Source organism: Bathymodiolus japonicus methanotrophic gill symbiont (assembly GCF_019721995.1).
Classification (GTDB): Bacteria; Pseudomonadota; Gammaproteobacteria; order Methylococcales; family Methylomonadaceae; genus Methyloprofundus.
In genome coordinates this window covers 1-53,333 of record NZ_BLYC01000019.1, presented here as the reverse complement: position 1 = coordinate 53,333, position 53,333 = coordinate 1, and the positions used below count along the sequence as shown (strand labels likewise).

Sequence of the window (53,333 nt, the reverse complement as noted above, 5' to 3'; positions counted from 1 at the left end):
GTCCCAGTTGAGCGGCGAACAACTCAGCAATCCTATTTTCATAACCATCCTTATTTTTGCTCGAGTAGGGTGGGTTAAGCGGGTCGGCGCAAACTCTGAATTTTTCAGTGGCGTGGCTAGAAAGTGCTACGGAAAATAATAAGGTAGTGAGCAGTAATTTTGAAAAGTGTGATAATGACATGGGTTCCTTTAATAATATCTGTAGGGCTTGGCTTTAGCCCGCCTTTGTTAAGCTAAAAGGCGGGCTAAAGCCAAGCCCTACAACTACTTTTGTATTTGGATATTTTACAATGCAGCAGAAACCTAAAAAGCCCCGGCTAAAAAATTAGCCGGGGCTTTTTAGGTTTCTGCTAATCTAATAAAACAGATTAGTTTAGTTAGGTAATGCAAATACAGTGAATACGCCACCTAATTTAGTGAAAGAGCTTAAACTTCTGTATGCTCCAACCGCTCCTAGGCCTTCAGAGTTAGAATCAGATTCTCCTGAATCAAGTCCTGCAGCGATACCAATACCAGCCCATCCGCCGATACCAGAAAGGACACCTACATATTGCTTGCCTTTGTAAGACCAGGTATTGACGTTACCGATGATGCCAGAAGGTGTTTTGAATTTATACAATTCTTTACCTGTTTTAGCATCAACTGCTTTTAGGTAACCTTCAAGTGTACCGTAGAATACTACGCCACCTGCCGTTGCAACCGAACCAGACCAGACAGAGAAAGTTTCTTTGTTAGACCAGACGATTTTACCTGTAGTCGCATCCCATGCAGTGAATTGGCCTAAGTTGGTAGAACCATCTTTTTTACCAGTCAATACATCACCACCAGCAGGCATCATATTTAGTGTCGCACCAACGTATGGTTGACCAGCAGTGTAAGATACTTCAAAAGGTTCGTATTCCATACATAGGTGGTTACCTGAGATGTAGAATAAACCCGTTTGTGGAGAGAATGAAACCGGCTGCTGGTTTTTAGAACCTAATGCAGCAGGACAAGCACCGACTGTATTTTCATCTTCACCATTAGCTTCTGGGCTGTACTTAAGGTCTAAAACAGGACGACCTGATTTCATATCAATATGAGTTGCCCAATTAACTGTTTTATCAAATTTCTCAGCAACTAACAGCTCACCAGTAACACGGTCTAACGTGTAACCAAAACCATTACGATCAAAATGCACAATTAACTTACGCATTTTACCATTGACTTTTTGGTCAACTAAAACAGTTTCATTGATACCATCAAAATCCCACTCATCATGTGGAGTCATCTGGTATACCCATTTAACTTCACCTGTGTCAGCATCACGAGCCCATAAAGACATAGACCACTTGTTGTCACCAGGACGTTGTACAGGGTTCCATGTAGATGGGTTACCAGAACCATAATAAACCAGGTTCAAGTCTGAGTCATAGCTAAACCAGCCCCAGGTAGTACCACCACCTATTTTCCATTGGTCCCCTTCCCAGGTGCTTAAACCTGAATTTTTACCAACTTTTGTGACTTTAGCATTTTCCCAGGTAGTTGTTTTACCAGGGTTGATGATAGTATCACCATCAGGCCCCATGCTATAGCCTTTCCATGCTAGCTGACCTGTTTTAATGTCATAAGCAGCAAGGAAGCCACGCACACCAAACTCACCACCAGAAATACCAGTGATCACTTTGTCTTTAACAACTAAAGGTGCTTGAGTGTTAGTCATACCTAATTTAGGATCACCATTCTGTACACTCCAGACACGCTTACCAGTTTTAGCATCCAATGCTGTTAATACAGTATCAGATTGTTGCAGGAAAATTTTACCGTCACCGTAAGATAAACCACGGTTAACAGTGTCACAACACATGACCGGGATGGTAACGTCAGCATCCATAGTCGGAGTGTATTCCCAGATAACTGCACGAGATTCCTGATCCAGTGCATAAACTGTATTAGGGAAAGGTGTGTGGATGTAAATTACATCACCAATAACTAATGGACCACCTTCATGGCCACGTAGTACACCCGTAGAAAAAGACCATGCAGGTTGCAGAGTTTTTACATTTTTGGTATTAATTTGATCGAGTTTGCTATAACGAGTTCCGGCATAGTTACCAAGAGCTGTCGCCCAGTTAGCCGGGTTTTTCGTTAATGATTCTACGCCGCTATTTGCTGATGAAATAGCAGGTAATGCAAGCAGAGCAGCTACCGATGAAGCAAGTAGTACGCTCTTTAATGGATTCTTCATATAATTCCTCCAAAGATTCTATTTAAAAAATAGATCCGTTTTTGTTGTTGTTAAGACTAATATTAGTTTTAAGCTTTAAAGAAATGTAGGCAATTTTTCTCCCGAGCTACGGGTTATTGCAAACGTTTCAGCCTACTAAATTTAATGATTTTGGCGTAAAAGTCAAATTTAACTTAGATGATTGTCAGGGTGTAAACTTGGTCAATTGTTAGGAATTCAGTGTAAGCTATTGGTAAAGCATTATTTATTACGGCATAATTTTTTTATTCTTATAATTATCTAAACAGCTTTATTATGACAATGTGGAGGTTTATTAAATGCTGACCTTGCCTGAGACTTTATTGATTTTATCCGGGCTGTTAGTGGTATCAATGATAGCGGCTAGCCTCTGCCGCCACTTGACGATACCTTACACTCGATGTTCAAGTTTTTCCATCCCATTGCCATCAAACTCTTACCTTCACCCAGCAGAACAATACTTTAATGATGCTGTTGGCTCTAAGCGCCCTAAATCTCTGCCAATCATATGTTTTCCTGATGGCATCAGTTGAAACACATCCTTTATTAATTCACCTAACTCTTTCAGCTTATCACCAGGATCTGGAAACTCTAGCAATGACGTGATGAACTCAAGCAGTACATCCATTTGAGACTTGCGCTGTAAGCTTCCTACGGTATACTCAGGTAGTTTGCTTTCAATGCGGGCTATTTGCTCTGGGTGAAGGAGAAGGCAATGGTCAAACAAAAGACTCAGAATCAGGCCACGGCTTGATCCCTCTTCATCTAATTGTTTGGCCTCACGCCCCCATCCTTCATAAAGCTTCCAGTCCTCAAAGAAAACCTCAATCAGCCATCTCAACGTATAGGCTTGAATAATATCTTGTGTGCGCCAAGTCAGGTCTGTCGCCACTAAATAGCGATAGTCGTTTTCACCGTCATATTTTAAGGCAATGACAAAGCGTTTTTTACTGTGAGAACTCACCTTTAATCGTGCACTGCTGACAGTCACTTTAATCTCTTTGCCGCCACGTACACGTATTATCTGATCAATGCCTTTGTTAATCGAATTAAAGTAGCTCTCGACTGACCTTATTCTACCTCTATATTCAATATTTTGGTTTTTACGTAATTGGCTAATCACCTGCGAGCCTCCAGATTCTTTAGCGGCTTCGTCCATAAAGGCTTTTCACCATACAGCGCATCAGCCAGTACGCCTTTAACTTTAATCAGGCTATGCGCAACTTTAAACTCTTTTAATAAGCCTAATGCAATCTCTGTTTTGGTCGGGTAGGCACTGTCACGTTCAGGCTTAATAGGCCGATCTTTTTTTGCTATACCGCTCTTTTTCAACCGTTTATCTTCTTTATCCCGCTGCTTTAAGGCTGGATCCGGCATATAAAAGAAAAAACCGACAGGCACTGTCGGGGAGTCGCTATTTTTGCGAAAGCTTGTTTTGGGCATCCCAGCCCAAGCAAGCAGCAAAAACTTAACGCGACCACTTATGCCTCCGGCGGCCCCGATTCGTCCTCGTCACCTCGTCCCGACCCAACAAGGGGTCGGAACATAGGCTCCAAATGACTTGACGCCGTGTCGGATGGCCTTTTATTTTGTCTCCACCTTCGCTAACGCTCAGACTCCGACAAAATAACGGCCCTACGGCTATCGCGGACTAAAAATCATCACTTCGCTTAGGCTCCGTTTCCCTGATTTTCAGCGTATGGATGAGGTAACTAGCAGCAATAATACTATCGTTTGTCCATTAACATACCCGCCGGAGCCTTTGTGTTTCTGCTTGTAAACTTTATAAATACGTTTTGTAGACTTAGATCGTGCTCGCTCTGATTCATCAAAGGCCAACACACCTTCAGTAATGCCATAACGTTTTAAAATTAAGACCACACTCACCCGTAGCAACCAGTCCCAGGGTATACTTGCTTTACGAAACACCCAGGATAATGCGGCTACTTTGCAATCTCCAAGGCTTGATCGCTCAGACTTAGCCCAGCAAACAGAGTTCATTAGCAGTATGCCCGTTAAACAAGTGCCCAACCAAGCGGCTTGAATCCGTGTCAAAGCGGCTCCGGGTTTTAGCTGATTGAGCGCATCATTTAAATCGTCAATATAGCTTTGGATAAAGGTGGCTGGGGCATTCATTAACATGGGCTTACACCGATAAAATTACAACAACCTCAGAATACCTGATTTTACCTTCTCAATATCAAAAACTTGAACATCGAGTTATAGCAAACCCACCTAAAATAAACCTCGATACACCAGCATTGTGTATTTCAGCTACTCAATAATTGGGAAACTTCAGATTATTGTGAAACTTCAGTTTAAAGATTTGCCTGTCGATTTTCTGGAGAAAATGGGGCATGAAGCTAGCTATGTTAATTTCTTGCCTGGCGATACAGTTTTTTACCAAGGTGATAAAGGCGATTCGTTGTATATAATATTAAGTGGCCAGGTACAGATATTGATTGCAAATGCAGCAGGTGAGAATGAACTTATACTCGATGTTCAAGTTTTTGATATTGAGAAGGTAAAATCAGGTATTCTGAGGTTGTTGTAATTTTATCGGTGTAAGCCCATGTTAATGAATGCCCCAGCCACCTTTATCCAAAGCTATATTGACGATTTAAATGATGCGCTCAATCAGCTAAAACCCGGAACCGCTTTGACACGGATTCAAGCCGCTTGGTTGGGCACTTGTTTAACGGGCATACTGCTAATGAACTCTGTTTGCTGGGCTAAGTTTGAGCGAGCAAGCCTTGGAGATTGCAAAGTAGCCGCATTATCCTGGGTGTTTCGTAAAGCAAGTATACCCTGGGACTGGTTGCTACGGGTGAGTGTGGTCTTAATTTTAAAACGTTATGGCATTACTGAAGGTGTGTTGGCCTTTGATGAATCAGAGCGAGCACGATCTAAGTCTACAAAACGTATTTATAAAGTTTACAAACAGAAACACAAAGGCTCCGGCGGGTATGTTAATGGACAAACGATAGTATTATTGCTGCTAGTTACCTCATCCATTACAGTGCCTGTCGGTTTTTTCTTTTATATGCCGGATCCAGCCTTAAAGCAGCGGGATAAAGAAGATAAACGGTTGAAAAAGAGCGGTATAGCAAAAAAAGATCGGCCTATTAAGCCTGAACGTGACAGTGCCTACCCGACCAAAACAGAGATTGCATTAGGCTTATTAAAAGAGTTTAAAGTTGCGCATAGCCTGATTAAAATTAAAGGCGTACTGGCTGATGCGCTGTATGGTGAAAAGCCTTTATGGACGAAGCCGCTAAAGAATCTGGAGGCTCGCAGGTGATTAGCCAATTACGTAAAAACCAAAATATTGAATATAGAGGTAGAATAAGGTCAGTCGAGAGCTACTTTAATTCGATTAACAAAGGCATTGATCAGATAATACGTGTACGTGGCGGCAAAGAGATTAAAGTGAATGTCAGCAGTGCACGATTAAAGGTGAGTTCTCACAGTAAAAAACGCTTTGTCATTGCCTTAAAATATGACGGTGAAAACGACTATCGCTATTTAGTGGCGACAGACCTGACTTGGCGCACACAATATATTATTCAAGCCTATACGTTGAGATGGCTGATTGAGGTTTTCTTTGAGGACTGGAAGCTTTATGAAGGATGGGGGCGTGAGGCCAAACAATTAGATGAAGAGGGATCAAGCCGTGGCCTGATTCTGAGTCTTTTGTTTGACCATTGCCTTCTCCTTCACCCAGAGCAAATAGCCCGCATTGAAAGCAAACTACCTGCGTATACCGTAGGAAGCTTACAGCGCAAGTCTCAAATGGATGTACTGCTTGAGTTCATCACGTCATTGCTAGAGTTTCCAGATCCTGGTGATAAGCTGAAAGAGTTAGGTGAATTAATAAAGGATGTGTTTCAACTGATGCCATCAGGAAAACATATGATTGGCAGAGATTTAGGGCGCTTAGGGCCAACAGCATCATTAAAGTATTGTTCTGCTGGGTGAAGGTAAGAGTTTGATGGCAATGGGATGGAAAAACTTGAACATCGAGTTATAGCTAAACGGGGTGAAGGTGAACTTATTGATATTCGATCCTTAAAAATGAATACCCATAGATCGGCAACGGTGGTGGCGGAAACTTATGTGACCTGTCTGCACTTATCGGCTCAGGATATATTACGATTTTCTACAGAGTGTAAAGTCCTCGGAGAGCGTTTACAAAAAATGGGATTACTAAAAAATTAATGGATAATCAACAACAGATTGAGGTTTCTTTTTCCGCTGATGGTGCATTGGCAAAAGTAATTCCTGGCTATTTGCCGCGTGCGGCACAGGTTGAAATGGCCAAAGCAATTGCTCAGAGCATAGAAAATAAAGAGCATGTTATCGTTGAAGCTGGAACAGGCACTGGAAAAACCTTTGCCTATCTTGTTCCGGCAATTTTATCAGGCAAAAAAGTCATTGTTTCAACGGGTACCAAAAACCTGCAAGATCAGTTATTTAATAAAGATGTGCCGCTGATTCGCTCAGCGATGACCGTACCATTTTCTGCCGCGTTGCTAAAGGGACGCGCTAACTATCTGTGTACCTACAGGTTAGAGCTAGCTGTGCACTCAAACCTGGTTTTTAGCCGCGAAGAGGCAGCAGGCCTTGCCAATATTAAAAAATGGTCCAAGAGTACGCGCACGGGCGATATTGCGGATATGCCTGATGTGATGGAGTCCAACCCTATCTGGGGGCAGGCAACTTCGACACGCGAGAATTGTATAGGCCAGGATTGTCCGGAATATGCAGAATGCTTCTTAATGAAAGCGCGTAAAAAAGCCCAGGATGCGCATTTAATTGTGGTTAACCATCATTTGCTCTGTGCAGACTGGTCGATCAGGGAAACAGGCTTTGGTGAATTGCTACCTAATGCCGATGTGGTGATTATTGATGAAGCGCATCAATTAGCCACTACCGCATCCAATTTCTTGGGCAGATCTCTGGGATCAAAGCAGCTCAGTGACTTGGCAAAAGACGCGTTAATGGAATATTTTCAGGATGCCAGTGATATGCCTGATCTGCGTGTGGCGAGTGAAAACCTGGAGCATGAAGTGAAAGATATGCGCCTGGCTTTTGGCATGAACCAAGTTCGAGGAGACTGGAGGGATATTCAGGCAAATCCGAAAGTAATGAATGGCTTGCTGCGCCTGCAGGAGCATCTGGATAATTTAGCCGATCAATTAGAACTCGCCTCAGTGCGCAGCAAAGGCTTGGAAAGCTGCTTTAAACGCGCAGAGGAACTGGAGGAGCAGTTTAAAAATGTGATGCAGAACAATACGGGCAAATGGGTGCGCTGGTATGAAACGCATAAGAAATCATTTACCCTGAATTTAACACCCCTGGATATCGCCGCCGAATTCAGAACTTTTATGGCGCAGCACAGCGCTACCTGGATTTTCACCTCGGCAACGTTAAGTGTTGCGCATAAGTTTGACCATTTCGCCAAAAGCCTGGGTCTTAGTGATCCCAAGAGCTATAGCTGGGAAAGCCCGTTTGACTTCCCCAATCAGTCTTTGTTTTATCATCCGAAAGGCTTGCCGCAGCCCAATGCGCCAGAATTTGTCGAAGAAATTGTTAAAGTGGCTATTCCAGTAATCAATGCCAGCAAAGGTCGTACCTTTTTTCTGTTTACCAGTCACCGAGCCTTACAGGCAGCTGCTAAAATATTAACTAAACAAATCAAATATCCGATATTGGTACAGGGCGACAAGCCCAAAGCAATTTTACTAGATGATTTTAAACAAAAAGGCAATGCAGTATTACTCGGTACAGCGAGTTTCTGGGAAGGTATAGATGTGCGTGGCGATGCATTATCCACTGTGATTATCGATAAATTACCCTTTTCATCGCCAGGGGATCCAGTGCTAAAAGCCCGCCTGGAAGCGATGGAAAAGCAGGGGCGCAAGCCATTTATTGAATACCAGCTACCTACCGCAGTGATTTCGTTGAGGCAGGGCATAGGACGCTTAATTCGCGATGTTAATGACCGTGGTGTGCTATTGTTGTGTGATCCGCGACTGTTAAAAAAATCTTATGGGCATATGTTTTTAAACAGCGTGCCAGCCATGCGTAGGACTAGGGATATTAAAGAGGTTGAGGCGTTTTTTCTGAATCTGAAGTTTCCTAGTTTTTAAAGCATAAGAGTATCAGCTAATGCTTATTTATCTTAAATATTAGGTATTACTAATATTAATGGCATTCCGTTGACTAAAAGCCTTGACTTCTTTTTAAAAACAACAGGTTAATCGTGAATGAGGCCTAGTTTTACTGTATAATGAAAGTCTCTAACACATTGATTATACAAACAAACAGGCCTCATTCATGTTCATTTTACGCGATACTTTACTTCCGCTTCAAGATCATTTTTCCAAAACCACTTTAGGCCGCGAACGAGCCTCTCTGTTTGTTTACACGATCCTGTCTATTATCGTTCCCTTTACGTCGTCGATGACATCTAATCTTTGGCGTTGCCTTGATACGTTGTTTGGGTTTGAGATCAAGAATAAGCGCCTTTACACTTTCATGGCTTCTTCAACTTTGCCGTGGGCTGGGCTGTGGAAAACTATCTGGGAGCTGATTCCGTCTCCTGAAACAGATGAAAGAAACTGCCACGATAAGAGGGGAAGTCGCTCCTTTCCAGACCAAGATGACTCAGGCGGCTCAAATGCTGATTGCAATTGCAGAACATTTTTCCACCGCTCCGATATTGACAGTCACTGATAGCTGGTTTGGCAACAATGACCTATGGAAGCCTGTTTACAAAGCTATCGGAAGCCGGTTTAATATTCTCTCTAGGTTAAGGTGCAATAATGTACTGTACGATCGTCCAGAAAAAAGAAAACCCAAGCAGAGGGGCGGAATAAAAAGTACGGGCTCGGGGAGTCGCTATTTTTGCGAAAGCTTGTTTTGGGCATCCCAGCCCAAGCAAGCAGCAAAAACTTAACGCGACCACTTATGCCTCCGGCGGCCCCGATTCGTCCTCGTCACCTCGTCCCGACCCAACAACAGGCGCGCCATGCTACCTCACGAAATTCCGGGACTCCTGTCGCCGTAATTCGTTCACCTACGCAGCGAATAGGAGATGCTCCAGCCGCCCTGCGTCCGCCACAGACTGAGCACAAAGCAGCTCAGTCATGGCTACCACAAATGGCTCTACGGCTATTCGGGATAAAATTTTAGCCTCCCTCGCGCGCTATCGCGCACTTCGGATTGGCAAATTTCCCTGCGCCTTCTGGAGACTATCAGCCCGTCCGGGGCTGACAGCGGGGGTCGGAACATAGGCTCCAAATGACTTGACGCCGTGTCGGATGGCCTTTTATTTTGTCTCCACCTTCGCTAACGCTCAGACTCCGACAAAACAACGACCCTACGGCTATCGCGGACTAAAAATCTTCACTTCGCTTAGCCCATCTTCGTCACTATTGATGATGTAGTTGTTATAAATCAATTGGTTGAAATTTTAAAAAGTAGCCAGTTGGCACTACAGATTTTGTGTTTTTGTATAAAACGTTGGATTTTTTAGAGTATTTTTGTCGCATGTAAATTACACTCAAATAATGATGATTTTTTTGACAAAAGTCAATGAATTTATCGACAAAGATAATATAACAGGCGCGCCATGCTACCTCACGAAATTCCGGGACTCCTGTCGCCGTAATTCGTTCACCTACGCAGCGAATAGGAGATGCTCCAGCCGCCCTGCGTCCGCCACAGACTGAGCACAAAGCAGCTCAGTCATGGCTACCACAAATGGCTCTACGGCTATTCGGGATAAAATTTTAGCCTCCCTCGCGCGCTATCGCGCACTTCGGATTGGCAAATTTCCCTGCGCCTTCTGGAGACTATCAGCCCGTCCGGGGCTGACAGCGGATGAAAGTGACGAAGATGGGTTAGGCTACGTTTCCCTGATTTTCAGCGAATGCAATTCTTGCTCCTCTCGCGTGCTGCTAGCACACGTCGAATCAGCGAATTGCCCTGTCGACTATCAGGGACTAAAAATCACCACTTCGCTAAGCTCCGTTTCCATGATTTTCAGCGATCGAATCCGGGTTCAAAGAGCTCAAGCAAGACATAGGGAGTCAGAAAAGTCAGTGTCGAAATGCGCAGGCAGTGACCAACCATTTGAACTTCTGTATGATGGCAACAACGCTGACGTGGATTTACGCGGATCGTTTAAAAACCGATCCGGAACGTCGGCACAAAGTGGCGGGGAGTCGCTATTTTTGCGAAAGCTTGTTTTGGGCATCCCAGCCCAAGCAAGCGGCAAAAACTTAACGCGACCACTAATGCCTCCGGCGGCCCCGATTCGTCCTCGTCACCTCGTCCCGACCCAACAAGGGGTCGGAACATAGGCTCCAAATGACTTGACGCCGTGTCGGATGGCCTTTTATTTTGTCTCCACCTTCGCTAACGCTCAGACTCCGACAAAACAACGGCCCTACGGCTATCGCGGACTAAAAATCTTCACTTCGCTTAGGCTCCGTTTCCCTGATTTTCAGCGAAGGGGCGAGCTAGTTTCGCCTTTTCAGATATCCGCCGCATCATTGCCGAAGCGACTTTGGATACGGATTTTGAAAGGGTTTGCCCCAAATACAGCAGCTCCCCTGTAAATTCGGTGGTAGCCGTTTTATTGCGAATGGTTGCTTGATGAATTTCTAAGAAACTTCAGTTCTGAATAAGAGCAATAGAAAAACTGGCCCCGAAAAGTATTAAAAATTTCATGTTTATACTCTATTTTTTTATGTTCCATGCTTTCCGAGGATATTTACCGGGAACACAAGGTACCCAATACCAAAATGGCCCACTGTTCCATACCGGGGCGACCTCGGTCTGAGTCTACAGCAAGCGTATCTTCACTCTCTTTGTTGGCTTTATGCGGAATGACTTTTTGAAGGATGTTAAAAACAGCTTCTTTCAAAGGCTAGCAGGCGCGCCATGCTACCTCCCGAAATTCCGGGACTCCTGTCGCCATAATTCGTTCACCTACGCAGCGGATGGGAGATGCCCTGAACGCCCTGCGTCCGCAACGACTACGCACAAAAGCCGCTTCGTCATTACTACCTCACTGGCTGGACGGCTATTCGGAATGCAATTCTTGCTCCTCTCGCGTGCTGCTAGCACACGTCGAATCAGCGAATTGCCCTCAGGCGCGCCATGCTACCTCACGAAATTCCGGGACTCCTGTCGCCGTAATTCGTTCACCTACGCAGCGAATAGGAGATGCTCCAGCCGCCCTGCGTCCGCCACAGACTGAGCACAAAGCAGCTCAGTCATGGCTACCACAAATGGCTCTACGGCTATTCGGGATAAAATTTTAGCCTCCCTCGCGCGCTATCGCGCACTTCGGATTGGCAAATTTCCCTGCGCCTTCTGGAGACTATCAGCCCGTCCGGGGCTGACAGCGGTCGCCTTTCAGGGACTAAAAATCACCACTTCGCTAAGCTCCGTTTCCATGATTTTCAGCGGTTGTATAGATGTGTTGTAAACCCAGCAGGATGAGTGGGATATCATCGCGCGATGTGACATCAATGACGATATGATGTTTCTCATAGACCTGATGCGAAGTTTTGGTGAAATGGGGTTGTTATTGAGGACTCAGTATTTGCCAGTTCGATTTGTAAGAATAAATACTTGTTCAATAACAATGGTATAATTATTTTTTATGAAAAACACCTAAAAGGGATACTCAGAATATTCAGTAGTGGTTTTGTGTGTTATTATAAGATAATATATTGTTTTAAAAAGGTATTATCTATTTCGTGCAAGCACTATCTAGGTCACAAACCGCTACCCGACGCACATCTTCGCTACTTCGTCACCCTCGACGAGCACATAATTGCCCCACTCGGCTTTAGTGCCGCAGCCTGGCAAACGGCACCACGTAATCAGTTTATTGGCTGGAGTCACGAACAGCGGCAAAGAAACCTGCCGTTAGTCGTGAACAATGCCCGTTTTTTGATGATGCCCTGGGTGAAATCCAAAAATCTCGCTTCTACGATTATATCCAGGATAGCTCGTCGCTTTCCTGCCCAATAGGAAGAGCGTTATGACATACGTCCGGTGTTACTGGAAACTTTTGTTGATACCGAGCGATTTGCAAGGACTTGTTACAGAGCTGCCAACTGGATCTACGTAGGTAAAACTAAAGGACGTGGCAAGCTGGGGCCGGCTGGGAAAAAGGCATACCCATCAAGGACTTATGGCGTTCTTCGCTGATCCGTCAATTTAGAACTCGATGTTCAAGTTTTTTAACTGATTGATTTTATTGACAATTTTACTGACAAAGAAAGCATCAACATCATTGTAAATCAATCACTTATAAAACAAAGCCGTAAAAATTTACTTTTCTTAGCCCAGTTATAGCTGAAAACTTGAACATCGAGTAGAAGCCACCTATCTCGCTGATTCTAGGTAGTATGTGTTAGCCTAATTTTTACAGATTTAGTTGTGCAAAATAATGCTTTCATTACCCTGAAGGACCCGTTTTTTCATCTATCAGGTAGGTGTGATTGCAGTGAAGTTTAACAGACGACTTATATACCCCTTCAAGTCCTTCATGCGCTTCATGGTGAAACGAAAGCATCATCAACTCGCATAAGAAGGATTTATGAAGAAAGCAGCAATTCATTCTGATCGGTATGCTCGAAAGCTTTACCATAAATATCCACCATCGTTGTTTGCGCATAAGATAACTTGCCATTGCCTAGCGTCATACTTAGACTGAAATCTGTGGTTTTAGCATTTTCCTGCATAACCGGCGCTTGAATAATCGACCAGTCAGGATCATCTATATGCGCTGTTACGTTGATAATAACATCCCCTGCACTTGTCATGCTTTCCGTATACCTGCCACCGGCCAGTACACATACCGCGCGCGGTATAGTCAGTGCATGTATCACAAGTTGCCTTGCAGCATCCCACATCCAGTAACCCGTTTGATCGTGAAAAATACCGTCATTGGATTTACGCTTAACAATTTGACGGTAATAAATTGCTGCTAACACCTGACTCTCAGCGTTAGTAACATTACCACATGCAGAGTAACTGATGGTTTCATAATAGGGATTATTTTCTGAACCTTCTGGGTCAGGTGCTATATCAAGCCCTTTATCACCCCGCCAAACTCCGATTAAGCCTTGTAATGGGCCGTAATCTTCCTCAGTCAATTCACTCATGACTTATCCTTAATCTTAATCTGAAGTTTCCCAATTATTGAGTAGCTGAAATACACAATTCTGGTGTATCGAGGTTTATTTTAGGTGGTTTTGCCATGTTTATAGCAAACCCCTACTTAATTCCCCTTAGGCAATAGCATTTGAAACGAATGAAAAGACTGTTTTTTTCATATAGTTGTAGCATAGTTTCAATTTTACCATAAATAATTATTGGGAAACTTCAGATCTTAATTATACTAGCGTTAAAACAAACCTTTTCCTGTCACAAAATAATTCGTAGCATCCGCCACTAAAGCGCCACCAAGCAGAATAAGTAACACCGGCATTAGTACAGCACTCACTCGCTCAAGAAAGGTATTAATGGATTGTAATATAGATTGACTGCCTGCGCCTAATATTGCGACCAGAATAGGCACAATGGTAAATGGCAGAGCATACAGGATATTATAACTAAGCAATAGTAGTAATGTTTCAGTCACCGCGAAATTAGCTTTAAGAATCTGGTCTAGCGCGGCGAAATAAGGCAGCGCAAACGGAATACCGACGAAATTAACCACGGCTCCTAAACCCAGCGCCTTAATAAGGTGTTAGCGCTGCATTTTCTTTACGCTCTGTTTTCTCCGACTTGCGGCACAGAAGCAACCCAACCCATAAGAGCAGAACACCCACTACCAAGCCTATATAAAAATCAAGATGAAAAATTTACAAATCGTAGGCTAGGCTAATTCTGTAGCATCACCTGTTCTACACGTAATAAATCGGCTTCAGTATCAACCCCTGCTTCGGGTGCAGCCTCTACTTCGGCGACTAATATCTTTTCGCCTTCCCAGAGAATTCTTAATTGCTCCAGCATCTCAATTTTTTCCAGTGCCGAAGTATCCCATTGCACATAGCGCTGCAAAAAACCAACTCGATAAGCATACATGCCTATATGTCTTAAGTACGTTTTTTTGCTGATTGATGTCTGATTTGATTGCTGAAACTCGTCTCTATCCCAGGGGATAGCAGCACGGCTAAAGTACAGCGCATAACTATATTTATCGACGACAACTTTAACCGCATGCGGATTAAACACTTCCTCTGCCAACAAAATTTCGGCGGATAAAGTTGCTATTTCAGCACTACTTTGCTGTGCCAGAGAGTTAGCTGCTAAAGCAATATATTCAGCGGGCATCAGGGGTTCATCGCCTTGTAAATTGACAATAATGTCCTCTTTGCGCCACTGAAAAATCTCTGCTACTTCAGCTAACCTTTCGGTGCCGCTTTCATGAGCATCATGGGTCATCACCGCATCAAAGCCGTAGTTTTTTACTTCCTCCAGTATTTTGGCATCATCTGTTGCCACTACTATCTGTGTAGCCCCCGCAGATTTAGCCCGATCACAGACATGTAAAACCATGGCTTTGCCAGCAATATTTATTAAGGGTTTACCTGGTAATCTGGTGGACCCATATCTTGCAGGAATAACAACCTTAAACTCACAAGCCATTATAATTTGTCGATTTCTTCACTACTTAAGGTTCTTGCTTCATCCTCAAGCATCACCGGAATATCATCTCGAACTGGAAAAGCAAGCTTGTCTGCTTTACAGATTAGTTCCTGTGCGTTCTTAGCGTAAATTAAAGGGCTCTTACAAATGGGACAGGCTAAAATCTCTAATAATTTATTATCCATTACATTCTCTTTGGTTGATTGATGCATATATTTTACGCTATATTGCCCAGTTTTCATGAATCTCTTCACAAATATTTTATTTTTATTAGCACTCCGGCTCATTGAGTGCTAAAATCAGCCTATGTTTAATTATTGGAGTCTTCTATGCCTAATTCATTAGCCTTACCTATTAATTTAACTGCTAAGAACTTTGATTCTTATCTGAATGTAGTTGGCCAAACTAATAAATTAAATGCTGAAGAAGAGCGCAAGCTTGCAACCCTCTATAGAGACCACCAGGATCTTGAAGCAGCAAAGCAGCTGGTTATGGCAAATTTACGTTTTGTTGCCCATGTGGCTCGTGGTTACAGTGGTTATGGCTTACCTATGAATGATATTGTTCAGGAAGGGAATATCGGTCTGATGAAAGCAGTTAAGCGGTTTGACCCCGATGTGGGTGTGCGCCTGGTATCTTTTGCCGTGCACTGGATACGCGCTGAAATACATGAATATGTCATAAAAAACTGGCGCATAGTCAAAGTTGCCACCACAAAATCGCAACGCAAGATTTTCTTCAACTTAAGAAAGTCTAAGAAACAGCTAGGCTGGTTATCTAAAGATGAAGCAGAAGCTATTGCTGAAAACTTGGATGTAGACATTAAAACCGTTTATGAAATGGAAACCCGCCTAGATGGTAAAGATATGGCGTTTGACCTGCCTGAATCCAGTAGTAGCGATGAATCTTATAGTGCGCCAGTTTCTTATTTGCAACAGCACAATGCAGATCCAGCCTTATTACTGGAAAATGCGGACTGGTATGAGCACAAAGAGAATCTATTAACAAATGCATTACAAGGCCTTGATGAACGTAGCCAGGACATTGTCGCGAGCCGCTGGCTTACAGAGAAAAAAATGACCTTGCATGAATTAGCTGAGCGTTATAATGTGTCAGCCGAGCGCATTAGACAATTGGAAAAAAATGCTATGAAGAAATTAAAAGGGGCTGTCAGTATTGCTGCTTAGTTTTCATAGCGATCATAATACGGTAATAAGGGGCTTTATTATGCCTAGACGAGACCATCGCGCCCTAACTTAATTTATTTAAAATAGCTTGAGCCTCACTTTTTTGCATATCATTACCCTGACTCAATATCTCTTGTGCTATGCCCCTTGCTGCTGCTTCATCGCCCATATCAATATACGCTTTAGCTAGGTCTATTTTTGTTTCAATTTCATCTCTATCGGTTAAATCAGAAACCCCAGAAACATGATCAGCTGAGCCTGCTGTTTCAGAATCTGGCTCTGTGGAAACTTCATTAAAATCAAAGTCAAAGTCAAAGTCACTATTTTCTGCAGCTTTTTGTACCGGCTCTTCCTTGCTATTATTAAAATCAAAGGTTTCCAGGTTTGATTCTTGATCATCCGCAGAGTCGATAGCTTCAAACTGACTTAAATCAAAGTCAAAATACACACTTTCTATATCATCTTGTTGCTCTGCAGCCTCTGCTTTACCCACATGCTCACCACCCCTGCCTTCAGTATTATCTTCCAGGGACAAGTTACTCGGGACAAACTCTGCATCGCCTCCAGAGCCTGCGCCAGCGTCAGCAAGTTTTTTCTCTTCACCGTCCAGCTTAGTCATAGCCTCAGTAAATGCATCTACATCTTCATTAATAACATCGCTTGATGTCTTCAAATAATCGTCAACAGGCACATCAGTTACTGCAAATCTTGCTTCGCCTTGCTCACTGAAAAAGAACTCAGAAGCAGGAATAAGTTCGCTACCCATTGCCGTAACTTTTGACCAGAAATTAATATCTTTCTGCTTTCCTGCTGCAGCTAATTCCTTTGCATAATCTTCAAAGCCAGCTTCATTTTCACTGGCATAAAATATTTCCAGCAACTTCAACTTGTATTCATCTTTTTCAGGGTGCTCTTGAATTGCCTGACGCATCAATTCTTCAGCTTGCTGGTATCGGCCATAAGCTAGATACGCATCTGTTTCGGAGCTAGGGTCAACTTCTGCCTGGTCAGTTTCAAATACGTCAAAATCACCCGGTGTAAATTCACTTAAGAAAGAACTTTCGCCTATCGTACCAACATCGTAGGCCGTTTTCTTGTCTAAAACAGGTATCGCTGTTTTTTCCTCGCTATCAGCAGGGCTCATTTCACTTGCAGAAGAAAAAATACTGTTTTCATTAATTTCGTCTTCAGTTCTGCGCCTATGTCCAAGTAACCAGCCAAAGCCCAGCAGAACCAAAAGGCCAGTCCCCAAATAAAAGTAATTTGCCCCAGATTCTTCTTTAACCGATACCTCCGTCACTGGTGCTTGTTGCGACTCTTTTACAGCTGCTATTTTCTTCGTATCTGCATCCTGTATTCTAATTTCCTGTACAGGCACAGCTTCAGGAGTCTTCTCAACGACTTCAGTATTAGCCAATGCTAAACTCTTATCATTAGTATCACAGGCGCGCCATGCTACCTCACGAAATTCCGGGACTCCTGTCGCCGTAATTCGTTCACCTACGCAGCGAATAGGAGATGCTCCAGCCGCCCTGCGTCCGCCACAGACTGAGCACAAAGCAGCTCAGTCATGGCTACCTCAAATGGCTCTACGGCTATTCGGGATAAAATTTTAGCCTCCCTCGCGCGCTATCGCGCACTTCGGATTGGCAAATTTCCCTGCGCCTTCTGGAGACTATCAGCCCGTCCGGGGCTGACAGCGGACGAGTTATCCTGTTCTACACTCGTATCAACCGCTGAAAATCATGGAAACGGAGCTTAGCGAAGTGGTGATTTTTAGTCCCTGATAGGCGACAGGGCAATCGGGGAGTCGCTATTTTTGCGAAAGCTTGTTTTGGGCATCCCAGCCCAAGCAAGCAGCAAAAACTTAACGCGACCACTTATGCCTCCGGCGGCCCCGATTCGTCCTCGTCACCTCGTCCCGACCCAACAAGGGGTCGGAACATAGGCTCCAAATGACTTGACGCCGTGTCGGATGGCCTTTTATTTTGTCTCCACCTTCGCTAACGCTCAGACTCCGACAAAACAACGGCCCTACGGCTATCGCGGACTAAAAATCATCACTTCGCTTAGCCCATCTTCGTCACTTTCATCTTTCTAAGCCATTGATTCATCGGTTTAAGCGATTTTTTGTCGAAAAATTCTCTTTAAAATCAATGGTGTTTTTTTTGAAAGTTTTGTAGTGCCATTTATATTATTTTTGTCGATAAATTCATTGACTTTTGTCAAAAAAATCATCATTATTTGAGTGTAATTTACATGCGACAAAAATACTCTAAAAAATCCAACGTTTTATACAAAAACACAAAATCTGTAGTGCCAACTGGCTACTTTTTAAAATTTCAACCAATTGATTTATAACAACTACATCATCAATAGTGACGAAGATGGGTTAGGCTACGTTTCCCTGATTTTCAGCGTTCGCTGATTCGACCTGTGCTAGCAGCACGCGAGAGGAGCAAGAATTGCATTCCGAATAGCCGTCCAGCCAGTGAGGTAGTAATGACGAAGCGGCTTTTGTGCGTAGTCGTTGCGGACGCAGGGCGTTCAGGGCATCTCCCATCCGCCCTGCGTCCGCCACAGCAGACTGAGCACAAAGCAGCTCAGTCATGGCTACCACAAATGGCTCTACGGCTATTCGGGATAAAATTTTAGCCTCCCTCGCGCGCTATCGCGCACTTCGGATTGGCAAATTTCCCTGCGCCTTCTGGAGACTATCAGCCCTTCCGGGGCTGACAGCGGTCGTTTTATTCGGTGATGAGGTGTCATTTGCTATGTGGGGTTCATTGGCACGAACCTGGGCTCCAATAGGAGAGCAACCCACAGTGAAAACATCAGAGATTCGAAAAGGGTTGAAAATGTTTGGTACGATCGAATTCGAAGGAGGGAGTTTTCAATACCGAGAATCATTGGCTTATGAGATAAAACCAAAGTCACTTAGACTTTTAAAACAGGCGCGCCATGCTACCTCACGAAATTCCGGGACTCCTGTCGCCATAATTCGTTCACCTACGCAGCGGATGGGAGATGCCCTGAACGCCCTGCGTCCGCAACGACTACGCACAAAAGCCGCTTCGTCATTACTACCTCACTGGCTGGACGGCTATTCGGAATGCAATTCTTGCTCCTCTCGCGTGCTGCTAGCACACGTCGAATCAGCGAATTGCCCTGTCGCCTATCAGGGACTAAAAATCACCACTTCGCTAAGCTCCGTTTCCATGATTTCCAGCGGAAGCTGGGCTGCCTCAAGAATTTTTAGCTATTCTTAAAAGCTTAAAAAATGAGAAATATCCAACACAGAAGCTTTTTATGGAAGCGATATATTCTATTGCCGACAACGTCTTAATCGAGAGTTATAAGCCAATGATATTACAACACGCTGAAACATCTGGGCGTTTTAATGGTGAAAGCTATGTTGAGTTTTTAACACAATTGCTGGCTTATTATAAAGGCAAGATTATTCTAATTGAAGATGGTGCCCCGTATCATGGAAGCGGTGTTATTAAGGAATTTAAGTTAGCTAATGTAGATCGTTTGACAGTAGAACGTCTCCCTGCGTTCTCGCCGGATTTTAATCCGATTGAGAAATTATGGAAAAATACGAAACGCGATTCGACTCATATGAAGTATTTTAAAACTTTTGAAGATCTTCATGATTCAGTTGTGCAAACTTTTAACACTTATATGCATGATGCCAGTAAAGTGATTTGTGTTATGCAAAAATTGCGGGAAGATTTCGTTGTTACCGCCTAAGTTTAAGCGCTCCAAATTTGGAAATTATTTATCTGAGAAACTATAGATGTATTTTTTTACCAACTCTTCTGCAATTTGTACACTATTCAATGCAGCCCCTTTACGCACATTATCCGCAACAACCCACAAATCTATTCCCTTTGCATGCGAAATATCTTCTCTGATACGTCCAACAAACACATCATCACACCCTGCTGACTCAGTTACAGCCGTTGGATAACCGCCATCTACCCGCTCATCCATCACTGTAATCCCAGGTGATGTGGCTAAAATTTCACGCACTTTTTGCACACTGATTTTATCGCGTGTTTCTATGTGAATTGCTTCTGAATGACCAAAGAAAACCGGTACGCGTACTGCAGTCGGATTTACCTGAATACTATCGTCACCCATAATTTTCCAGGTTTCCCAGACCATTTTCATCTCTTCTTTGGTATAGCCATTTTCCATAAACACATCAATCTGTGGCAATACATTAAAGGCAATTTGCTTGGGATATACGCTGCTTGTAATCGGCTTGCCATTTAACAACTGAGACGTCTGACTAACCACTTCCTCAATCGCTTCCTTACCCGAACCGGAAACCGCCTGATAAGTACACACATTAATACGCTCTATACCGACTGCATCATAGATAGGCTTCAGTGCAACTAACATCTGGATTGTAGAGCAGTTGGGGTTTGCAATAATGCCGCGCGCCTTATAATCAGCGATGCTGTCAGGGTTTACCTCGGGCACAATTAACGGAATGTCATCGTCATAGCGAAACTGCGAAGTATTATCAATCACCACACAACCAGCCGCAGCCGCAATAGGCGCGTATTTTTCTGATAATGAAGCGCCGGCAGAAAATAAACCTATATCTGCTTTGGAAAAATCAAATTCTGCTAAATCCTGGACACTAAGCATTCTCCCATTAAATGCCATGCGCTTACCGGCCGAGCGTTCACTTGCCAAGGCATAAACGTTGTCCACCGGAAACTTTCGTTCTTCCAGAATTGAAATCATGGCTTCACCAACTGCTCCGGTTGCCCCAACGATTGCTACATTATATTTTTTACTCATTACTTTACACCTGCTTGTAAGGCGTTAACGACGGTATCACCCATTTCTGAGGTACTTATTTTTTGCATGCCGGCAGAATAAATATCTGCGGTACGCACATTTGCATCCAGCGCATCATGTACAGCTTGTTCAATACGATCTGCCGCTGCTCCAATATTAAAGGTATAACGCAACATCATTGCTGCTGATAATATAGTCGCTAACGGATTCGCAATTCCCTGCCCGGAAATATCCGGCGCAGAACCATGAATTGGCTCGTACATACCCTTACTATTAACATCTAGTGAAGCAGAAGGTAACATCCCGATGGATCCGGTTAGCATAGAAGCGGTATCTGATAAGATATCGCCAAACATATTCGTGGTGACCATCACATCAAACTGCTTAGGCGCACGCACTAATTGCATAGACGCGTTATCAACATACATATGGCTTAGTTCCACATCAGGATACTCTTTGCCCACTTCAGACATTACTTCACGCCATAACTCAGTACACTCCAGGACATTAGCTTTATCCACTGAACACAAACGTTTATTACGTTTTTGCGCAATCCTGAATGCTGAATGACCAATACGGCGAATTTCTGATTCACTATAAACCAGCGTGTTATAACCTTGCTTTTCTCCATTTTCTAGTATTCTGATACCACGCGGCTGACCAAAATAAATGCCTCCGGTCAACTCCCGTACGATCATGATATCCAGCCCTGAAACAACCTCCGATTTTAACGTTGATGCATCCGCTAGTTGTGGATATAAAATCGCAGGACGTAAATTTGAAAATAATTGTAGCTCGGAACGTAAGCCTAACAAGCCTTTCTCCGGGCGTACTGCAATATCCAGTGACTCCCATTTATAACCACCGACCGCACCTAACAAAACGGCATCAGCCTGTTTAACCAGCTCTACTGTAGTGGCGGGAAAGGGTGACCCTGTTTCATCATACGCTGCACCGCCGATTAAACCGTGCTCAAATTCCAGGCCTAAGGCCATATCCGTATTTAAGAAGTCCAATACCTTAATGGCTTCTTCTATAATTTCAGGACCTATGCCATCACCTGGCAATACTGCAATTTTCTGTGTCATTAACCTATAAACCTTATTTTCTTTAAAATTGAATCTATTGGGGATTATTTAGACAGCTCGGCGACTTGTTTTTCCAATTTCTTTAGCCGCGTCCAGACTTCACTCAGGCGCTGGAAAACAGCGATATTTTTTGTATATTTTTTAAACGGTTGTGCAGGCCCATAAGCATATATACCTGACTTTTTAATACTACTATGAACCCCTGCCCGATGAAGCAGCATAGTGTCATCAGGGATATGTACATGATCCAGAATCCCGGTCTGTCCAGATGCAATCACCCGCTTGCCAAAGTGGCTCGAACCTGCAATCCCGGTTTGCGCAACCAGAATACAATCTTCTTCAATAATCACATTATGTGCTAAATGGCATTGTGCATCTATAATACTGCCATCATGTACTTTTGTTTGCGTATACGTAGCCCGGTCGATAGTAGTCACCGAGCCGATAACGACTTTATTACCAATAACCACGCGGCCCGTTTGCGGAATACGATGATGATGAAAATGTTCATCTTGCGCAAAGCCCTGACCATCACTACCGATGACGCAGCCTGCCTTTAATATGCAATCCTCACCTATCTGGCAGTTGTAAGACACCACGCAACTCGGATAAATGACTGTTCTAGCGCCAATAACAACATCAAATTCAATCACCGTATTGGCCATAATAACCACTGCAGAACCCAGCCGTACATTTTTACCAATCACCACACCGGGACCAATAACTGCATCATCCGGCACGGTTACCGATGCATGGATTACCGCTGCTGCATGAACACGTCCCCACTCGGAATCATACACATCCCGGTCGACATATTTTTGCCGGATATACGCCATTGCCATACGTACATTAGGCGCTATCAGGAGCGCAATAGTATCGCCCAGTATTTTTTCCGCTATCGCCTGTGTAGTGACAATTGCCGCCGCGCCTGAAGTCAAGACTGCGGATAGATATTTTTCATGTTCTACAAAAACCAGGTCTCCCTGCCCTGCAGCTTCAGCCGGGACTATCCCGGTCACGCGATTTTCTGCCCCTAAATGAGCTGTAATCAAGCCCTGCGACTTAAAATACTGAAAAATTTCTACACTTAAAATATCCACACCCGCTCCTTTGCCTTATGCCAAAGCCTGATAAACCTTGGCAGTAATATCTGCAACTGCATCTACACCTGCAACCGTAGTAAACTGTACTTTTCCCTGCTCAGCCATAGCGCGATAAAAACCAACCAGCGGCTTGGTTTGCTGGTGGTATACATCCAGACGCTTTTTAACCGTTGCTTCCTGATCATCATCCCGCTGAATAAGTGGCTCGCCAGTGACATCATCTTTATTTGCGACTTTGGGCGGATTAAATTCGATATGATAGGTACGCCCGGATTCCTGATGCACTCTACGTCCACCCATGCGCTTGATAATTTCATCATCGGCAACTGCAATTTCTATCACATGGTCTATCTCTACACCCATCGCTAACAAGCCTTCAGCCTGTGCAATCGTGCGTGGAAAGCCGTCCAGCAAAAACCCATTACTACAGTCTGGCTGGACGATCCGGTCTTTAATCAAACCTAAAATAATTTCATCGGAGACTAACCCGCCCTCATCCATTATTTTCTTGGCTGCTCGCCCAAGCTCCGTACCCTCGCGTACTGCGGCACGTAACATATCCCCAGTGGATATTTGCGGAATTGCATATTTCTCGGTGATAAATTGTGCCTGTGTTCCCTTGCCTGACCCTGGACTACCTAAAAGAATAACGCGCATTTTTGACTCCAATAGCTGCCGCTAAAAATATTTAACTCACAAACCTGCTATAGCACAGAGTTATGAGCCTCTCTAATTTACATAACCAATTATTTTATAACATTCGATGATATAACTCTTGTAAAATTATGCATAACTGCCTATTCTGTGCGACTAATAATAATTTTGAAGAGAGATATACACATGCGTGTTGAAGATTTAATGACCAAGAAAGTATTTACGGTGGCGCCACAAGATATGATAGACCGCGTCTTTTTCCTGATACATTACGAGAAAGTGCGCCATCTGCCTGTTGTGGAAAAAGGCAAAGTAGTAGGCATCGTGTCCGACCGTGACCTATACAAGGCTCTGGGACCAAAAAGCAATTCCCGGTCTATTGCAGCAGAAGGCACTACTGAATTACATGTGCTACCTAAAAAAGTAACACATATCATGCACCGTGGAGTGATTACCGTACAGCCTGATAGCTACGCGTCTAAAGCCGCAGCACTGATGGCAGAAAATAGAATTGGTGCATTACCTGTAGTTGATGCCCATAAAAAGCTGGTCGGCATATTATCAGCAACAGATATACTCAAAGTATTTTCTAAAATTGAACATGCCAGCGAGAAACGGGCTGAACAAATTGCTGCTAACGCACACTAAACAGTCACTGCCATAAAATAAGCTATTATAAACAATGTGCTACACCATAGGCTTTGTTTGATAGCAAGCAAAGCATAGATAACCTAACCCTGCATTCTCACAAATATACGAGGGCAGGCGCGCCATGCTACCTCACGAAATTCCGGGACTCCTGTCGCCATAATTCGTTCACCTACGCAGCGGATGGGAGATGCCCTAAACGCCCTGCGTCCGCAACGACTACGCACAAAAGCCGCTTCGTCATTACTACCTCACTGGCTGGACGGCTATTCGGAATGCAATTCTTGCTCCTCTCGCGTGCTGCTAGCACACGTCGAATCAGCGAATTGCCCTATCGCCTATCAGGGACTAAAAATCACCACTTCGCTAAGCTCCGTTTCCATGATTTTTAGCGGAGGCCGTATAGCCGCCACCCTGAATGACAAAATCATCAATTACCCGATGAAACAGGGTATTGTTATAAAAACCTTCCTGCACATAGCTGAGAAAGTTTTGCGTGGTAAGCGGGGCTTTATCTGCAGCCAGTTCAATGGTGATCACACCCTGCGTCGTCTGAATATCGACCCGGGGGTTATCGGCATAAACGAGTAACGGGCTAAAACCCAGCAAGCAAACCAGGATATAGATATTTTTTTTACAACAAAGGTTTTTCAAGGTCATTAGCAAATAAAACTTTATTATCACGGCTATGAAAAGAACAGGCGCGCCATGCTACCTCACGAAATTCCGGGACTCCTGTCGCCGTAATTCGTTCACCTACGCAGCGAATAGGAGATGCTCCAGCCGCCCTGCGTCCGCCACAGACTGAGCACAAAGCAGCTCAGTCATGGCTACCACAAATGGCTCTACGGCTATTCGGGATAAAATTTTGGCCTCCCTCGCGCGCTATCGCGCACTTCGGATTGGCAAATTTCCCTGCGCCTTCTGGAGACTATCAGCCCGTCCGGGGCTGACAGCGGCGGCAAGGCACTATTAGAAACTGATTATACCTTGAAACTTAATCCGCAATTAAATAAGCTGGCTGCATAAAACCTTTCAAGCTACCTGCAGTTTTACGCGGCTTCTGTATAGTTAAAACACCACCACAGCACTGGATTTGAAATTCACCCACACCTTCTCCCCCAGTTTTAGTTGTAGTTCCTGTAAAGCCTGGTACGTTATCAGCACCTTAAACACAGCCCCCACATCAACATTCACACGCACACTGCCATTTTCTTCCGCAATCATAATAATACGCCCCTGAAAATGGTTACGCATGCTAGATGCCAGCGCGGTGGTAGACAAAACAATATCTTCAGGATTAATGGAGACATGACGCCCCGAGCTAATTACATCAGGCAATTGAATACTCAACGAGCCACTTTGGAACTGGTGCTGTATGACTTCACCATGAAATAAATTGATTAATGGTGTCAGCACTTGCTTACCGTCTGCCAGCGCCACCACATTATCGGCCAGCGCAAAGCCTTGTAAGCGGTCGTGCGTGCTAAAAATCAGGGTCTTGCCTGTTGCTTGCGTATAACGCTGTACAAACAACTCCAATGCCTGCGCACTACTCTGATCCAGATAACTAAACGGCTCATCCAATAATAAGACTTCCGGCGCTAAAACCAGAATACGTGCTAAAGCGACTTTTTGCTGCTCACCACCGGATAATAATTTAGCCTGCTGCTGGCTACAATAACTTATATCCAGCTGCTTTAAGACGCAAGCAACCTTTGCCGGGCGATCAGCTTTACCCTGTATTTTCAAGGCAAATTCTATATTGTCATATACTGTGCCTGCCAGCATAAACGGCTTTTGTGCGAGAAAACCGACCCGCCGCCTAAATGCTAATAAATCCCGCGCGCGTACACTCTGCCCCTTAAAAATAATGCTGCCAGAATCAGGGCGAGATAAAAACGCGAGTAAATTGAGCAAAGTGCTTTTTCCTGACCCATTTTCTCCGATTAACGCGGTGATCTTTCCCTCTTCTATCTGCAATTTCTCGAGTGCCAGCGCTGCTTTATCCGCATAAGAAAAGACTAGTTGATTGAGTTGATAAATAGTTGTCATAGAGCTTTTTTAGCAAAAATGAGATCAAATGATGCAAAGATAGAGTATTAAAAATAGTTCCAGTAGAATGCAGCACAATTAATTGTAAATTGAAAAACTCTCAATACAAGCTACTTGTGAAATTACCTCATCTTAATATGCTAAAAAACATACTTCTACTAGGTTTTAGTCTGCTACTGAATTCTGCCTACGCTCAGGACACACTACTCATGTCTACCACCACTAGCACCGAGAACTCTGGCCTGATGCAAGTGCTCAACCCAGTCTTTACCAAGCGCTATAACGTGAACCTGGACGTGATAGCCGTTGGCACGGGCAAAGCCCTGCGCTTAGCTGTAAATGGCGATGTCGATGTGGTCTTTGTACATGCTCCCACAGCCGAACTAAAATTCGTAACAGCGGGTTATGGTACAGACAGGCAGGCTGTCATGCATAATGATTTTGTGCTTATCGGGCCTAAATCTAACCCTGCCGCTATCGAAATCAATCAATCAATCACCAGCGCACTGCAGCAAATTGCCCGGGCACAAGTCCCTTTTATTTCGCGCGGCGACGATTCTGGTACGCATAAAAAAGAGCTGGCGCTATGGCGGCAAGCTAAAATCACAACGGCAGAGCCGTGGTACCTGGAAGTCGGCCAGAGTATGGGCGCAGTTATTAACATTGCCGATGAAAAACAGGCTTACACCCTGACAGACCGAGGCACCTATCTTGCTTTTAAAGATAAAATAGATTTAATTATTGTTAATGAGGGAGATAATGCCTTATTTAACCCGTATCATATTATCGCAGTAAATCCTGCGCGACATAAGCATGTAAACTATGAACTGGCAAAAAAATATATCGCTTTTATCACAGGTACCGAGGGACAAGCGTTGATCGGCGCTTATCAAAAACACGGCGAGCAATTATTTTACCCCGATGCGCGCTAAGCCAGGCGTGTGTTCTAACAAGATTAAGCCAACCACACAAGCTGATAATCTTTGGTTTATCCAGTAAGCACAATACTTGCGTTAAATTTGGAGTAGCATTAATTATCTGCACAAAATAAATGTTAGACTATAAATAATTTCTGTAAATTCACAACCCATACTACAAATGCCCTTCTACGGCCTGATAGTCATCCTAGTTCTTTCTCCCTTGCCCTTCGGGTTCCAATAGACCCTGGTCGTGGAGTCTACTAAGCTTATTGATCGGGCTAGTGGTTATCAGCTGGTGTATTTCATTAATATTTGCACAACGCAAAATGAAGTTTCATTTTGATAAAGTTAAAATTCCCTTGTTGCTCTTTTTAGTCACTCTCGCCTGGGCAGCGATTCAAACTACAGCATATATACCAGAAAGCTGGGGGCATCCGCTCTGGCACGCAACAGCGCAGCTTCTTGATATGGAAATTCCAGCAAAAATAAGCCTGGATCCGGAGCAAACGATTACGGCAATGATGCGCTTGACTGGCTATGGCATGATTTTCCTGCTTGCCATGTGTTATTGCCAAAAAACTGAAAACGTGGAAAAGCTATTTAGGTGGCTGGCAATCTCTGGCTTTGTATACGCCAGCTATGGATTAATCATTCACTTTGGCGGGTTTAATACCATACTCTGGTTTGATAAATGGGCTTATAAGCATGATGTCACCAGCACTATCGTTAATAGAAATTCTTATGCGACCTACGCGGGTCTGTCATTACTCTGCCTGATACCAGACTTGCTTAGTCATATAAAAAGCAGCACCCGTTACGGATTAAACAGCAACCATGGCAAACAGGTGTTTATCGAAAAGCTGATCACACGCACCTGGCGCCCCGTATTAATGATGTTTACAGTTGGCACCGCTCTTTTCCTGAGCCATTCACGAGGTGGTTTTCTTAGCACTACGCTGGCAATTATTAGCTTGTTAGTGGTCTTGGGGCTGAGTAATAAATTGCATAATCGAACCTTAAACTACTCTGCTATCGCGTTGGTATTTTTCGCGCTAACGCTGTTTAGCGTCAGTGGTGATAGAGTGATGCAGCGCATGGAGGATATCTCAATCGAAAACCAGGCGCGCCATGCTACCTCACGAAATTCCGGGACTCCTGTCGCCATAATTCGTTCACCTACGCAGCGGATGGGAGATGCCCTGAACGCCCTGCGTCCGCAACGACTACGCACAAAAGCCGCTTCGTCATTACTACCTCACTGGCTGGACGGCTATTCGGAATGCAATTCTTGCTCCTCTCGCGTGCTGCTAGCACACGTCGAATCAGCGAATTGCCCTGTCACCTATCAGGGACTAAAAATCACCACTTCGCTAAGCTACGTTTCCATGATTTTCAGCGTCCGGGCGACCTAAAGTCTATCAGGCAACCTAGAACGGTATTATGAGTAACCCTTTGCTGGGCTTTGGCTATGATAGCTATGAAAACTCGTTCCGCCTATATAATACCCGTGAGATTGGCATATACTACGATAAGGCACATAACACTTATCTGGAAAACATCTTTGAATTGGGCTTTCCCGCCGCCCTCGCCTTGTTCTTAAGTATTTTTCTAATTGCACAAAAATGCTTAACCGGCGTCTGGGACAGACAACGTAACTGGATCTACCCTGCTATCGGGTTTTCCAGTAGTGTGTTGGTTGCAGCGCACGCTATCGTAGATTTTAGCCTGCAGATTCCAGCTGTTGCAGTAACCTACGCGGCTATACTTGGGGCTGGCTTTGCGCAGTCATTTAGTTCCAGGAAATAGCTAGGTAACTCATCAGTGTTCCCCTATCAATTGAGGCCGTGAAACTAACCTCGCCACAAGAGAGCTCATAAAGCACTGTAAAGACATTCCTGTTATTATTGCGTTTTGAACTGCCCGAATGGTATACGAGCTGATACGAGATATTCTTGCCTGGAAAAATAATGGATTCACAAAACGATCTCGTTTTTGAGCCTGTTGCTGCCTTATCTCCAGAGCCTCGCTATATTTTTTATCCGATGGATGAATCAATTCTGGCTGTTGTGTTTTTGAAATCTCTTCAAACACGCGCATTAAATTATAGCTCATTGCAGTCAGGCGCATTTGATTTTCAAGTGAGCGGATATTGGAAGACCAAGCTTTAGTTTCCTTGAAATTACTTTTAGTGTTATTGAATGTCTTTTCAATCGTCCATCGTTTGAAATATAGCATGGCAATGGCTCCAGGGTTAATAGTCATTGGCAAGGTTGTCACAAACCGGTGAAGTTTTCCGGTTTCTGGATCACGGTAATCCACCACGTTAAATTTGATGCCCTTGTTTTCGTACACACTGTATGCTTCAACTCCTGTATTGATCTCATGCTGGGAGTCAAAAGGGCAGGCGCGCCATGCTACCTCACGAAATTCCGGGACTCCTGTCGCCATAATTCGTTCACCTACGCAGCGGATGGGAGATGCCCTGAACGCCCTGCGTCCGCAACGACTACGCACAAAAGCCGCTTCGTCATTACTACCTCACTGGCTGGACGGCTATTCGGAATGCAATTCTTGCTCCTCTCGCGTGCTGCTAGCACACGTCGAATCAGCGAATTGCCCTGTCGCCTATCAGGGACTAAAAATCACCACTTCGCTAAGCTCCGTTTCCATGATTTTCAGCGTCGGATTGGCAAATTTCCCTGCGCCTTCTGGAGACTATCAGCCCGTCCGGGGCTGACAGCGATAGACTCAACCAGAGTCGCAATTGAATTTTCTTTTACTCGATGTTCAAGTTTTTCCATCCCATTGCCATCAAACTCTTACCTTCACCCAGCAGAACAATACTTTAATGATGCTGTTGGCCCTAAGCGCCCTAAATCTCTGCCAATCATATGTTTTCCTGATGGCATCAGTTGAAACACATCCTTTATTAATTCACCTAACTCTTTCAGCTTATCACCAGGATCTGGAAACTCTAGCAATGACGTGATGAACTCAAGCAGTACATCCATTTGAGACTTGCGCTGTAAGCTTCCTACGGTATACGCAGGTAGTTTGCTTTCAATGCGGGCTATTTGCTCTGAGTGAACAGGCGCGCCATGCTACCTCACGAAATTCCGGGACTCCTGTCGCCGTAATTCGTTCACCTACGCAGCGAATAGGAGATGCTCCAGCCGCCCTGCGTCCGCCACAGACTGAGCACAAAGCAGCTCAGTCATGGCTACCACAAATGGCTCTACGGCTATTCGGGATAAAATTTTAGCCTCCCTCGCGCGCTATCGCGCACTTCGGATTGGCAAATTTCCCTGCGCCTTCTGGAGACTATCAGCCCGTCCGGGGCTGACAGCGGGAGAAGGCAATGGTCAAACAAAAGACTCAGAATCAGGCCACGGCTTGATCCCTCTTCATCTAATTGTTTGGCCTCACGCCCCCATCCTTCATAAAGCTTCCAGTCCTCAAAGAAAACCTCAATCAGCCATCTCAACGTATAGGCTTGAATAATATCTTGTGTGCGCCAAGTCAGGTCTGTCGCCACTAAATAGCGATAGTAGTTTTCACCGTCATATTTTAAGGCAATGACAAAGCGTTTTTTACTGTGAGAACTCACCTTTAATCGTGCACTGCTGACAGTCACTTTAATCTCTTTGCCGCCACGTACACGTATTATCTGATCAATGCCTTTGTTAATCGAATTAAAGTAGCTCTCGACTGACCTTATTCTACCTCTATATTCAATATTTTGGTTTTTACGTAATTGGCTAATCACCTGCGAGCCTCCAGATTCTTTAGCGGCTTCGTCCATAAAGGCTTTTTCACCATACAGCGCATCAGCCAGTACGCCTTTAATTTTAATCAGGCTATGCGCAACTTTAAACTCTTTTAATAAGCCTAATGCAATCTCTGTTTTGGTCGGGTAGGCACTGTCACGTTCAGGCTTAATAGGCCGATCTTTTTTTGCTATACCGCTCTTTTTCAACCGTTTATCTTCTTTATCCCAATGCTTTAAGGCTGGATCCGGCATATAAAAGAAAAAACCGACAGGCACTGTAATGGATGAGGTAACTAGCAGCAATAATACTATCGTTTGTCCATTAACATACCCGCCGGAGCCTTTGTGTTTCTGCTTGTAAACCTTATAAATACGTTTTGTAGACTTAGATCGTGCTCGGTCTGATTCATCAAAGGCCAACACACCTTCAGTAATGCCATAACGTTTTAAAATTAAGACCACACTCACCCGTAGCAACCAGTCCCAGGGTATACTTGCTTCAGGCGCGCCATGCTACCTCACGAAATTCCGGGACTCCTGTCGCCATAATTCGTTCACCTACGCAGCGGATGGGAGATGCCCTGAACGCCCTGCGTCCGCAACGACTACGCACAAAAGCCGCTTCGTCATTACTACCTCACTGGCTGGACGGCTATTCGGAATGCAATTCTTGCTCCTCTCGCGTGCTGCTAGCACACGTCGAATCAGCGAATTGCCCTGTCGCCTATCAGGGACTAAAAATCACCACTTCGCTAAGCTCCGTTTCCATGATTTTCAGCGATAGCTTCTCCTTCTGACTGCTCAATTACAGCGTTAGGGTTCGCTTTAAAATCAGTTATACTGGCAGACATACTAGCCATTACTCTTGATACAGTGCTCATAATAATTCCAATAAATCAATAAGAAGATCTTTCAATAGATCTAAATATAGACCTTTTCATGGGCTTTTCAAGTATTATTTAAATTTCTAGGGCTTACTAAGGAATGTGCACGAAAAAAATTAGTCAACTTGGAAGCGGGATTTTTAGTCCGCGATAGCCGTAGGGCCGTTGTTTTGTCGGAGTCTGAGCGTTAGCGAAGGTGGAGACAAAATAAAAGGCCATCCGACACGGCGTCAAGTCATTTGGAGCCTATGTTCCGACCCCTTGTTGGGTCGGGACGAGGTGACGAGGACGAATCGGGGCCGCCGGAGGCATAAGTGGTCGCGTTAAGTTTTTGCTGCTTGCTTGGGCTGGGATGCCCAAAACAAGCTTTCGCAAAAATAGCGACTCCCCGATACTTGTTGTAGATTTTATTTCGTGCAGTTCCTAAGTACAAATTTGACCAAATTCATAACAAGTTTTTGTCTCAGTCAACAAATCAAAGGGGGCGGAGTAATTGATGTCCTAAGCCAATAAAACGAAAATCAACAACTCTAACTATTTCGTTTAGTCCGTGTTCAACCAGCCTTTAATCCAGCAAGCGTCCCCACATATCATGCTCATCTACTTCTTCTATTTCAACATTGACCAGATCTCCCACTTTTAGATGTGTCGCGCCATCAATATAAACCTGACCATCAATTTCAGGCGCATCCGCTTTACTTCGGGCAACAGCACCTTCCTCGACTACTTCGTCAATAATAACTTGTTCGATTCTGCCTAAGCGTTGCTGCAATCTTGCTGCACTAATCTCAGCCTGATGCGCCATAAATCTGGCTAATCGCTCCTGCTTAATTTCCTCCGGGACAGCGTCAGGCAAATCATTCGCCACTGCGCCTTTTACTGGCGAATAGGCAAAACAACCCACGCGGTCTAACTGGGCTGCTGTCAAAAAGTCTAGCAATTCTTGAAATTCCGCTTCAGTTTCTCCGGGAAAACCCACGATAAAAGTACTGCGCAAGATAATATCCGGGCAAACGGCACGCCAAGCTTTGATTCGAGTCAGGTTATTTTCTGCGGCGGCGGGACGTTTCATAAGTTTTAAAATACGCGGATTCGCATGCTGAAAAGGAATATCCAGATATGGCAAAATCTTCCCTGCCGCCATTAACGGTACTACTTCATCTACATGCGGATAGGGGTAAACATAATGCATACGCACCCATACGCCTAGTTCACCTAGCGCTTCAGCCATATCATAAAAGCGTGTACGAACTTCTTTGCCCTGCCAGTCATAAGCCTGATATTTTATATCCAGCCCATAGGCGCTGGTATCCTGGGAAACCACTAATAATTCTTTAACCCCGGCATCTGCCAGGCGCTTGGCTTCTAATAACACCTCATTAACCGGACGACTGACTAAATCACCGCGCATGGATGGAATAATGCAGAAAGTACAGCGATGATTACAACCCTCGGATATTTTTAAATAAGCGTAATGTTTGGGGGTCAGCTTAATGCCTTGCGGCGGAACTAGACTGGTATAGGGATCATGCAAAGGCGGTAAATGTTTATGTACTGCACTAACCACTTCTTCTAAAGCATGTGCACCGGTGATTTCAAGTACCTGCGGATGGCGTTGCAAAATCTCATCTGCACGCACCCCTAGGCAGCCGGTAACGATGACCTTGCCATTTTCTGCAATCGCCTCGCCTATACTATCGAGTGACTCTTCTACCGCTGAATCTATAAAGCCACAGGTGTTAACCACCACCATATCCGCGCCATCATAACTAGGCGCAACTTCATAACCTTCAGAACGTAACTTGGTCAGAATGCGCTCGCTATCTACCAATGCCTTTGGGCAGCCAAGGCTTATAAAACCAATTTTTGGTGTTTTCATATTTTTCTATTGTTAATTATCATATCTGCAATACACATGCTTAGAAATGTACCGCCAGCCAGATACTGTCAATATCTGGATCAGTCCAGTGCACCCGGTGTCTGCAATGTGCCGGAATCAGCAAGTAATCACCTTCCACAAGTGTTGTTAATGCCGTTTGTCCGGCAAATTCCAGCACCGCCTTACCACGTAATAATATGACCCATTCATCCTGCGCCTGATCATACCACTCACCCTCCCTACTTGCATGACCCCGTGAGACAATTCTTTGTATTTGCACCTTATCATTCTGCAGTAAAGCAGTCGTTAATTCCTCAGGCAATTGCGCTGGAGTATCTGCTAATATATTACCCACATCAAGCATTTTTCTAGAGTCATTCATCGCCATGTTTTTTCTAAAAGTATCACTATTATTATTCTATTTTGTGTCAGACCCGGCTATTGCATTGGACAAGGAGCCTGGCTGGAAACTGGCAAAACAGGAAAATGGTATTAGCGTCTACACGCGTGAACTCGCTTACTCGGATTATCCGGAATATAGGGGCGAAATGAGCATCACTGCCAATATAGACGAGCTATTAGCCTTTATTAATAATGGCGATAACTGCGCTAGCTGGCGCTATAAATGTATGAAAATGCTTAATTTAAGTGATAACTATATCTATAAGCTAAGCAATTTACCCTGGCCATTCAGGAATCGCTATACAGTCATGAAATCATCAGCCTATTTTGATCAGCAAACAAACAGTTACACTATAGAGCTCAGCAATATACAGCGCTCACTCCTGCCGAAAGCTATTCAAGCACAATTACCCGAGCCAGAAGACACGGTACAAATGCGCTATTCTGATGGCTACTGGCGATTTAAGTTTGTCTCAGACAATCACACTATTCATATCACCTATCAAATGCACGGTGATGCTGATGCGCCTATTCCCCCGCAACTCACGCGATTAGGGGTTATAAATTCGGCATTCATTACTCTCAGCAATCTAAAAAAACACTTTACTCCAGCTAGGCATTAGAGCGTATTAATAGTTCCCTAAGGAATGGGCATGAAATAAGCTTTGCACACCGCCGCTGAAAATCAGGGAAACGGAGCCTAAGCGAAGTGATGATTTTTAGTCCGCGATAGCCGTAGGGCCGTTATTTTGTCGGAGTCTGAGCGTTAGCGAAGGTGGAGACAAAATAAAAGGCCATCCGACACCAGGCGCGCCATGCTACCTCACGAAATTCCGGGACTCCTGTCGCCGTAATTCGTTCACCTACGCAGCGAATAGGAGATGCTCCAGCCGCCCTGCGTCCGCCACAGACTGAGCACAAAGCAGCTCAGTCATGGCTACCACAAATGGCTCTACGGCTATTCGGGATAAAATTTTAGCCTCCCTCGCGCGCTATCGCGCACTTCGGATTGGCAAATTTCCCTGCGCCTTCTGGAGACTATCAGCCCGTCCGGGGCTGACAGCGGGCGTCAAGTCATTTGGAGCCTATGTTCCGACCCCTTGTTGGGTCGGGACGAGGTGACGAGGACGAATCGGGGCCGCCGGAGGCATAAGTGGTCGCGTTAAGTTTTTGCTGCTTGCTTGGGCTGGGATGCCCAAAACAAGCTTTCGCAAAAATAGCGACTCCCCGATACGCTGGCGCAGGATTTATGTTCGTATCCAAGGTGGCAACAGGCGCATAGCTGGCTACGCAACTATTTCTACAACGCAGAAGACGGGCATAATGACAAGCGAGTTGTCGAAGTTTTCCGTGTAGGCTAAAGCCTACACCCCAAAACGATGCTGCGCAGGCTCGTATTACTGAACTCGCAGGTTCTTTTTATCCACAGATACCGACAGCGCTCCCTGCAATAGTTGCTGCAGTTCTTGACCTACCATACTGAAGCGCCATCCGTGCAGTAATGAACTTTGCTGCTCATCGAGTAATAATTTCTCCAGATCTTTGCGCGTGGCCAGAATCACCGGGTTTAATGAATTTTCATCGGCTCGTAAGCGCACTACCCCGGTTAGAATATCCAGTACAGCTTCCTGCCCTGGTTTTTTTTTGTTATTCGCCTTGTTTTTTAATTTCAAGCCGGGCAAGCCCCGCGCATTGTCAATCAGCTCACAGACCTGTTTACCATAGCGCCGCACAAAGCCATCATTCATACCGCGTATATCAGACAGTGCCTTTAAATTTAGCGGCTGTAATTTTGCCATATCCAGAATAAGCTCATCGCGTAACACCCAGTTCTTCGGCCTGTTATCCTTTTTAGCAAGCTGCTCGCGCCATTCAGCTAATACCTGTACGATCGCCAGTTGCTTGCCAGTTAATTTATTTTTTCCACGTATTTTTAACCAGGCATTTTCAGGCGGGATATCGTACAAGTCCTCATTCATTAACTGCTCGAAGTCCTCTTTTAACCAGTCTTCGCGCCCTAGTGCCTGCAATTTTTCCTGCATCATCTGGTAAATTTTAGCTAGGTAGATCACATCATCTGCCGCATATTTTAGCTGCTCTGGAGATAAAGGCCGCTGGCTCCAGTCGGTACGTGTATGTATTTTGCTAAGATTGATATTCAAAAATCCGGACACCAGCATGGCATACCCGGTATTTTCCTGAAAACCCAATAGCGGTGCAACTAGCTGCGTATCATAAACCGGTGCCGGTAATTTCCCACTGAGTTGGTAAAAAATTTCTACGTCTTGCCGACATGAATGCAATACCTTGATAATCGCAGGGTCATTGATAATAGCAAATAGCTCCTCCAACTCACCTTCAAGGGCAATAGGATCAACACATGCCACCCACTCTAGTGTTGCAACCTGCAACAGACAAAACTTCGGATAATAGGTTTTCTCCCGCAGAAATTCGGTATCAATCGCAAGCCACGGCTCCTGCTGCATTTTCTGGCAAAGGTCTTGTAGCTCGGCTACAGAATCAACAAACTGAATTTCATTCATACTTTTAGATGTTTTGTATAAGGGTTGAGAACACAGGAATCCACGCGCCAGAATATCATAAGATGGCTAGCACTCATTCATGCTTAAGACTGGCCAACTTTCTTTTTATTGGCCGCCAGAAAATGCCTGCGCGTACCTCGGCGAAAATGTTTATCTGGCTGAAATTTTTTACCTGTACCACTGAGGCGCTTAATATCCAGAGCCTGCTGGTTTATTTCCACATCCTTAAAAGTCTGCAATATTTCTACCGGCATGCCTGGCGGCAAACTCAAGACTGTGTAATGCTCAAAAATATCAACATAGCCAATTTTGTTGCGCTCGACCCCCGCCTCTTCAACCAGAATATCTTTGATTAGTTTAACGCTGGCTTTATGAATTCGCCCCACTTCAATACGATATCGCACCATTTCCGCATGCAATAACTCATGTGCTTTCTGCTTTTCCACAGAAAATTTACTACTTGTCAGTTCGCTGAGTTTTGGCTGCGGATCATTAATAAATAATAAGGCGGCGGCCAGATCCAGGTAGTCTAATTTTAAATGCCGGGCACTGACTTCGATCAACGCCTTATTTGCTGTCAGGTCTTCCTTGGCAATCACTGTTTTGAGTTGCCTTTCCAGGCTAGACTGCTTTGCTATTGCTACGCCAGCATTCTTCCTGTTATTCATTTAAGGCCTCTAGGCGGATATCAACATAGGCTTCGTCACGTAAGCGCCTTAGCCATAACTCGGTTTCTTCTTCTATCTTGCGCTTGCGGATTTCATCGCGCACCTGATTACGCTCTTGCTGTTCCTTATTATCTTTTGTACGTCGGCCTAATACCTGAATTATATGCCAGCCAAACTGAGTTTGTACTGGCTCACTTATTTCATTAATTTCCAGCTCGCTCATGGCTTTCTCAAACGGCGGAACCAACAATCCAGGAGTCACCCAGCCTAATTCCCCACCGTTTAATGCAGGCCCGGTATCATCAGAATTTGCTTTAGCCAATGCCGCAAAATCATCTCCATCGGCAATACGCCCAGAGATGGCTAGCAGACGCTTTTGCGCGTCTTCATCATTAATTAATTCATTGGTTTTAATAAGAATATGTCGCACTTGAGTTTCGGTAACCATATATGAAACGACACCAGTACTATCGATTAATTTAAGAATATGAACCCCCCCGGGGCTACGCACAGGGTCAGCAATATCGCCCTTGCTCATGGTCTTGACCACATCAACAAACAGCGTTGGTAACTGACTTAAGGTTCGCCAGCCTAGTTCACCACCCTGTAATGCATTTGTGCCATCTGAAACGCTGATAGCCATCTGCTTAAAATCAGCACCCTCGCGTAGCTGTTTAACAACCGATAAAGCTTCGGCTTCTTCAGTCTGTATAGTTGTAGCAGATGCACCTTCAGGCACTGAAATTAATATATGTCCCAGGAAATATTTTACGCGCCGGTCTGCAGAGCTGATTTCAGTTTCCATATAGTGATCAATTTCTTGCTCAGAGACTTTTACCCTGCTGCCGATTTCGTGGTTACGTAACTGATTAATAACAATTTCCTTGCGCACACTTTCTTTAAACGTTGCATAACTCATTCCCTGTTCCTGTATCTCCTGCTTAAAGCTGGCTAAGTCCATGCCATTTTGCCGTGCAATACCGCTCATTGAGCTTTCCAGCATTTCATCTGTCACTTTAACACCAGCTTTCTCTGCTAACTGGCTTTGCAACTTACCAATTATTAAACGCTCCAGCACTTGTTTATACAAGATATGATCAGGTGGCATCTGGACATTATTCGCTTTTAATTTGCTGGCCACTCCCGCAACTTCCTCAGCTAACTCACTTTCCAGAATAATATCATCTTCAACAACCGCCACAATGCCGTCCAAGTATTCAACCGCAGGCAATTGAAAACTCGCTATGATCAACGCTAATATAGCTATGCTCTGTGTTATTCTTTTTCTCATCATTTTAATATTGTGGTTTTCTATATCCCGCTATATTTTTCAGCAAGAAGTCATCGACTTTGTCGCCCAGACTTGTAAACCCTTTTAATTCTATTTGAAAAAATATTGAGTTTTGCGGCTCTGCTTCACCAATGATACTTCCCGCCGAGGTTAGTAAAAATTGCCTATAAATAACTCTAAAGCGCCAACAACAACTGTCTTTTTCTATGCCAACAAAATACTCCAGATTTTTCTTATCCAGTATCGAATAACGGTATAAGCCGATAGCGCTCCAGCCATCATAAATGGGAATCATAGCCGAGGCAACTACCTGATTCTGGGCAAACCGACCAAACTCAATCTGCCGCTGCTGGAAACGATAACCAACATTAAAGATCATGTTATTTGTCAGGCCACGATAGCGTAAATCAGCATGACCCCGATTCACCCTGTTTTCAGAAAAATTCCATTGCATTGCAGAAGTGATCTTTAACTCATCGGTAATTTCACTGCTTAATTCAGTCATTAAATTTGATAGGAATTCGGTGCGTACCTGATTGCCTACCAGATTGACTTTCCTGTCCTCAAAATAAAAAATCTCCCCTACGGTTACCTTTAAGCGATCACGACCATCTTGAACCAGGCGTGTGGTTAAAGCAGCGGTTAACTGATTAGCATTCTGCGTTTTATCTACCCCGTTAAATTGATTATCCCGAAATAACTGGGCAAAATTTAAATCATATAGCGAAGTATCAAAATTAGGAATATCACTCTGGTCCACAAACGGAACATATAAATAAAACAAGCGCGGCTCTATAGTATGCGTTAACGATGCAAAGTCCCGCTCGAAAAACAAGCCACTGTCTAATGAGACTATGGGTAAAGTTTTACTCAGGCTTGTTGGTCCTGGCACCGTTGTATTATCCAGCCAGTACTGGGTATGTTGCATGGCAAATTTTGGAATAATGAATCCAGATTGAGAAACAAACGGAAAGCTAATCTCCGGCTTGATATTAAACCGCTGCCCCTGCGGCTTCCCATCAGGAAAATGACGCTGAAAAAACACATATTCACTGTCCATTCTCATTTCCAGAGGCAAGTCATTAAAGGCCTTAAACATATCCAGCTTTAGCTGTGGTAAGCGCCGGTAAGGGACATTTTTATCACTCGCCCCCGGATCAATATTCTGGTAATTGTCTACCCGCGCGCTAAATGCCATCCATGGCAATGTATACGCAATATTGGCATTGCTTTCCAGATAGCGATTACGATTATTCAAACCCAGTGAGCCATCTAAATCAGAAAAATACGCGCTATCAGACACATAATTGGCATTAATATTCATGCGCAAATTATCCGTAAACTGGGTACTATTCTGAAAGCTACCGCCCCACCTTAATGTCTTGGTTAGCTGATCTTCGGGCATAATCTCGAAACTCACTTCACTCAGCGACCGATGCCACAAAAAACGAACGTCTGCACCGAACATAAAACCACGCTCAGTCATATATCGCGGCGCAATAGTCATGTCATAATTGGGCGCCATATTCCAGTAAAAAGGCAATCTGATATCGACACCACTACGCCCGGATATACCAAAAGACGGGGTTAACAGCCCGGTTAATCGGCGGTCATCAACCGGAAATGAACCATAGTGAAAATACATCACTGGAACGCTCTTAAATTCTAACCAGCCATGTTTTACAGCAACTCGTCCAGTTTCATCATTCACCTTCATCCGTGAGGCATGCAGCATCCAGTCCTGATTACCCGGCTCACAGGCAGTATAAGTCACTTCTTTATAACGGCTGAACGTCGGACTATCGCGATACACAACCTCGGCACTGCCTCGTATAGGCGAAGACGGGATAATAAAAGACACATTGCGTAATAAAGACGTATCATTCTGCAAATTGACTTGCGCCGACGTACTATGCAGCGCCATGCCTCCATCACTGTAGATAATATCGCCATATAAATCGAGTACGCTGGAAGACTGATTAAAATCAACCTGGTTTGCCATAATATGCTGATCTGCACGCTGTAAATCGATATTGCCGCTTAAGCTAATAAGATCGACATCAAACATTTCACTGTCATCAGCAAACACATCCATCACTGCCTTCTCGCGCTGCTGCTTATCGACATAAAATGTAGGCTGCGGGCCTAATCTTAAAGTACAGACGGCCCAGGGGTCTTGCTTAAATTCTGCCTGCAGGCGCGAAAAAACCTGCTCGCGTTCTACATCAAAAGTTGGATCAAACCAGAAGCGATTATTGACTCCTTCAGTAAGCTGTTTTTCTGCCTCTGCTGACACACATTGCTGTACTGTTTTGCCAGTCTTACATTCTGCCTCAGACTCTTCCGCGCTAACAGCTGTTGATACCATCACTGATATACTGACAAAAAATAGTAATAAACGCAGCAACATGTATACTAAAAACCTGAAAATAAAAATTCCAATAAAGCCCACACGGTCAGGCGAAATATCATAAAATAACGAGCGTCTATTTTACCTTACTTTTCCAGCCTCTTTATAAAAATAATGATAACGGCAAGCGATGCTAGAGAAAAAGCCATACTGCATTGGCTAACAAATGATCTAAACCTGAAGATAACACAATTTACCAGCGCTTCCAGCGATGCCAGTTTTAGACGCTATTTTCGAGTACAGCATCAACAGCAACACTATATTGTCATGGATGCACCGCCTGACAAAGAGGATACCGCCTCGTTTATTAAAGTCGCGCAGTTGTTTGCCCAGGCACAGGTGAATGTCCCGGATATTATTCAGCAAAATCCACAACAGGGCTTTTTGCTGCTCGAAGATTTTGGCTCCCGGTGTCTGTTAGACCAGCTTAACGATACAACAGTCGCCGCCTTATATCAGGATGCTCTGAATAGTCTGATTACACTGCAAAAAAATATCGACATACACAACTGTGAACTGCCGTACTACACAGCCGAATTGCTAAACACCGAACTACAACTGTTTAGTGACTGGTTTTTACAACAGCAATGTCAACTAACGCTCACTAGCGCGCAACAAGCCATTATCGACCAGTGTTATACTTTTTTAATTGATTCAGCACTGCAGCAAGCACAGGTCTGCGTACATAGGGATTACCATTCACGCAACTTAATGCATCTTAGCGCGAATAACCCGGGAATTATCGACTTCCAGGATGCCGTTATCGGCCCTGTGACCTACGATGCAGTTTCTTTATTAAGAGACTGTTATATTAGCTGGTCAGATGAGCAAATCCAGAACTGCCTGCAGCCCTATTACCAGCAACTAAAACAGACTGGGCTGATTGATTGTGACTATTTTCAATTCCAGCGTGACTTTGACCTTATGGGCATACACCGCCACTTAAAGGCGGTCGGCATATTCTCACGGCTCAATATCCGCGATGGCAAGAGCGTGTATCTAGGCGATATTCCACGCACACTGGATTACGTCATCAATATCAGCCAGCGTTACCCCGAGTTAACAGAATTTTACGATTTTTTAGTAGCGACTGTACTCCCCGCTAGCAAGCGTGCGCTATGAAGGCAATGATTCTAGCAGCAGGACGTGGCGAGAGAATGCGCCCACTTACTGACCATACACCCAAGCCCTTATTAAAAATAGCCGGTAAGCCATTGATTGAATATACACTAGAGGCATTGGTCAAAGTTGGTATCAGCGATATTGTTATTAATCTCGCCCATCTAGGCGAGCAAATACAAAGCTATCTAGGCAACGGTTCGCAGTATCAGGCAAATATTCAGTATTCCGATGAAGGTGCCACGGGATTAGAAAATGCAGGTGGTATCAAAAAAGCCTTACCTTTGCTTGGCAATTCGACTTTTTTAGTAGTGAATGGTGATATTAGCTGCGACTACCATTTTCAAAGCCTGGTTAACAAAGATGTAGGCCTGGCACATCTAGTTTTAGTTAATAATCCTGCACATCATCCTGCAGGTGATTTTGCGCTTAGCCCGCAATCCATGTTGAGCCAGCAAGGCACGCCAAAATACACCTACAGTGGCATCGGTCTGTATCATCCGGATTTATTTGTTGGCATCCCGCCTGGAAAATCGGCACTGGCTCCACTGTTGAAAAACGCTATGCAAACACAAGGTATCAGCGGAGAATTCTACTCTGGATTCTGGATGGATATTGGTACACCTGAGCGCCTGAATATGCTAAATACGCGTCTGCTTAAGGCTGGAAAAATCGATTAACTTCTTTTGCAAACAAGTACAATGTAAACACTTGTCTTACACTTTCCGGCTTAATTCAAAATGACTACGACAGCCTTTTCCATGCGCATCCCAGAAGAGCTTAAAAGCAGCCTTAAAGAAATTAGCCTGCTTGCTCACCGCTCGCAATCTCAAATCGCAGTAAAAGCGATTGCCGAATATATAGAAAGAAATAAATGGAAAATGCAAGCCATCCAGAAAGCTAAAGTGCGGGCAGAAAAATGTGAGTTTATCTCCCTTGCAGCTACTGATGCCTGGCTAGATTCCTGGGGCTCAGATGATGAATTAGCGACTCCAGCAGCTGATGTATTTCTGAAATAATAATGAAGGTTATCCTGCTCCCTTATGCGATAGCAGACTTAAACGAAATTAAAGATTATATCGCTAGAGAAAACCCGGCAGCAGCAAAGAAAGTTGCGCAAAGAATTAAAAAATCGCTGCAATTATTAAGTAAAAACCCCTATTTGAGTACTGTCAAAGTTGAACAGGATATTCTGGAATGGCATATACCCAGTCTGCCTTATACGTTACCCTATCAAATTGTAAATAACGAAATACAAATTCTTCGTGTCTTTCATGAATCTCAAAATAAACCTGCCAAGTGGGAAAATCATTCTAACAAGCCGTTCAATACTTGATTAATATGTCTCTTTTCCACCGCCCCTCGGTGCTTGCATTGCTTTCCATCAGCCTGTTTCTGGCACTCTGGTATGGCCTTGCCATTTACTTAAATACCAACACACTGCCCACACCTCTGGTGGTCGCCCATGTATTGATTGATGAGATCAAAAGCGGGCAATTACCCTATCATTTAAGTAAAACACTCTATCGACTGTTAATAAGCTTTAGCATTGCAATGCTACTTGGTTGTGCTATTGGCATCGCACTGGGGAGGCATAAGCAATTAGATTATTTTTTTGATAACTGGCTGGTGATTTTTTTAAATATCCCTGCCCTAGTAACGATTATCCTCTGTTATGTCTGGTTTGGACTGGTAGAATCGGCGGCCATTCTTGCCGTAGTAATCAATAAATTGCCCAATGTGATAGTCACGGTCCGTGAAGGCACGCGCTCTTTAGATAGCGAACTTTTAGATATGGCAAAGTGTTATCGCTTTAGTAAAAGTAAAACCTTACGCCATGTTATATGGCCACAATTACACCCCTTTGTAATGGCCGCGACACGCTCTGGACTGGCGCTAATCTGGAAAATCGTCCTGGTTGTTGAAATGCTAGGTCGCAGTAATGGCATGGGCTATCAGTTACATTTATTTTTCCAGTTATTCGATGTCGCCAGCATTCTGGCATATACCATTGCCTTTGTGACCCTGATTCAGGGAATCGAGTTATTGATCCTCAAGCCACTGGACAAAAAAGCACTAAGGTGGCGCCGATGACCCAGCTAGCTATTCATATTGGTGACAAGTCATATATTAATCCGGCTGATAACAGCAGTAAACAGGTTATCAAAGACCTGCGACTGACCCTGGCTAAAAATGAATTTGTGTGCCTGGTGGGTCCTTCTGGCTGCGGTAAAACCACCTTATTAAATATCCTGGCGAACCTGGATACCCAGTATACAGGTACAATCGAACTACAACCCATTCATAAACAACCCAAAGTCGGCTATGTTTTTCAGAATCCGCGCCTGCTCCCCTGGCGTACCGTGCGTGAGAATATACAACTGGCAGCTGGCGCAAAACCAGAGACCCTGGATTTTTTACTACAGAGTATGGGGCTCGCTGATGAAAAAAATAGCTATCCTGAACATTTGTCATTAGGCATGAACCGCCGCGTTTCAATTATCCGCGCATTTGCCACTGACCCAGATTTATTACTGATGGATGAGCCCTTTGTGTCCCTGGATCCACCCACCGCCCGGCTAGTGCGCCAATTATTAATTGACTTGTGGACCAAGCGACCACATAAAGTACTGTTTGTCACCCATGATTTACGTGAAGCAATAACCCTGGCTGACCGGCTTATTTTTCTCAGTACCAGCCCGATGTCAGTGCTTGCCGAAGTCCCTGTGACTATCCCTAGAAAAGACCGCCTTCAGGAAGTGGAAATTGAGCAATTTAGACAACAGTTATTTATTGATTATCCGCAAATAGCTGAGTTATTATAGAGCTGAAGTTTCCCAATTATTGAGTAGCTGAAATACACAATGCTGGTGTATCAAGGTTTATTTTAGGTGGTTTTGCCATGTTTATAGCAAACCCCTACTTAATTCCCCTTAGGCAATAGCATTTGAAACGAATGAAAAGACTATTTTTTTCATATAGTTGTAGCATAGTTTCAATCTTACCATAAATAATTATTGGGAAACTTCAGTTCAGTTACTTAATACCGCATTAAATATGCTGACTGTATCACTGCTGCTATCTGTGCCTGTGCCACCACTTTCTAACTCCCAACTGGCACTAGCCGTATTAAGCAGGTTATCACCGGCTAATACATCGGCGCCATCATGATAAACATTCGCAACCTCGGCAGTAAAAGTAATACTACCTACTGAACCCGTTGCCAGTTGCTGTGAGGTCAGTAAATCCCAGAACAGAGTTTTTTGAACCGGATTAGGCGTGTTATCAGTAATCACTGGATTGACTACGCCTTTATCAACTCCATTAAGGGTAATTTTTGCGCTATCATGATTATAATTTAAGCCATCAGGTAAAATATCGGTAATTCCCAGCTTAATGGTTTTATTACCCGTTAAGGGATAATCAGTATATTGAAAATCCAGTGTAAAACTGACATTTTCCCCAAGTAATACATTTCTGGGGCTGCCTTGTTTTTGCAGAGTATAGGGTTTTGCCAACACATCAACATCGCCGACATCTCCATAAACAGTATTGTCATAGGCATAAATCATCTCCACATGATTGGGGATAGTCTGCTGTGGGTTAACAGCGCTTTCATCCAGAATACCGGTGATATAAACTTCGACAACCACTTGCAGATCGACATCGGCTGTACTGCCTGTAACCGAACCACAATGCACTTTAAGATCTCCGCCGGATATTGGTGCCATATTGGGCGTGGTAACCACACTACAGCCCTTGGCATTCGCTGCAATAATCTGTATGGGTTTTCCTGTCCACTGTATAGCAGGATCCAGGACACCAAAAATGATGATATCTGTCAGTGTTTCTCCGTCAGCGATATTGGACGAAAGATGATACTCGAAGGGGAAACTGGGACCAGGGGGGCGTTTTCCTTCGGGCGCAATACTGGTTTTTTCCAGTAATTCCACACCGGGATCAATATTACCCGACACCTCTTTAGCCGGGTAATCAAAAATCGGCCCATTAACGCCCGTGGGGGTGTCACCGAATTGATAGCCTGGTGTTAGATAAACTGTTTGTATATCCCCTAAAGCGGTGCCGCTACGCAGAGTCGTGCAGATTTCCATCTCCAGCTTGGGTCCATTTGCAACGACTGAACCTATAGGCAGAATAAGCTGGTAGACACTGGCACCGATCGGCGTGGTAAATTCGGTCAACGAAATAGGATCCGTAACCGGGGGCGTAGCAGGAATAACGCCTAGCAGCGTTTTAGTTAAGGAAACTGAAAACAGACTAACCGAATCCAGTATCAGGTTTTCTGTAACTTTAAATAACATCAGTGTTCCCATTGAAAGAAGAAGCACCTAAACAAAGCAGCCTATAACCTACCTGAAGGTAGCACCACTCGAATATTTCCATCTTTTTGATTTTAATCACTCCTGAATTCAAGTCATAAGTACATAACCCAATAAATTTTTCATATCTATCCCAGTCAGCTCTTCAAATACCTCATAAGGTGTTCTGTAATTGAGACACTTTTTAGGGCGACTATTTAGCTTATCAACGGCTATAAAAACCTCTTTTATCGTAACATCAATCAACTCCATTACTTTAGGGAAATACTGTCTTAATAAGCCATCGGGGAGTCGCTATTTTTGCGAAAGCTTGTTTTGGGCATCCCAGCCCAAGCAAGCAGCAAAAACTTAACGCGACCACTTATGCCTCCGGCGGCCCCGATTCGTCCTCGTCACCTCGTCCCGACCCAACAAGGGGTCGGAACATAGGCTCCAAATGACTTGACGCCGTGTCGGATGGCCTTTTATTTTGTCTCCACCTTCGCTAACGCTCAGACTCCGACAAAACAACGGCCCTACGGCTATCGCGGACTAAAAATCTTCACTTCGCTAAAGCTCCGTTTCCAGGATTTTCAGCGTTAGCATTCTCATTTTGCCCTCTTTCCCAAGAGCTGTAGGGAGTCGCAAAATACGTATCACAACCTAGTGCTTCTGCTATTTTTTCATGCAGGGTAAACTCTTTCCCGTTATCAAAAGTAATTGTTTTAACAAAGCTTTTTATAGGATCAAGCATTAAAATAGTTGCGTCTAATACATATTGAGCCTTTTTCCCCGCTAAAGGGAAGGCCAACCGTAATTTAGAGACTCGCTCATCCAACGTTACAATCGCCCCTTTGTGATTTTTCCCAATGATTGTATCTGCCTCCCAATCACCTATACGCTTACGGTTGTTGACCTCTTCAGGACGCTCATCTATATCGACTCTATTAGGGATTCCTGTCCTATTATGGGCTGACCCATACCGCTTGCGATAGGTTTTGTTCTGATGCCGAAGATGCTTGTATAGTTCACCCCCTGCCTTTTTGTCCGCCAGAATATGCTGGTAGATTGTTTCATGATGAAGACTAATTATGGTTCTGTCGCATAAATCCCCCTTCCCGACGTTATCTGCTATCATAATTATCAATTTCAATAAAAGGTGGATCACATGCTCAGCCTCAAAGGCACTCACTTTCCAAAAGATGTCATTCTTTATGCTGTTTTCTTTTATGTCAGGTATGGCGTTTCGTATCGCGACCTTGAAGAAATTATGGAAGAAAGAGGTGTTGAAGTGGATCATGCTACGCTCAATCGTTGGGTTATCCGTTATTCTCCTGCCATTGCTGTAAAAGCTAAATCTCAGAAACGAGAAACCAATAAGTCGTGACGCATGGATGAAACGTATATCAAAGTTAAGGGTCAGTGGACCTTTTTATACCGAGCTGTTGATAGTCACGGGGATACGCTTGATTTCATGCTTTCTGAGCACCGTGATGAAGAGGCTGCAACCGCATTTTTCAAACAAACGATTAACAATAATGGCTTTCCTGATAAGGTCGTTATGGATAAAAGTGGCGCTAACTATGCAGGATTAGCCAATATTAACCTCTTGTTAATCCTCGCTGGGTTTGCCACTATGATTGACATATTACAAGTTAAATATTTGAATAACATCATCGAACAGGATCATCGCTTTATCAAAAAAATAACAAAACCGATGATGGGCTTTAAAGCGTTTCACTCCGCCCAAGCAACAATTGATGGAATTGAAACGGCACATATCATCCGAAAGGGGCAATTGTCTGAGGAAAAAATTCCTGCTTATAAGCAGTTTATGGCTTTAGCAGGATAGTTATGCCTGAAGACCAGGAGGTCTGTGCTTTTGATAATTATTGCGACAGAACCCTATGAAGTGCTGTAAATTTATTAGCCTGTTTTATTTGTTATCGGATTATAGTAGACCTTACCTTTAAAGTCATTCATTAGCCACCTAAAATACAAACAGGAATGTGCACGAAATCACTTATACAACCCGGAAGTTGGGGTCTTCAGCCCCGTATCACCATGACGGGGCTGAAGACCACGCTTGCATAAACCTAAAACAGCAATTGCAATGAATACCCTATTTAAGAGATAATGCGCGGTTACATTATTAAAATATTTTACAGCAGAACGTAAGTTTTGGATGATACTATGAAAAAAACCATGTACGAAAAGATCTGGGACAGCCACTTAGTCGCTGAAGTTCCAGGTCAGGCTCCTCTATTATATGTTGATCGTCACTTAATGCATGAGGTCACCAGTCCCCAGGCATTTGAAGGCCTCCGACTTGCCAGGCGCAAAGTACGTAATCCGCATAGTATTCTGGCAACCATGGATCATTGCGTACCGACTAAAGACAGGGACCTGCCGATTGCTGACCCGATTGCGAAAAAGCAAATCGAAACCATGGCAGATAACTGCGAGGAAAATGGCTTAAATCTCTATGATATGAAAAACCCGAATAATGGCGTGATTCATATTGTGGTGCCTGAGCATGGCTTTGTTCATCCCGGCATGGTGGTGGTTTGTGGCGATAGCCATACTGCAACGCATGGCGCTTTTGGTGCCTTGGCGTTTGGTATTGGCACGTCTGAAGTTGAGCATGTGATGGCAACGCAGACTTTGCCGCAGCAAAAATCAAAAACCATGCTCATTCAGATTGATGGCGAATTATCAAAATATGCCTCTGCGAAAGATATTGCGCTAGCGATTACTGGAAAAATCGGTACTGCGGGCGGTAATGGCCATGTAATTGAATATGCAGGCAGCGCTATTACCAACCTGTCTATGGAAGGTCGTATGACGCTATGTAATATGGCAATTGAAGCTGGAGCCAGAGCTGGACTGGTTGCTCCCGATGAAAAAACCTACGCTTATTTAAAAGGCCGTGAATTTGCTCCTTCAGGCGAAAACTGGGACAAAGCACTCGCCTACTGGAAAAGCCTGCCGAGTGATGCAGGCGCAACATTCGATACAGTTGTCACATTAAATGCGGCAGATATTGAGCCCCAGGTTACCTGGGGCACTTCACCCGAGCAAGTAACCGGCATTACTAGTATCGTCCCTGCTCCTGAAGATTTCGATGATGCAATTAAACAACAGGCCTGTGCCAATGCATTGGATTATATGGGCTTGACTGCACATACTAAAATTACTGATATTCCCGTTGATTTAATCTTTATCGGTTCATGCACCAACGGACGTATCGAAGATTTCCGCATTGCTGCCGAAGTCACCCAAGGCACGAAAGTCGCCGATAAGGTTACCGCTATTGCAGTACCGGGCTCTTATCATGTTAAAAAGCAGGCGGAAGACGAAGGCCTGGACAAAATCTTTATCGACGCTGGCTGGGAGTGGCGTGATCCAGGTTGCTCCATGTGCCTGGCAATGAATGGCGATGAGTTAACTGTTGGACAACGTAGCGCATCCACATCCAATAGAAACTTTGAAGGTCGTCAGGGTAAGGGCGGCAGAACGCACTTGGTTTCTCCGGCGATGGCTGCAGCGGCAGCAACAGCGGGTCACTTTGTTGACATTCGTAACCTTTAAAGAATAAGCAGAAGAATTATGCAAGCCTATACAAAACATGAAAGCATTGCTGCTTTAATGAACCGCAGCAATGTCGATACTGACCAGATTATACCCAAGCAATTTCTAAAGAAAGTTGAGCGCACCGGCTTTGGCAAGCAGCTGTTCCACGACTGGCGCTTTAATGATGATGGCAGCGATAATGCCGAATTTGAATTAAATAAACCCGCTTTTAAAGGTGCGAAGATACTCGTGGCAGGTGACAACTTTGGTTGTGGCTCCTCGCGTGAACATGCGCCGTGGGCCATTGCGGACTACGGTTTTAATACCATTACCTCTACCAGCTATGCAGATATTTTTTATAATAACTGCTTTAAAAACAGCATCTTGCCTATTATTGCAACGAAAGCACAATTAGCCAGCTTAATGGATGAGATTGCAGCTAACGAAGGCGTTAAGTTTATTGTTGACCTGGAAAACCAGCAACTAACCACACCTGCCGGCAATGGCTTTAAGTTTGATGTTGATCCGGTACGTAAAGATAATTTACTGAAAGGCCTGGACGATATTGGCCTTACACTACAGCACACTGATCTGATTGACCAGTACGAAGCAAAGCACAAGCAGACTTATCCCTGGCTTTGGGTTTAATTTAAAGCCACGCCCTACAGCATATAGCACACATTTTTCCTCGTTCCTAAGCGCTAGCTTAGGAATGCATGTGCCGTAAGCTCTGCTTACCGGAACACACAGCAGAGCTGTGTTCCCATGTATTCCCAAGCAGAGCTTGGGAACAAGAGTTTGGCTTGATTTGTGGGTAACGATACCCCGCGACCCAAAGTGCAAGCATGCGAATGAGAGCAAGGTGCTGAATATTTTAATATCAATTTATTAGAACGGGCTTTAACAGCGCCCTCTTATTAAGTCGTAACTAAAGTTCCTTCCACACACCACCAAGGCAAGCATATGCCCACACAATCACGACTCATCCAGTTAATGGACACCACCCTGCGTGATGGCGAGCAAACACAGGGAGTATCCTATTCCCCCGATGAAAAGCTCAATATCGCAAAAGCGCTATTACAATCTCTCGGCGTAGATCGCATAGAAGTCGCTTCCGCGCGAGTATCCGATGGCGAAAAACAAGGGGTTAAGCGAATTAACCAGTGGGCGCGTGAAGAAGGCTTTGATGGCCGTGTCGAAGTATTAGGCTTTGTTGATCATACCTTAAGTGTTGACTGGATCCTGGAATCGGGTGGCAGCGTGATCAATCTGCTGACTAAGGGCAGTGAAAAACATTGCCGCGATCAACTGGGTAAAACCCTGCAGCAACATATAGACGATATTCTTAAAACTGTAGACTATGCTCTAGGTAAAGGCCTGACGGTTAATGTTTATCTGGAAGACTGGTCTAACGGTTATCGAGATAACCGCAATTATGTGTTTGATTTAATGGACAGCCTGCAGCGTACTGGCATTAGTCATTTTATGCTGCCTGACACTCTAGGAGTGATGTCTCCCGATGAAGTGTTCGATAGTCTCAGTGATATGAGCAACCGCTACCCAGAACTGAACTTTGATTTTCACCCGCATAATGATTATGGCCTTGCTACTGCGAATGTGATGGCCGCTGTACGCGCCGGCATTAATTCAATCCACTGTACTGTAAATTGCCTGGGTGAAAGAGCGGGTAATGCATCGCTGGCACAAGTCTGCGTCGTGTTGCGTGACAAAATGAATATGGAGCTATCCATAGACGAAAGCCATCTGGTACGTACTAGTAATATCGTCGAAAACTTCTCTGGCAAGCGCGTTGCAGCAAATACGCCGATTATCGGCACCGATGTTTTTACTCAAACAGCAGGAATTCACGCCGATGGTGATCAAAAAGGTGGCTTGTATAAAAGTAAGTTAGTGCCCGAGCGGTTTTCGCGAATTCATAGCTATGCGCTGGGAAAAATGAGCGGCAAGGCCTCGCTAAAAAAGAACCTGGAATTACTGGAGCTAGACCTTACGGAAGAAAACCAGAAAAAGGTTCTGGCGAGAATTGTTAAGCTGGGAGATTCCAAACAAACCATCACCACAGATGATTTACCCTTTATCATCGCCGATGTACTGGAAAGTAAAAATTATCAGCATATTAAACTGCTGAATTGCTCTATCACCAGTGGCTTTGATCTGGAATCGACCGTAAGCATCCGGGTTGATGTTAAAGGCGATCAACATATTGCTTCTGGCTGTGGTAATGGGGGTTTTGATGCGTTTATTGATGCCATTAACAAGGTAATGAAACTACATGATTACACCCTGCCTGCCCTAGTGGATTACGAAGTCAGGATTCCCAAAGGGGGGCATACCAGCGCACTGACAGAATGTGTAATTACCTGGGACTGCGATAATAAATCCCGTAAAACACGCGGCGTGCATTCTAATCAGGTGTTTGCTGCGATTTTAGCCGCGCTGAGGATTATTAATATTCAGTTGCATGGTAAGCGTCAATTAAAGTACACATTCTAAACCAATATAAAAAATGGCAGACTAATACCTCCAATTAACTCAGGAAGAATTTATGAGTCCATCTCAAAATAAAGCGGCTATGCAAAATCATATACCGCAATGGCAAGCCAGTCGTTTAACTCAGGTCGGGTATTGCAAAGCCCATGATATCAAGCCGCATATCTTCAGTTATTACAAAAAGCAATTCAGTTCGCTCGCTCCACCAGTGTTACAAGCCAAGCAATTGGTTCCGGTAACACTGGTTGCAGAGGACATGTTGAACGGATCAGGCGTACCTGCTGATTCATCAGTTATCAAAGTGACTCATTCTAATGGCTTCAGTCTGGAAATTTGTGCCAGTACAGAACTTGCATCATTAAAGCCGCTTCTGAAACTGGTTAGGTCTATCTCATGATAAACGGACTTGTTGTTAATCAAGTGTTTTTGGCGACCGGCGTTACTGATATGCGTAAATCTATCAATGGTCTGTCACTGATTGTTTCGGAACAGTTTGGCCATGATCCCTTTGCCGGAAGTATTTTTGTCTTTTGTAACCGCTCTCGCGATAAACTGAAAATACTCTA

77 protein-coding genes and 3 pseudogenes (1 of these 80 running past the window's edge) are annotated in these 53,333 nt (G+C 44.2%); 44 read left to right on the top strand and 36 right to left on the bottom strand.

Annotation, left to right across the window (positions count from 1 at the left end):
• The 4 genes from K6984_RS19955 to K6984_RS19940 form a co-directional block, all read right to left on the bottom strand.
• A protein-coding gene (locus K6984_RS19955) for a quinoprotein dehydrogenase-associated putative ABC transporter substrate-binding protein (protein ID WP_221897106.1) crosses the window boundary here: on the bottom strand, positions 1–181 show its start. The gene continues 671 nt to the left of window position 1, outside the view; only the first 181 of its 852 coding nucleotides appear in the window; its start codon is at positions 179–181; its stop codon lies off the left edge, out of view.
• Between the two features lie 192 nt (positions 182–373).
• Positions 374–2,227 carry a methanol/ethanol family PQQ-dependent dehydrogenase gene (locus K6984_RS19950; protein ID WP_221897105.1) on the bottom strand — a complete coding sequence of 618 codons (1,854 nt, stop codon included), beginning with the start codon at positions 2,225–2,227 and terminating at the stop codon, positions 374–376.
• A 460-nt stretch (positions 2,228–2,687) separates the two neighbouring features.
• Positions 2,688–3,404, bottom strand: a complete 717-nt coding sequence (locus K6984_RS19945) for a hypothetical protein (RefSeq protein ID WP_230988202.1) — start codon at positions 3,402–3,404, stop codon at positions 2,688–2,690.
• Positions 3,365–3,688, bottom strand: coding sequence for a hypothetical protein (locus K6984_RS19940; protein WP_221897104.1), 324 nt, complete (start codon positions 3,686–3,688; stop codon positions 3,365–3,367). The genes K6984_RS19945 and K6984_RS19940 overlap by 40 nt, the downstream gene beginning before the upstream one ends.
• Here K6984_RS19940 and K6984_RS34260 point away from each other — a divergent pair.
• A complete protein-coding gene (locus tag K6984_RS34260; protein WP_263458596.1) occupies positions 3,666–3,794 on the top strand; it encodes a hypothetical protein in 129 nt (42 codons plus the stop codon). The two genes, K6984_RS19940 and K6984_RS34260, sit on opposite strands and share 23 nt — an antisense overlap.
• Before the next feature lie 143 nt (positions 3,795–3,937).
• Here K6984_RS34260 and K6984_RS19935 read toward each other — a convergent pair whose 3' ends face one another.
• Positions 3,938–4,387: a hypothetical protein gene (locus K6984_RS19935; RefSeq protein ID WP_221897103.1), complete on the bottom strand. Its 450-nt coding sequence runs from the start codon at positions 4,385–4,387 to the stop codon at positions 3,938–3,940.
• A gap of 163 nt (positions 4,388–4,550) precedes the next feature.
• On the opposite strand from K6984_RS19935, the gene K6984_RS19930 reads away from it, so the two are divergent.
• The 9 genes from K6984_RS19930 to K6984_RS34255 all read left to right on the top strand — a co-directional run bounded on the left by K6984_RS19930 (position 4,551) and on the right by K6984_RS34255 (position 9,696).
• Positions 4,551–4,799 (top strand): cyclic nucleotide-binding domain-containing protein, encoded by a 249-nt coding sequence (locus K6984_RS19930; protein ID WP_221897102.1) that lies wholly within the window; start codon positions 4,551–4,553, stop codon positions 4,797–4,799.
• Between the two features lie 18 nt (positions 4,800–4,817).
• Positions 4,818–5,546, top strand: a complete 729-nt coding sequence (locus tag K6984_RS31435) for a transposase (protein ID WP_230988201.1) — start codon at positions 4,818–4,820, stop codon at positions 5,544–5,546.
• Positions 5,507–6,223 carry a hypothetical protein gene (locus K6984_RS31430; protein WP_230988200.1) on the top strand — a complete coding sequence of 239 codons (717 nt, stop codon included), beginning with the start codon at positions 5,507–5,509 and terminating at the stop codon, positions 6,221–6,223. The genes K6984_RS31435 and K6984_RS31430 overlap by 40 nt, the downstream gene beginning before the upstream one ends.
• Positions 6,224–6,247: 24 nt before the next feature.
• Entirely contained in the window at positions 6,248–6,463 is a 216-nt protein-coding gene (locus K6984_RS19920) for a cyclic nucleotide-binding domain-containing protein (protein WP_221897101.1), read from the top strand.
• Positions 6,463–8,397, top strand: a complete 1,935-nt coding sequence (locus K6984_RS19915; protein ID WP_221897100.1) for a DNA repair helicase YoaA — start codon at positions 6,463–6,465, stop codon at positions 8,395–8,397. The genes K6984_RS19920 and K6984_RS19915 overlap by 1 nt, the downstream gene beginning before the upstream one ends.
• A gap of 530 nt (positions 8,398–8,927) precedes the next feature.
• On the top strand, positions 8,928–9,206 hold the full coding sequence (locus tag K6984_RS19910; protein ID WP_221897099.1) for a hypothetical protein: 279 nt from the start codon (positions 8,928–8,930) through the stop codon (positions 9,204–9,206).
• A complete protein-coding gene (locus K6984_RS19905; RefSeq protein ID WP_221897098.1) occupies positions 9,155–9,442 on the top strand; it encodes a hypothetical protein in 288 nt (95 codons plus the stop codon). The genes K6984_RS19910 and K6984_RS19905 overlap by 52 nt, the downstream gene beginning before the upstream one ends.
• Positions 9,397–9,543 carry a hypothetical protein gene (locus tag K6984_RS19900; RefSeq protein WP_221897097.1) on the top strand — a complete coding sequence of 49 codons (147 nt, stop codon included), beginning with the start codon at positions 9,397–9,399 and terminating at the stop codon, positions 9,541–9,543. Before K6984_RS19905 ends, K6984_RS19900 begins: the two co-directional genes overlap by 46 nt.
• A 27-nt stretch (positions 9,544–9,570) precedes the next feature.
• Positions 9,571–9,696, top strand: a complete 126-nt coding sequence (locus tag K6984_RS34255) for a hypothetical protein (RefSeq protein ID WP_263458811.1) — start codon at positions 9,571–9,573, stop codon at positions 9,694–9,696.
• Between the two features lie 3 nt (positions 9,697–9,699).
• On the opposite strand, the gene K6984_RS19895 is transcribed toward K6984_RS34255, so the two are convergent.
• Complete coding sequence (locus K6984_RS19895; protein WP_221895026.1) at positions 9,700–9,987, bottom strand: hypothetical protein; 288 nt, start codon at positions 9,985–9,987, stop codon at positions 9,700–9,702.
• Positions 9,988–10,300: 313 nt separating this feature from the next.
• Here K6984_RS19895 and K6984_RS31425 point away from each other — a divergent pair.
• The 5 genes and pseudogenes from K6984_RS31425 to K6984_RS35815 all read left to right on the top strand — a co-directional run.
• Positions 10,301–10,495, top strand: a pseudogene (locus tag K6984_RS31425) (IS701 family transposase); the annotation flags it as partial.
• A gap of 146 nt (positions 10,496–10,641) precedes the next feature.
• A complete protein-coding gene (locus K6984_RS19885) occupies positions 10,642–10,872 on the top strand; it encodes a hypothetical protein (protein ID WP_221897095.1) in 231 nt (76 codons plus the stop codon).
• Positions 10,873–11,256: 384 nt separating this feature from the next.
• Entirely contained in the window at positions 11,257–11,580 is a 324-nt protein-coding gene (locus tag K6984_RS19880) for a hypothetical protein (protein WP_221897094.1), read from the top strand.
• Entirely contained in the window at positions 11,535–11,747 is a 213-nt protein-coding gene (locus K6984_RS19875; RefSeq protein ID WP_221897093.1) for a hypothetical protein, read from the top strand. The genes K6984_RS19880 and K6984_RS19875 overlap by 46 nt, the downstream gene beginning before the upstream one ends.
• A gap of 224 nt (positions 11,748–11,971) precedes the next feature.
• A complete protein-coding gene (locus K6984_RS35815; RefSeq protein WP_338024559.1) occupies positions 11,972–12,298 on the top strand; it encodes a Druantia anti-phage system protein DruA in 327 nt (108 codons plus the stop codon).
• A gap of 569 nt (positions 12,299–12,867) precedes the next feature.
• Here K6984_RS35815 and K6984_RS19865 read toward each other — a convergent pair.
• The 4 genes from K6984_RS19865 to K6984_RS19850 all read right to left on the bottom strand — a co-directional run bounded on the left by K6984_RS19865 (position 12,868) and on the right by K6984_RS19850 (position 15,111).
• Complete coding sequence (locus tag K6984_RS19865) at positions 12,868–13,437, bottom strand: heme-binding beta-barrel domain-containing protein (RefSeq protein WP_221897092.1); 570 nt, start codon at positions 13,435–13,437, stop codon at positions 12,868–12,870.
• A 242-nt stretch (positions 13,438–13,679) separates the two neighbouring features.
• Complete coding sequence (locus tag K6984_RS19860) at positions 13,680–13,994, bottom strand: hypothetical protein (RefSeq protein WP_221897091.1); 315 nt, start codon at positions 13,992–13,994, stop codon at positions 13,680–13,682.
• Positions 13,995–14,158: 164 nt separating this feature from the next.
• Positions 14,159–14,926: a 3-deoxy-manno-octulosonate cytidylyltransferase gene (gene kdsB, locus K6984_RS19855; protein ID WP_221897090.1), complete on the bottom strand. Its 768-nt coding sequence runs from the start codon at positions 14,924–14,926 to the stop codon at positions 14,159–14,161.
• On the bottom strand, positions 14,926–15,111 hold the full coding sequence (locus K6984_RS19850) for a Trm112 family protein (RefSeq protein WP_221897089.1): 186 nt from the start codon (positions 15,109–15,111) through the stop codon (positions 14,926–14,928). Before K6984_RS19850 ends, kdsB begins: the two co-directional genes overlap by 1 nt.
• Before the next feature lie 144 nt (positions 15,112–15,255).
• On the opposite strand from K6984_RS19850, the gene rpoH reads away from it, so the two are divergent.
• Positions 15,256–16,113 (top strand): RNA polymerase sigma factor RpoH, encoded by an 858-nt coding sequence (gene rpoH, locus K6984_RS19845; protein WP_221897088.1) that lies wholly within the window; start codon positions 15,256–15,258, stop codon positions 16,111–16,113.
• 64 nt (positions 16,114–16,177) lie between these two features.
• On the opposite strand, the gene K6984_RS19840 is transcribed toward rpoH, so the two are convergent.
• Positions 16,178–17,671 carry a motility hub landmark protein FimV gene (locus tag K6984_RS19840; protein WP_221897087.1) on the bottom strand — a complete coding sequence of 498 codons (1,494 nt, stop codon included), beginning with the start codon at positions 17,669–17,671 and terminating at the stop codon, positions 16,178–16,180.
• 12 nt (positions 17,672–17,683) lie between these two features.
• Between K6984_RS19840 and K6984_RS19835 the strand changes: the two genes are divergently transcribed.
• Genes K6984_RS19835 through K6984_RS34245 form a run of 3 tightly spaced genes read left to right on the top strand, consistent with a single transcriptional unit; the run spans position 17,684 to position 18,214 of the window.
• Positions 17,684–17,875 (top strand): hypothetical protein, encoded by a 192-nt coding sequence (locus K6984_RS19835; RefSeq protein ID WP_221897086.1) that lies wholly within the window; start codon positions 17,684–17,686, stop codon positions 17,873–17,875.
• A gap of 57 nt (positions 17,876–17,932) precedes the next feature.
• Complete coding sequence (locus K6984_RS34250; protein WP_263458596.1) at positions 17,933–18,061, top strand: hypothetical protein; 129 nt, start codon at positions 17,933–17,935, stop codon at positions 18,059–18,061.
• A 27-nt stretch (positions 18,062–18,088) separates the two neighbouring features.
• Entirely contained in the window at positions 18,089–18,214 is a 126-nt protein-coding gene (locus K6984_RS34245) for a hypothetical protein (RefSeq protein ID WP_263458810.1), read from the top strand.
• A gap of 291 nt (positions 18,215–18,505) precedes the next feature.
• On the opposite strand, the gene K6984_RS19830 is transcribed toward K6984_RS34245, so the two are convergent.
• Positions 18,506–18,676 (bottom strand): hypothetical protein, encoded by a 171-nt coding sequence (locus K6984_RS19830; RefSeq protein WP_221897085.1) that lies wholly within the window; start codon positions 18,674–18,676, stop codon positions 18,506–18,508.
• 46 nt (positions 18,677–18,722) lie between these two features.
• Here K6984_RS19830 and K6984_RS19825 point away from each other — a divergent pair, with 46 nt between their 5' ends.
• Together K6984_RS19825 and K6984_RS19820 are read left to right on the top strand one after the other, a co-directional pair.
• Positions 18,723–19,382: a hypothetical protein gene (locus K6984_RS19825; RefSeq protein WP_221897084.1), complete on the top strand. Its 660-nt coding sequence runs from the start codon at positions 18,723–18,725 to the stop codon at positions 19,380–19,382.
• A gap of 40 nt (positions 19,383–19,422) precedes the next feature.
• Positions 19,423–19,866: a transposase gene (locus tag K6984_RS19820; protein WP_221896026.1), complete on the top strand. Its 444-nt coding sequence runs from the start codon at positions 19,423–19,425 to the stop codon at positions 19,864–19,866.
• 24 nt (positions 19,867–19,890) lie between these two features.
• Here the strand turns inward: K6984_RS19820 and K6984_RS19815 are convergent, their stop codons facing one another.
• The 4 genes from K6984_RS19815 to adk are packed head-to-tail and all read right to left on the bottom strand — an operon-like array spanning position 19,891 to position 23,779.
• Positions 19,891–20,931 carry an aspartate-semialdehyde dehydrogenase gene (locus tag K6984_RS19815; protein ID WP_221897083.1) on the bottom strand — a complete coding sequence of 347 codons (1,041 nt, stop codon included), beginning with the start codon at positions 20,929–20,931 and terminating at the stop codon, positions 19,891–19,893.
• Complete coding sequence (gene leuB / locus K6984_RS19810) at positions 20,931–22,019, bottom strand: 3-isopropylmalate dehydrogenase (RefSeq protein ID WP_221897082.1); 1,089 nt, start codon at positions 22,017–22,019, stop codon at positions 20,931–20,933. Before leuB ends, K6984_RS19815 begins: the two co-directional genes overlap by 1 nt.
• A gap of 44 nt (positions 22,020–22,063) precedes the next feature.
• Positions 22,064–23,119: a UDP-3-O-(3-hydroxymyristoyl)glucosamine N-acyltransferase gene (gene lpxD / locus K6984_RS19805; protein ID WP_221897081.1), complete on the bottom strand. Its 1,056-nt coding sequence runs from the start codon at positions 23,117–23,119 to the stop codon at positions 22,064–22,066.
• A gap of 15 nt (positions 23,120–23,134) precedes the next feature.
• On the bottom strand, positions 23,135–23,779 hold the full coding sequence (gene adk / locus K6984_RS19800) for an adenylate kinase (protein ID WP_221897123.1): 645 nt from the start codon (positions 23,777–23,779) through the stop codon (positions 23,135–23,137).
• A 183-nt stretch (positions 23,780–23,962) separates the two neighbouring features.
• Here adk and K6984_RS19795 point away from each other — a divergent pair, with 183 nt between their 5' ends.
• Positions 23,963–24,424, top strand: a complete 462-nt coding sequence (locus tag K6984_RS19795; RefSeq protein ID WP_221897080.1) for a CBS domain-containing protein — start codon at positions 23,963–23,965, stop codon at positions 24,422–24,424.
• An 83-nt stretch (positions 24,425–24,507) separates the two neighbouring features.
• Here K6984_RS19795 and K6984_RS19790 read toward each other — a convergent pair whose 3' ends face one another.
• The 3 genes from K6984_RS19790 to K6984_RS19780 all read right to left on the bottom strand — a co-directional run bounded on the left by K6984_RS19790 (position 24,508) and on the right by K6984_RS19780 (position 25,238).
• Complete coding sequence (locus K6984_RS19790) at positions 24,508–24,651, bottom strand: hypothetical protein (protein WP_221897079.1); 144 nt, start codon at positions 24,649–24,651, stop codon at positions 24,508–24,510.
• Between the two features lie 139 nt (positions 24,652–24,790).
• Positions 24,791–25,084: a peptidylprolyl isomerase gene (locus K6984_RS19785; protein ID WP_221897122.1), complete on the bottom strand. Its 294-nt coding sequence runs from the start codon at positions 25,082–25,084 to the stop codon at positions 24,791–24,793.
• Complete coding sequence (locus tag K6984_RS19780; protein WP_221897078.1) at positions 25,059–25,238, bottom strand: hypothetical protein; 180 nt, start codon at positions 25,236–25,238, stop codon at positions 25,059–25,061. The genes K6984_RS19785 and K6984_RS19780 overlap by 26 nt, the downstream gene beginning before the upstream one ends.
• A 12-nt stretch (positions 25,239–25,250) precedes the next feature.
• Between K6984_RS19780 and K6984_RS19775 the strand changes: the two genes are divergently transcribed.
• Positions 25,251–25,400 carry a hypothetical protein gene (locus K6984_RS19775; RefSeq protein WP_221897077.1) on the top strand — a complete coding sequence of 50 codons (150 nt, stop codon included), beginning with the start codon at positions 25,251–25,253 and terminating at the stop codon, positions 25,398–25,400.
• A gap of 95 nt (positions 25,401–25,495) precedes the next feature.
• Here the strand turns inward: K6984_RS19775 and K6984_RS19770 are convergent, their stop codons facing one another.
• Positions 25,496–26,479: an ABC transporter ATP-binding protein gene (locus K6984_RS19770; RefSeq protein WP_221897076.1), complete on the bottom strand. Its 984-nt coding sequence runs from the start codon at positions 26,477–26,479 to the stop codon at positions 25,496–25,498.
• A 209-nt stretch (positions 26,480–26,688) separates the two neighbouring features.
• Between K6984_RS19770 and K6984_RS19765 the strand changes: the two genes are divergently transcribed.
• The gene (locus tag K6984_RS19765) at positions 26,689–27,411 is read left to right on the top strand and encodes an ABC transporter substrate-binding protein (RefSeq protein ID WP_338024558.1); all 723 of its coding nucleotides are present in this window, start codon (positions 26,689–26,691) and stop codon (positions 27,409–27,411) included.
• A gap of 1,009 nt (positions 27,412–28,420) precedes the next feature.
• Here K6984_RS19765 and K6984_RS19760 read toward each other — a convergent pair.
• Entirely contained in the window at positions 28,421–28,630 is a 210-nt protein-coding gene (locus tag K6984_RS19760) for a hypothetical protein (protein ID WP_221897075.1), read from the bottom strand.
• Between K6984_RS19760 and K6984_RS19755 the strand changes: the two genes are divergently transcribed.
• Entirely contained in the window at positions 28,587–28,811 is a 225-nt protein-coding gene (locus K6984_RS19755) for a hypothetical protein (RefSeq protein WP_221897074.1), read from the top strand. The genes K6984_RS19760 and K6984_RS19755 overlap by 44 nt on opposite strands.
• Before the next feature lie 40 nt (positions 28,812–28,851).
• On the top strand, positions 28,852–29,205 hold the full coding sequence (locus K6984_RS19750; protein WP_221897073.1) for an O-antigen ligase family protein: 354 nt from the start codon (positions 28,852–28,854) through the stop codon (positions 29,203–29,205).
• A gap of 12 nt (positions 29,206–29,217) precedes the next feature.
• Here the strand turns inward: K6984_RS19750 and K6984_RS19745 are convergent, their stop codons facing one another.
• Positions 29,218–29,913, bottom strand: coding sequence for a transposase (locus K6984_RS19745; RefSeq protein ID WP_221897072.1), 696 nt, complete (start codon positions 29,911–29,913; stop codon positions 29,218–29,220).
• Positions 29,914–30,012: 99 nt separating this feature from the next.
• On the opposite strand from K6984_RS19745, the gene K6984_RS19740 reads away from it, so the two are divergent.
• The gene (locus K6984_RS19740; RefSeq protein ID WP_221897071.1) at positions 30,013–30,315 is read left to right on the top strand and encodes a hypothetical protein; all 303 of its coding nucleotides are present in this window, start codon (positions 30,013–30,015) and stop codon (positions 30,313–30,315) included.
• On the opposite strand, the gene K6984_RS19735 is transcribed toward K6984_RS19740, so the two are convergent.
• Genes K6984_RS19735 through K6984_RS19725 form a run of 3 tightly spaced genes read right to left on the bottom strand, consistent with a single transcriptional unit; the run spans position 30,225 to position 31,645 of the window.
• On the bottom strand, positions 30,225–30,410 hold the full coding sequence (locus K6984_RS19735; RefSeq protein WP_221895029.1) for a hypothetical protein: 186 nt from the start codon (positions 30,408–30,410) through the stop codon (positions 30,225–30,227). The two genes, K6984_RS19740 and K6984_RS19735, sit on opposite strands and share 91 nt — an antisense overlap.
• Before the next feature lie 49 nt (positions 30,411–30,459).
• Positions 30,460–30,603 carry a hypothetical protein gene (locus K6984_RS19730; RefSeq protein WP_221897070.1) on the bottom strand — a complete coding sequence of 48 codons (144 nt, stop codon included), beginning with the start codon at positions 30,601–30,603 and terminating at the stop codon, positions 30,460–30,462.
• Positions 30,604–30,640: 37 nt separating this feature from the next.
• Entirely contained in the window at positions 30,641–31,645 is a 1,005-nt protein-coding gene (locus tag K6984_RS19725; protein WP_263458808.1) for a transposase, read from the bottom strand.
• A 92-nt stretch (positions 31,646–31,737) separates the two neighbouring features.
• Here K6984_RS19725 and K6984_RS19720 point away from each other — a divergent pair, with 92 nt between their 5' ends.
• Entirely contained in the window at positions 31,738–31,965 is a 228-nt protein-coding gene (locus tag K6984_RS19720) for a hypothetical protein (protein ID WP_221897068.1), read from the top strand.
• Positions 31,966–32,298: 333 nt separating this feature from the next.
• Here K6984_RS19720 and K6984_RS34240 read toward each other — a convergent pair whose 3' ends face one another.
• The 3 genes from K6984_RS34240 to K6984_RS19710 form a co-directional block, all read right to left on the bottom strand.
• Entirely contained in the window at positions 32,299–32,427 is a 129-nt protein-coding gene (locus K6984_RS34240) for a hypothetical protein (RefSeq protein ID WP_263458596.1), read from the bottom strand.
• A gap of 190 nt (positions 32,428–32,617) precedes the next feature.
• The gene (rimO, locus tag K6984_RS19715; protein WP_221897067.1) at positions 32,618–33,931 is read right to left on the bottom strand and encodes a 30S ribosomal protein S12 methylthiotransferase RimO; all 1,314 of its coding nucleotides are present in this window, start codon (positions 33,929–33,931) and stop codon (positions 32,618–32,620) included.
• 40 nt (positions 33,932–33,971) lie between these two features.
• Positions 33,972–34,319 carry a cupin domain-containing protein gene (locus tag K6984_RS19710; RefSeq protein WP_230988199.1) on the bottom strand — a complete coding sequence of 116 codons (348 nt, stop codon included), beginning with the start codon at positions 34,317–34,319 and terminating at the stop codon, positions 33,972–33,974.
• A gap of 160 nt (positions 34,320–34,479) precedes the next feature.
• Between K6984_RS19710 and K6984_RS19705 the strand changes: the two genes are divergently transcribed.
• A complete protein-coding gene (locus K6984_RS19705; protein ID WP_221897066.1) occupies positions 34,480–34,956 on the top strand; it encodes an SRPBCC family protein in 477 nt (158 codons plus the stop codon).
• A 121-nt stretch (positions 34,957–35,077) separates the two neighbouring features.
• Here K6984_RS19705 and K6984_RS19700 read toward each other — a convergent pair whose 3' ends face one another.
• Entirely contained in the window at positions 35,078–35,254 is a 177-nt protein-coding gene (locus tag K6984_RS19700) for a hypothetical protein (RefSeq protein ID WP_221897065.1), read from the bottom strand.
• Between the two features lie 12 nt (positions 35,255–35,266).
• Here K6984_RS19700 and K6984_RS19695 point away from each other — a divergent pair, with 12 nt between their 5' ends.
• Positions 35,267–35,455, top strand: a complete 189-nt coding sequence (locus K6984_RS19695; RefSeq protein WP_221897064.1) for a hypothetical protein — start codon at positions 35,267–35,269, stop codon at positions 35,453–35,455.
• On the opposite strand, the gene K6984_RS34235 is transcribed toward K6984_RS19695, so the two are convergent.
• The 5 genes from K6984_RS34235 to K6984_RS19675 form a co-directional block, all read right to left on the bottom strand.
• Positions 35,419–35,547 (bottom strand): hypothetical protein, encoded by a 129-nt coding sequence (locus K6984_RS34235; protein WP_263458596.1) that lies wholly within the window; start codon positions 35,545–35,547, stop codon positions 35,419–35,421. The two genes, K6984_RS19695 and K6984_RS34235, sit on opposite strands and share 37 nt — an antisense overlap.
• Positions 35,548–35,730: 183 nt before the next feature.
• Positions 35,731–36,876: a ribonuclease D gene (rnd, locus tag K6984_RS19690; RefSeq protein ID WP_221897063.1), complete on the bottom strand. Its 1,146-nt coding sequence runs from the start codon at positions 36,874–36,876 to the stop codon at positions 35,731–35,733.
• A gap of 83 nt (positions 36,877–36,959) precedes the next feature.
• Positions 36,960–37,544 carry a DbpA RNA binding domain-containing protein gene (locus tag K6984_RS19685; RefSeq protein WP_221897062.1) on the bottom strand — a complete coding sequence of 195 codons (585 nt, stop codon included), beginning with the start codon at positions 37,542–37,544 and terminating at the stop codon, positions 36,960–36,962.
• A complete protein-coding gene (locus tag K6984_RS19680) occupies positions 37,537–38,835 on the bottom strand; it encodes a peptidylprolyl isomerase (protein WP_230988209.1) in 1,299 nt (432 codons plus the stop codon). Before K6984_RS19680 ends, K6984_RS19685 begins: the two co-directional genes overlap by 8 nt.
• A gap of 4 nt (positions 38,836–38,839) precedes the next feature.
• Positions 38,840–41,287 carry an LPS-assembly protein LptD gene (locus K6984_RS19675; protein WP_221897060.1) on the bottom strand — a complete coding sequence of 816 codons (2,448 nt, stop codon included), beginning with the start codon at positions 41,285–41,287 and terminating at the stop codon, positions 38,840–38,842.
• 72 nt (positions 41,288–41,359) lie between these two features.
• Between K6984_RS19675 and K6984_RS19670 the strand changes: the two genes are divergently transcribed.
• Genes K6984_RS19670 through K6984_RS19645 form a run of 6 tightly spaced genes read left to right on the top strand, consistent with a single transcriptional unit; the run spans position 41,360 to position 45,189 of the window.
• A complete protein-coding gene (locus K6984_RS19670) occupies positions 41,360–42,367 on the top strand; it encodes an aminoglycoside phosphotransferase family protein (protein ID WP_221897059.1) in 1,008 nt (335 codons plus the stop codon).
• Positions 42,364–43,044, top strand: coding sequence for an N-acetylmuramate alpha-1-phosphate uridylyltransferase MurU (gene murU, locus K6984_RS19665; RefSeq protein WP_221897058.1), 681 nt, complete (start codon positions 42,364–42,366; stop codon positions 43,042–43,044). Before K6984_RS19670 ends, murU begins: the two co-directional genes overlap by 4 nt.
• 60 nt (positions 43,045–43,104) lie before the next feature.
• Positions 43,105–43,383, top strand: a complete 279-nt coding sequence (locus K6984_RS19660; protein WP_221897057.1) for a CopG family ribbon-helix-helix protein — start codon at positions 43,105–43,107, stop codon at positions 43,381–43,383.
• Positions 43,384–43,385: 2 nt separating this feature from the next.
• Complete coding sequence (locus K6984_RS19655) at positions 43,386–43,700, top strand: type II toxin-antitoxin system RelE/ParE family toxin (protein ID WP_221897056.1); 315 nt, start codon at positions 43,386–43,388, stop codon at positions 43,698–43,700.
• Positions 43,701–43,705: 5 nt separating this feature from the next.
• A complete protein-coding gene (locus tag K6984_RS19650) occupies positions 43,706–44,458 on the top strand; it encodes an ABC transporter permease (protein ID WP_221897118.1) in 753 nt (250 codons plus the stop codon).
• On the top strand, positions 44,455–45,189 hold the full coding sequence (locus tag K6984_RS19645; RefSeq protein ID WP_221897119.1) for an ABC transporter ATP-binding protein: 735 nt from the start codon (positions 44,455–44,457) through the stop codon (positions 45,187–45,189). Before K6984_RS19650 ends, K6984_RS19645 begins: the two co-directional genes overlap by 4 nt.
• A 207-nt stretch (positions 45,190–45,396) precedes the next feature.
• Here the strand turns inward: K6984_RS19645 and K6984_RS19640 are convergent, their stop codons facing one another.
• Positions 45,397–46,698 (bottom strand): hypothetical protein, encoded by a 1,302-nt coding sequence (locus K6984_RS19640; protein WP_221897055.1) that lies wholly within the window; start codon positions 46,696–46,698, stop codon positions 45,397–45,399.
• A gap of 306 nt (positions 46,699–47,004) precedes the next feature.
• On the opposite strand from K6984_RS19640, the gene K6984_RS34230 reads away from it, so the two are divergent.
• Both K6984_RS34230 and K6984_RS34225 read left to right on the top strand, forming a co-directional pair.
• Positions 47,005–47,133 carry a hypothetical protein gene (locus K6984_RS34230; RefSeq protein ID WP_263458596.1) on the top strand — a complete coding sequence of 43 codons (129 nt, stop codon included), beginning with the start codon at positions 47,005–47,007 and terminating at the stop codon, positions 47,131–47,133.
• A gap of 27 nt (positions 47,134–47,160) precedes the next feature.
• Complete coding sequence (locus tag K6984_RS34225; RefSeq protein WP_263458618.1) at positions 47,161–47,286, top strand: hypothetical protein; 126 nt, start codon at positions 47,161–47,163, stop codon at positions 47,284–47,286.
• On the opposite strand, the pseudogene K6984_RS19635 reads toward K6984_RS34225, so the two are convergent.
• Positions 47,282–47,773: pseudogene (locus K6984_RS19635) on the bottom strand (IS30 family transposase); the annotation flags it as partial. The gene K6984_RS34225 and the pseudogene K6984_RS19635 overlap by 5 nt on opposite strands.
• Before the next feature lie 78 nt (positions 47,774–47,851).
• Between K6984_RS19635 and K6984_RS19630 the strand changes: the two are divergent.
• The 6 genes and pseudogenes from K6984_RS19630 to tnpB all read left to right on the top strand — a co-directional run.
• Positions 47,852–48,535, top strand: a pseudogene (locus K6984_RS19630) (IS6 family transposase).
• Positions 48,536–48,876: 341 nt separating this feature from the next.
• Positions 48,877–50,274 (top strand): 3-isopropylmalate dehydratase large subunit, encoded by a 1,398-nt coding sequence (gene leuC, locus K6984_RS19625; protein WP_221897117.1) that lies wholly within the window; start codon positions 48,877–48,879, stop codon positions 50,272–50,274.
• Between the two features lie 18 nt (positions 50,275–50,292).
• Positions 50,293–50,904, top strand: coding sequence for a 3-isopropylmalate dehydratase small subunit (gene leuD / locus K6984_RS19620; RefSeq protein WP_221897053.1), 612 nt, complete (start codon positions 50,293–50,295; stop codon positions 50,902–50,904).
• A gap of 315 nt (positions 50,905–51,219) precedes the next feature.
• Positions 51,220–52,770 (top strand): alpha-isopropylmalate synthase regulatory domain-containing protein, encoded by a 1,551-nt coding sequence (locus K6984_RS19615; protein WP_221897052.1) that lies wholly within the window; start codon positions 51,220–51,222, stop codon positions 52,768–52,770.
• A 52-nt stretch (positions 52,771–52,822) separates the two neighbouring features.
• Positions 52,823–53,164 (top strand): IS66 family insertion sequence element accessory protein TnpA, encoded by a 342-nt coding sequence (gene tnpA / locus K6984_RS19610; RefSeq protein WP_221893783.1) that lies wholly within the window; start codon positions 52,823–52,825, stop codon positions 53,162–53,164.
• A partial coding sequence (gene tnpB, locus K6984_RS36405) for an IS66 family insertion sequence element accessory protein TnpB (protein ID WP_221897116.1) occupies positions 53,161–53,333 on the top strand: 173 nt, incomplete at its 3' end. The genes tnpA and tnpB, both read left to right, overlap by 4 nt.

Excerpts from the sequence above, each read along its gene's own strand:
- K6984_RS19655 (WP_221897056.1), top strand. The coding sequence starts at position 43,386 with ATGAAGGTTATCCTGCTCCCTTATGCGATAGCAGACTTAAACGAAATT.
- K6984_RS31430 (WP_230988200.1), top strand. The coding sequence starts at position 5,507 with ATGGACGAAGCCGCTAAAGAATCTGGAGGCTCGCAGGTGATTAGCCAA.
- K6984_RS19935 (WP_221897103.1), bottom strand. The coding sequence starts at position 4,387 with ATGTTAATGAATGCCCCAGCCACCTTTATCCAAAGCTATATTGACGAT.
- kdsB (WP_221897090.1), bottom strand. The coding sequence starts at position 14,926 with ATGGCTTGTGAGTTTAAGGTTGTTATTCCTGCAAGATATGGGTCCACC.
- K6984_RS19815 (WP_221897083.1), bottom strand. The coding sequence starts at position 20,931 with ATGAGTAAAAAATATAATGTAGCAATCGTTGGGGCAACCGGAGCAGTT.
- K6984_RS19825 (WP_221897084.1), top strand. The coding sequence starts at position 18,723 with ATGGCTACCACAAATGGCTCTACGGCTATTCGGGATAAAATTTTAGCC.
- K6984_RS19735 (WP_221895029.1), bottom strand. The coding sequence starts at position 30,410 with ATGGATGTACTGCTTGAGTTCATCACGTCATTGCTAGAGTTTCCAGAT.
- K6984_RS34255 (WP_263458811.1), top strand. The coding sequence starts at position 9,571 with ATGGCCTTTTATTTTGTCTCCACCTTCGCTAACGCTCAGACTCCGACA.
- K6984_RS19615 (WP_221897052.1), top strand. The coding sequence starts at position 51,220 with ATGCCCACACAATCACGACTCATCCAGTTAATGGACACCACCCTGCGT.
- K6984_RS19705 (WP_221897066.1), top strand. The coding sequence starts at position 34,480 with ATGAGCATCACTGCCAATATAGACGAGCTATTAGCCTTTATTAATAAT.
- rpoH (WP_221897088.1), top strand. The coding sequence starts at position 15,256 with ATGCCTAATTCATTAGCCTTACCTATTAATTTAACTGCTAAGAACTTT.
- K6984_RS19670 (WP_221897059.1), top strand. The coding sequence starts at position 41,360 with ATGATAACGGCAAGCGATGCTAGAGAAAAAGCCATACTGCATTGGCTA.
- leuB (WP_221897082.1), bottom strand. The coding sequence starts at position 22,019 with ATGACACAGAAAATTGCAGTATTGCCAGGTGATGGCATAGGTCCTGAA.
- K6984_RS19940 (WP_221897104.1), bottom strand. The coding sequence starts at position 3,688 with ATGCCCAAAACAAGCTTTCGCAAAAATAGCGACTCCCCGACAGTGCCT.
- K6984_RS19900 (WP_221897097.1), top strand. The coding sequence starts at position 9,397 with ATGGCTACCACAAATGGCTCTACGGCTATTCGGGATAAAATTTTAGCC.
- K6984_RS19770 (WP_221897076.1), bottom strand. The coding sequence starts at position 26,479 with ATGACAACTATTTATCAACTCAATCAACTAGTCTTTTCTTATGCGGAT.
- K6984_RS19755 (WP_221897074.1), top strand. The coding sequence starts at position 28,587 with ATGGGAGATGCCCTGAACGCCCTGCGTCCGCAACGACTACGCACAAAA.
- K6984_RS19775 (WP_221897077.1), top strand. The coding sequence starts at position 25,251 with ATGGCTACCACAAATGGCTCTACGGCTATTCGGGATAAAATTTTGGCC.
- K6984_RS19650 (WP_221897118.1), top strand. The coding sequence starts at position 43,706 with ATGTCTCTTTTCCACCGCCCCTCGGTGCTTGCATTGCTTTCCATCAGC.
- leuC (WP_221897117.1), top strand. The coding sequence starts at position 48,877 with ATGAAAAAAACCATGTACGAAAAGATCTGGGACAGCCACTTAGTCGCT.
- K6984_RS34245 (WP_263458810.1), top strand. The coding sequence starts at position 18,089 with ATGGCCTTTTATTTTGTCTCCACCTTCGCTAACGCTCAGACTCCGACA.
- K6984_RS19640 (WP_221897055.1), bottom strand. The coding sequence starts at position 46,698 with ATGGGAACACTGATGTTATTTAAAGTTACAGAAAACCTGATACTGGAT.
- K6984_RS19885 (WP_221897095.1), top strand. The coding sequence starts at position 10,642 with ATGGCCTTTTATTTTGTCTCCACCTTCGCTAACGCTCAGACTCCGACA.
- K6984_RS19660 (WP_221897057.1), top strand. The coding sequence starts at position 43,105 with ATGACTACGACAGCCTTTTCCATGCGCATCCCAGAAGAGCTTAAAAGC.
- K6984_RS19820 (WP_221896026.1), top strand. The coding sequence starts at position 19,423 with ATGGAAGCGATATATTCTATTGCCGACAACGTCTTAATCGAGAGTTAT.
- K6984_RS19720 (WP_221897068.1), top strand. The coding sequence starts at position 31,738 with ATGGGAGATGCCCTGAACGCCCTGCGTCCGCAACGACTACGCACAAAA.
- adk (WP_221897123.1), bottom strand. The coding sequence starts at position 23,779 with ATGCGCGTTATTCTTTTAGGTAGTCCAGGGTCAGGCAAGGGAACACAG.
- K6984_RS19915 (WP_221897100.1), top strand. The coding sequence starts at position 6,463 with ATGGATAATCAACAACAGATTGAGGTTTCTTTTTCCGCTGATGGTGCA.
- K6984_RS31435 (WP_230988201.1), top strand. The coding sequence starts at position 4,818 with ATGTTAATGAATGCCCCAGCCACCTTTATCCAAAGCTATATTGACGAT.
- K6984_RS19645 (WP_221897119.1), top strand. The coding sequence starts at position 44,455 with ATGACCCAGCTAGCTATTCATATTGGTGACAAGTCATATATTAATCCG.
- K6984_RS19830 (WP_221897085.1), bottom strand. The coding sequence starts at position 18,676 with ATGGGAGATGCCCTGAACGCCCTGCGTCCGCAACGACTACGCACAAAA.
- K6984_RS19865 (WP_221897092.1), bottom strand. The coding sequence starts at position 13,437 with ATGAGTGAATTGACTGAGGAAGATTACGGCCCATTACAAGGCTTAATC.
- K6984_RS19835 (WP_221897086.1), top strand. The coding sequence starts at position 17,684 with ATGGCTACCTCAAATGGCTCTACGGCTATTCGGGATAAAATTTTAGCC.
- K6984_RS19680 (WP_230988209.1), bottom strand. The coding sequence starts at position 38,835 with ATGAGAAAAAGAATAACACAGAGCATAGCTATATTAGCGTTGATCATA.
- K6984_RS19945 (WP_230988202.1), bottom strand. The coding sequence starts at position 3,404 with ATGGACGAAGCCGCTAAAGAATCTGGAGGCTCGCAGGTGATTAGCCAA.
- K6984_RS19685 (WP_221897062.1), bottom strand. The coding sequence starts at position 37,544 with ATGAATAACAGGAAGAATGCTGGCGTAGCAATAGCAAAGCAGTCTAGC.
- K6984_RS19950 (WP_221897105.1), bottom strand. The coding sequence starts at position 2,227 with ATGAAGAATCCATTAAAGAGCGTACTACTTGCTTCATCGGTAGCTGCT.
- leuD (WP_221897053.1), top strand. The coding sequence starts at position 50,293 with ATGCAAGCCTATACAAAACATGAAAGCATTGCTGCTTTAATGAACCGC.
- tnpA (WP_221893783.1), top strand. The coding sequence starts at position 52,823 with ATGAGTCCATCTCAAAATAAAGCGGCTATGCAAAATCATATACCGCAA.
- murU (WP_221897058.1), top strand. The coding sequence starts at position 42,364 with ATGAAGGCAATGATTCTAGCAGCAGGACGTGGCGAGAGAATGCGCCCA.
- K6984_RS19710 (WP_230988199.1), bottom strand. The coding sequence starts at position 34,319 with ATGGCGATGAATGACTCTAGAAAAATGCTTGATGTGGGTAATATATTA.
- K6984_RS19920 (WP_221897101.1), top strand. The coding sequence starts at position 6,248 with ATGGAAAAACTTGAACATCGAGTTATAGCTAAACGGGGTGAAGGTGAA.
- K6984_RS19765 (WP_338024558.1), top strand. The coding sequence starts at position 26,689 with ATGTCTACCACCACTAGCACCGAGAACTCTGGCCTGATGCAAGTGCTC.
- rimO (WP_221897067.1), bottom strand. The coding sequence starts at position 33,931 with ATGAAAACACCAAAAATTGGTTTTATAAGCCTTGGCTGCCCAAAGGCA.
- K6984_RS19785 (WP_221897122.1), bottom strand. The coding sequence starts at position 25,084 with ATGACCTTGAAAAACCTTTGTTGTAAAAAAAATATCTATATCCTGGTT.
- K6984_RS19695 (WP_221897064.1), top strand. The coding sequence starts at position 35,267 with ATGGCTACCACAAATGGCTCTACGGCTATTCGGGATAAAATTTTAGCC.
- K6984_RS19910 (WP_221897099.1), top strand. The coding sequence starts at position 8,928 with ATGCTGATTGCAATTGCAGAACATTTTTCCACCGCTCCGATATTGACA.
- rnd (WP_221897063.1), bottom strand. The coding sequence starts at position 36,876 with ATGAATGAAATTCAGTTTGTTGATTCTGTAGCCGAGCTACAAGACCTT.
- K6984_RS19795 (WP_221897080.1), top strand. The coding sequence starts at position 23,963 with ATGCGTGTTGAAGATTTAATGACCAAGAAAGTATTTACGGTGGCGCCA.
- K6984_RS19880 (WP_221897094.1), top strand. The coding sequence starts at position 11,257 with ATGGGAGATGCCCTGAACGCCCTGCGTCCGCAACGACTACGCACAAAA.
- K6984_RS19850 (WP_221897089.1), bottom strand. The coding sequence starts at position 15,111 with ATGGATAATAAATTATTAGAGATTTTAGCCTGTCCCATTTGTAAGAGC.
- K6984_RS34225 (WP_263458618.1), top strand. The coding sequence starts at position 47,161 with ATGGCCTTTTATTTTGTCTCCACCTTCGCTAACGCTCAGACTCCGACA.
- K6984_RS19875 (WP_221897093.1), top strand. The coding sequence starts at position 11,535 with ATGGCTACCACAAATGGCTCTACGGCTATTCGGGATAAAATTTTAGCC.